This window comes from Methylacidiphilum sp. Yel, from assembly GCF_004421185.1.
Lineage (GTDB): Bacteria > Verrucomicrobiota > Verrucomicrobiia > Methylacidiphilales > Methylacidiphilaceae > Methylacidiphilum.
In genome coordinates this window covers 467-58,137 of the sequence record NZ_LXQB01000021.1, presented here as the reverse complement: position 1 = coordinate 58,137, position 57,671 = coordinate 467, and the positions used below count along the sequence as shown (strand labels likewise).

The window sequence follows — 57,671 nt, the reverse complement described above, 5'->3', positions numbered from 1 at the left end:
CTGCTAAAGTATAACCTCTCTGAGGTTGAAACGAATAAGCAAAAACCGAAAGAAGAAAAGGATAAAACCGAAAAATCCTAAAAAGGTTTAAAGTGTGGAGGGAAATCGAAATGCCCAAACCTATAGCTCGAAGAAAAACAAAAAAATCAGTCGCAAAAAGATTTAAGGTATCGGCAAACGGTAAAATTCTTTATTATGGTGCAGGGAGGCGACATCTCGCATCCTCGAAAAATAGGAAAAGAATGAGAAGAATTGGTTCAGTGAGACTAGTAGATAGTTCGGATCGAAAAAAAATTGAGGAAAGCCTCCCCTTTTCTAATCGCTAAAAGGATCGTACAAGGAGACTAAGGGAGGAAAAGCATATGGCAAGAGCAACAAATTCAGTAGTATCCCGCAAACGGCGTAAAAGGCTGTTACGGAGTGCGCGCGGGTTTCGTGGGAGAAGGAGTAAACTTTTTAGATATGCCAAGGATGCCCTCTATAAAGCTAGGTATTGGGCTTATAGGGATAGGAAAACCAGAAAAAGGGAGTTTCGTTCTCTGTGGATTCAACGCATTAATGCTGCCTGTAGAAACAATGGATTAACTTATAGTCGGTTTATGGAGGCTTTAAAGAAGGTTGGAATTATAATGAATAGAAAAATGCTGGCAGAACTGGCAGTTCGATCTAGTGAGGATTTCAACAGGTTTCTAGAGGTGGCTAAGGAAGGGAAATCTGCTAGTTAAAAATATTAAGGAATTGCTCTTTCCTTCCTTTCATGAGGAAAAAAGTCGTCATTTTAGGTTCGACTGGTTCGATTGGGCGGAGTGCTCTGGAAGTAGCCAGAAAGCTTTCTGAACGTATTGAAATAGTTGGTCTTGCGGCAGGGACCCAATCTGAATTACTCCGAAGGCAGTGTCATGAGTTTAAACCCAAAGCCTTTGCTTTGTGGAAAGCTTCTTCAAAGCCGGAATGGTTCAATGAGTTAGCCACATCAAAGGGATTATGGGGCCCGAACAGTCTCAATGACCTTATAGAGGAGGTAGAGGCCGATATTGTGCTTGTTGCTATTGTGGGGACTGGTGGACTAGAACCAACCTTAAGGGCGATAGATAAGAAAGCTCTCCTCGCTCTTGCCAGCAAGGAAATTCTTGTGATGGCTGGAGCAGTCGTGATGCGAAGGATAAGAGAAAAAAATGTACAGATCATTCCCGTGGATAGTGAGCATAGTGCGATTTTCCAGTGCATTCGAGGGGAAGATTGCCGGGCCCTCAAAAGGATTATTCTCACTGCTTCTGGAGGACCATTTCGAGGCTATACTCTTGAACAGCTTAAAAAAGTGACTGTGGCAGAAGCCTTGAATCATCCCACATGGAAAATGGGCAAGAAAATCACAATTGATTCGGCTTCACTTTTCAATAAAGGGCTTGAGATGATCGAAGCCCATCATCTTTTCTCTCTTCCTTATTCTCAGATCGATGTCGTCATTCATCCACAAAGCATTGTCCATTCTTTAGTTGAGTTCTGTGACGGTTCTCAAATAGCACAGCTTAGCCATTCGGATATGTGCCTTCCTATCCAGTTTTCTTTTACCTTTCCAGAAAGGCTGCCTAGCCCCGTAAGACAATTAAACTTATATGAAGTCGGAACCTTGACATTCGAATCTCCAGATCACAAATGTTTTCCAGCTCTTAGGCTTGCAAGATTTGCTGGAGAGGCTGCCGGAACTTATCCGTGTGCATTGAATGCTGCCAATGAAGTGGCGGTGGAAGCATTTTTGGAAGGTAAAATTTCTTTCTCTCAAATATGGGAGTGCGTTAGCTATGTTCTTGATACCCACCAGCAGATACAGAATCCAGGGCTAGAAGAAATTATCCAGGCCGATGAGCTTTCAAGAATGGCTGCAAGAGAATGGATAAAAAAAGAAGTTAGACATTAAGCGGTTGTGGAATAAATTTCTTTTTAAATATTTCTATGGGCTTAAAACCACTCCTTCATTTTCTTGTCATATTGTTCGAAGTAATCCTGCTTTTTAACATTATGATTGTTGTCCATGAGCTTGGCCATTTTCTGGCAGCAAAATGGAGGGGGCTTGTGGTGGAAAGGTTCGGGGTTTGGTTTGGTCATCCCATTTGGAAAAAAGAGATTGGAGGGGTAACCTATAGTTTGGGATGGATTCCTGCTGGGGGATTTGTTGCCTTGCCTCAGATGATTCCTAACGACAATAAAGGGCAAGACAATGGCAAAGAGAAAATCTCTCTGCCTCCGGTCTCTCCAAAGGATAAAATTATCGTAGCTCTGGCGGGCCCTCTTTTTAGCTTGCTTCTGGCAATTGTCTTTGCTCTGGTCGTCTATGTTGTGGGTCGTCCGGTGAGTGAAAGCGAAATGACAACAGTTATTGGCTATGTCATGAAAGACTCTCCCGCGTATCGAGCCGGATTGCGACCAGGGGATAAAATAATATCAATCGATGGCCATCCTGTTTGTAGATTCCAAGGTATGGATAACGACTCAGTTACCTGGAATATCATTCGAAGCGAAGGATCGACGATTGCCGTAGAGGTTGATAGAAACGGAAAGAAGTTGCGCTTTAATGTTGTTCCTGTCAAAGAAGAAAAATCAGCCTTCCAGAGGAAAGGTTTGAGACAAATCTTTATCATGCCGGCTCAAACTCCAACGGTTGCTAAGGTGTTTGCTGGGAGTCCTGCCGATGTCGCTTCTATTCAACCAAACGATCAGATTCTAGAAGTAGATGGCCAAAAACTCTATTCGCCCTTTCTACTTAATGATTATGTAAGTTCCCATCCTCAAAAAGAAATGACATTGTTGATTAAACGGGGGGAGAAGACTTTTTCAGTACGAATCAAACCCATGCTTCCAGAGGGAGAAAATGTTCCAAGGATCGGTATCCTGTGGGATTTAAATGGCCAGATGACCCTATCGCATCCGACTCCTTTGGAACAGCTCAAAGCGAGTGTTTCTGCGATGTTCAATGTTTTGCAAGCTCTTTTATCTCCCAAGTCTGACATCAAACCTCAGCATTTGAGTGGACCAATAGGAATTATGAGATTTTATTACATGCTCTTTGAAAGCCCGCATGGATGGAGGCTTGCTCTTTGGTTCAGTGTCCTTTTCAATGTTAATGCTGCGCTGATCAATTTATTCCCTATTCCAGTGCTAGATGGAGGGCATATTCTTTTGGGATTGGTTGAATGGATCCGTGGCCGGCCTCTGAGCCTTAAGTTGCTAGAAGCTTTGCAAACCGTCTTTGCAACTCTCCTCATTGGCTATATGCTCTATGTTACCTTTTTCGATGTTCAAGAAATTCCTTGGAAATCAAAAGGAAATATTCCAGAATTAAAATTCCATCCTAAGGAGGGAGAGCCGGCACCACAGCCTCATTCTCCCTAATGAAAATGGAGGAACAACCATGTTCTCTTATAAACGGAATTTTTTTGAATATACACGAAGACCTGTTCGAGAAGTTCGGGTGGGTTCGGTGGGGCTAGGTGGGCATCACCCCATAGTCGTTCAATCAATGCTCACCTCTGATACAATGGATACGGATAGCTGTTTGAAAGAAGCTATGGAGCTGGTAGAATGCGGATGCCAAATTGTCCGGATTACGGCTCCTACGGTTAAGGATGCATCTAATCTTGAGTTTATTCGTAAGGGATTAGATCAGTTGGGATGTAAGGTACCCATTGTCGCAGATATTCATTTTAAACCCGAAGCAGCCATGGAAGCTGCAAAATGGGTGGAAAAAATTAGAATCAATCCAGGGAATTTCTCCGACCGAAAAAAATTTATCATTCGATCGTATACGGACCAAGAATATAATGAAGAACTTCGAAGAATAGAACAAACGTTTCTGCCACTTCTTGAGTTTTGCTCCAAAAGAAAGATAGCGTTGCGTATCGGGACCAATCATGGCTCTCTTTCCGATAGGATAATGAACCGGTATGGAGACACCCCTCATGGTATGGTCGAGAGTGCTTTGGAATATGCCACGATTTGTAGGAAATACGGTTTTCATGACATTGTCTTTTCGATGAAAGCTTCTAATCCTCGAATTATGATTGCAGCTTATCGTCAGCTTGTGGAGCGTCTCGAAAAGCTTGGCGAAGATTGGAATTATCCTATCCATGTTGGAGTTACTGAAGCTGGGGATGGGGAAGATGGTCGGATCAAAAGCGCCATTGGTATAGGCTCTCTGCTAGCCGATGGCATTGGAGATACTATACGGGTATCCTTAACAGAAAGCAGCGTGCACGAAATTCCTGTGGCCAAAAAACTGATTGCCGTGGTTGAGGAGTTGGCCGCCGCTCCCGCTCCTAAAGTCAATGGATTTTCTTTTAAACCTTCCTTCGAATATAACAGGCGGCCTACTATACAGCTTGATTATGGCATAGCTATAGGGGGAGAAGCCCCCGTGCGTGTAGCCGTCCCTTTATCCCATTATGATTATCTTAGAAACAATCCGCCTGGTAAAGAGTTTCTTGCTGAATTTCCCTATGATCCTTCTGCTGTGATCGAGCTTGATCTGGATGATATCCAATCGATTTTAGCTTTAAAAGAATCACCAACAAAATTAGTGACTATCAAAGATGGCTCACCTTACCCACCGATTTTTGCTTTTAGAGCTTTGGCGGCGATCTTAGGGGACCGGCACCCTATCCTTTTGAAAGATACATTTTTCCCAGAGAGAGATCAGCATACCTCCGATAAGGAAAAAAACCTCATAGCTTCCAGTCTTCATATTGGCGCTTTGCTTTGTGACGGTATCGGAGATGCCATTCTAATACGACGGGATCCAGATCCTTCCTATGCCCTCGTCTTAGCCTATTCTATTTTACAGGGGTCTGGCAATCGGATTGTAAAAACTGAGTATGTGGCTTGTCCTTCTTGTGGAAGAACTTTGTTTGATCTTCAATCGACAACGGCCCGTATAAAAAAAGCAACAGGCCATCTCAAGGGTCTTAAAATAGCAGTCATGGGTTGTATTGTCAATGGGCCTGGAGAAATGGCAGATGCAGATTTTGGCTATGTTGGTGGGGCTCCGGGGAAGGTTAATTTGTATGTAGGAAAAAAAGCAGTGCGATTTAATATTCCTGAGGCTGAAGCGGTAGAGGCGTTGATTGAGTTGATAAAAAAGGAAGGAAAGTGGATCGATGCCCCCTCCTAAGGCATTCGATAATTTTGTTCGATTGATAAAAAATTTTTTTTTGATATGGTTTTTTTATGACATTTGCATTTGGTTTGCCATCAGGATCGGAATGGTTCTGGATATTTGTCGTGGTCTTTCTTCTTTTCGGTGCCAAGAAATTGCCTGAGTTGGCACGTGGGTTAGGAAAAGCTTTAGGAGAATTCCATAAAGCAAAAGAAGAATTTGAAAAAGAAGTAAGACAGGCAGCTAAAGTTGAAACAGAAGAGCCTTCTCAGAATATTCCAAAGATTGCTTCTCCAGAAGGCACTGTCTCTCGGATCACAGACAAAGAAGTCAATAAAAGCTCATAATCTAGAAATAGCACACTTTTTCCTTTTCAGCTACAGGAAGGAGAGAGAGTCTATATTTTTTTTCTAAAGTGGACTAACCGGTCAAGAGCTGCTTTTTTCTAAGGAAAAAGGTTTCTCAAAGCCTTTTAAGGTTTTTTCATAATATTTCTATAGAAAAAAACACTATGGCATTGACTTTCTTTTTGTTCTTTTTTATTCTCCTGTTCACTATGGTGCCTTTATCTCAAGTTTGGACTGTCGCCAGTTACGTTATTGGGAAAAAACTCAAAGGGGTAAAAAGATATCCCCTTGTGTTAATGTTAGAACCACTTTTCCGGTGTAATCTGGCTTGTGCAGGATGCGGGAAAATTCAATATCCGGATCATATTCTTAATCGAAGGCTCACACCGGAGCAGTGCTGGGCTGCGGCTGAAGAATGTGGCGCTCCTATTGTCAGTATAGCTGGAGGAGAGCCACTGGTCCATAAGGAAATCGATCGGATCGTCGAAGGGTTAATTAGAATGAAAAGATATATTTATCTTTGTTCCAATGCCCTTCTGTTGAAGAAAAGGCTGGATTTATTCAAGCCAAGCAAGTATTTGACTTTTAGCATTCATTTGGATGGGCTCAAAGAAGAGCATGACGAATCGGTTTGTCGGGAAGGAGTCTATGAAACAGCAGTCGAAGGAATAAAAGAAGCGGTGAAAAGGGGCTTTCGGGTTACGATCAATTCCACCCTTTTTGATGGGGCCAATCCAGAAAGAGTCAGAGCTTTTTTCGATGAAGCCATGCGTTTGGGAATAGAAGGAATAATGGTTTCGCCAGGGTACAGCTATCAAAAGGCGCCGGATCAGGAGCATTTTCTACAAAGGAATAAAACTAAAGAGCTTTTTAAACAAATTTTAAAAGACAGAAAAAAAAGTTGGAAATTCAATCTTTCGCCTCTTTTTCTGGAATTTCTTCAAGGAAATATCGAGTATGATTGCACGCCATGGGGAAATCCCACCTATAATGTTTTTGGTTGGCAGAAGCCATGCTATCTGCTCCAAGATGGATATGCCAAAAGCTTTAAGGAACTTATGGAGTCCACTCCTTGGGAAAAATATGGTTTTAGGAGTGGCAATCCAAAGTGCGCTAACTGTATGGTTCATTCAGGCTATGAGGCAACGGCAGTGAACGATACTTTTGGATCTTGGAGAGGCTTTGCTAAGACAGTTAAAGCTACACTATCTTTGTAAAGCAGTAGAGCAGAGTATGGGGAAAGAAAAAAAGGTGTTAAGCGGAGAAAAATACGTGTTTTCAAACGATAGTCAAAAGATCGAAATTCTTGAAGCAGCCTTTGATTATCGGGGAGATGTGACTCTTGAACTTGTTCAGGGGCAGACCATCGAAGGCTATCTTTTTAATAGGCAATTGACAAAAGCTCCTTTTTTTGTCGAAATGCTTCTTCCTGGTGAAGAGTCGGCGCGTCGTATTCCTATCGAAGAGATCTGTGCCGTGACGTTCAGTGGAAAAGATCCAGCAGATGGGAAATCCTATGAAGCATGGAAGGCTAAAAAAGAAAAAGAAAGACGTGAAGAAGCCAAAAAAATCGAGTCAGAAATGAAGCAGGCAGGCCTGCTGGACTAATTGACTGCTATCTTAGGCTATCTTTGCCTGCGGAGATGGTCCTGGGATTAATTCTGGCAATATTATCTAGAGGGGTTGTTTGAGGAAAACTGCCCACATTCTTCCTGTATTCCCTTTTTCAGCTCTGTAAGAAAAATATCGATCGAGATTACAGGCTGTACAGCTGCCCGCATCGAAAATCTGCTCCACTCCTTCAGAGTGAAGTTGATGGATTATATCGGAGAGAAAATCAATCTCATAATGAGGAAAGCGAATGCAGGGACTTATCTGGACAATTAGCTCGCTTGGCTTCGAACCGAAAACGTGGGTCATTTGCCGGAGGGCTTTTCTAACGATCTCTAAGTGCGTGCCTTTTTTGCCGGCATGCACAAGCCCTATTGCTGTAGAATGCGGATCGTAGATATACAGAGCCGCACAATCAGCCACACGGATGCATAGAAGAAGATTGGATAGGTCAGTTAGTAATCCATCGGCTTGTGGAAAGAACAGTTGGTTTTTGTTTTTTACAACAGCAATACCATCTCCATGTGGCTGCCCAGCTGTGGCTATGGGAATGGATTCGTCAAGGCCAAGAGCCTTCAGAGAAGGTCTTAAAAGATGCTCTTCTTTTGCTGCTTGGTTTGGCTTTCTTGGATAACGAAGAGAAAAGCCGTGTTTCAGCGGCAAAACAGTCAAGGCTGGGAAAAACTCCCATTGTAATGTAGGCATTGAGGCTATCCTGCTAGTTTTTCGGGCTGCAGGGATTTGAACCCTGGACCTCTTGGTCCCGAACCAAGCGCGCTACCAGTCTGCGCTACAGCCCGGAGCAATTTAATATGGCAGTTTATAATTAATTGGGAAAGTTTTTTTCTCATAGAACAGTGTTCAACAAAAATAATGAGCAGTGGCTTCTCAAAGAAAAGAGAACCAGTCAAATAGTTGTTGAAAAATGAACTCTTTTTATACATCATGCCTAAAAGAATTGGTAATAATGCTTATACAAAAAAAATATAATTAATTATTTTAATGGCAGGGTAGCTCAGTGGTAGAGCGGGGGTTTCATAAGCCCTAGGTCGAGAGTTCGATCCTCTCCCCTGCTAATTCTTCTAAATTGCCTCAATTATTGGATAAGATACAGAAAAAATGTAGAACCAATTTTCATTTTTCCTTTTTTATTTAAAAAGGATTGGCAATAAAGAGATAGAAGCTTATCTAATTTGATCAATTATTGTTATCAATGGGTAATATATTTAACCGGCAGTCTAACGATTTGCCTCCTAAAATACTTTTAGGGATTGTAGTGCTGGGTTTTTTATTTGTGATGGGCATCAGCTATTATTTTACGCCTAAATACTCGAGGGTTGGCTACATGCCAACACAGCCCATACCATTCGATCATTCTCTCCATGCCGATCAGCTTGGTTTAGATTGCCGTTTTTGTCACAGTTATGTTGAAAAAAGTGGCTTTTCTAATATTCCGACTACACAAACTTGTATGAACTGTCATAGGCAAATTAAAATGGACAGCCCTAAATTGGCACCACTCCGAGAAAGTTGGGAAACAGGAAAGCCTATAAAGTGGGTAAGGATACACCAACTGCCCGATTATGTTTATTTTGATCACTCCGCTCATGTCAACCGAGGAATAAGTTGTGTGAGCTGTCATGGTAAGGTCAATCAGATGCAGAAGGTCTATCACGACCAGCCTTTAAGCATGAGTTGGTGTTTGGATTGCCATAGAAATCCTGAATACTTTGTGAGGCCACCGGATAAAGTATTTGATTTGGATTGGAAGCCAGAGAATGAAGGAGAAACCCAGCGGCTCCTTGGCAAAAAACTAGTAAAAGAAATGGGAATACATCCACCAGAAAATTGTGATGCCTGTCATAGGTAATTACATGGATTATAGTATTACGGTCTTCAGATAAAAACAGCTCTTAAAAGGAAAAGAGGATTAGAGGTTTTATAATTATGGATGCGATGAAAGAAGAAGGGAAGATGAACCGCAGGACTTTTTTGAAGACTATCTCGGCGGCGGCTATGGCGACTGGATCAATAGCAGCGACAGGATGCCGACGTCCAGAGGCTTTTCTTGTGCCCTATACCAATAGTCCTGAATGGATTATACCAGGAAAAGCCTTGTTTTATGCTACTTCCAGACCGACTCGAAACGGTGCCGAGCCAATCCTTGTAGAATCTCACGAGGGAAGGCCTACCCATATCCATCCTAACCCTTACTTTTCTGAGTACGGAGTCTCTACGCAAACGCAAGCTTCGATCCTAGATCTCTATGATCCGGATAGGGATGGGCGCATTACCCGAAACGGAGAGGTGGTATCCAAAAAAGAGTTTATCGATTTTTTTAAATCTCAACTGCAACAGTGGAATGATAGAAAAGGGGCAGGGGTAGCTATACTTTCTTTTCCTGTAATTTCTCCTACGTTTGATCGGCTAAAAACCGAATTTTTGGAAAAATGTCCTCATGCGACTTTCGCCTTTTATGATCCAGTGGGTAATGAGAACAGAAAAGAGGCTATAAAGCGATTTTATGGAGTTTCCTATAGCCCTGTTTTCCAGTGGGAGAAGGCCGATGTCATTCTTTCTGTAGGATGCGATTTCTGTTCAGCTGAAGAGGGGGTAGAGGCCATCCGTGGATTTGTGAAATCAAGAAAACTAAAAGATAGCTCCAGTTCGATGAATAGACTTTATGTCGTCGAAAATAGGATGACGGTGACTGGGGCAATGGCCGATCATCGGCTGGCTCTAAAAGTCTCCGATTTTGAGCTTTTTTTGTTAACCTTGTGTTACTTCTTGACCCAAGAAAAAGGCTTTGAAAATTTAAAGCCCGCCATTACTTCCTTTAGCATTCCCGCAGATTGGAGTGCGGAGCTGATAAATTGGATAAAAGTATTGGCTAAGGATTTGGCCGATGCAAACGCACCCCTGGTAGTGATAAGCCGGATGGCCCCAGTATCGCAACAACTATTAGTTTTTGCCATCAACGAAGCCTTTGGAGAAAGAAAGGCAGTGAGATTGATCCCCCAGCTAGAATCAGAAGGCGCTAGCTTCCTAGAACTCTGTGAAATGATTAAAAAAGAAGAAATCAAAGAGCTTCTTATCATTGGGGCTAACCCAGTTTATAATGCTCCAGGGGATAGCCATTGGCCTGAACTACAGCGCAGCCTTCCTTCTGTTGTTCATTTTGGGCTATTAAACGATGAGACAGCTGCCTATGCTACTTGGCATATTCCTCTAAGTCATTACCTAGAATGCTGGGGAGATTCGAAAACCTCCAGCGGGCTCTACGTTACTCAACAACCTCTGATCGAACCACTTTTTGGATCTATCGGTTTATTGGAACTTTTTGCTTTTATGAACGGGAGGTGGGAGGCTTTGGAAGAGGCTGAACCAACTCCTCCCTCCCTGTTGGCTCAACCGCCAGTGGCAGGAGCTCCTCCCTTTATTCCTCTGCCTCTTGGATTGCGTCTAGTCCGAGATACTTTTTTTAAACTTTTCCCTGCCGCAGACGCTGATAAGGATCTTATTTGGAGAAAACTATTGCACGATGGATTTTACAAAGAGTCCTTACCTCAATCTGTAAATGCTGTTCCAAAGTGGGAAGAATGGAGCAAGAGTGTCGAAAATCTTAAAGTTCAAAGAGTCAATAAAGAGCAGTTGGAACTTGTTTTCTATCCTTGCCCTAAAGTGGACGAAGGCAGTTTAGCCAATAATGGATGGCTGCAAGAATTACCTGAGACCGTGACCAAGCTCTGCTGGGATAACGCTTTGCTAATGAGTCCTAATACGGCTAAGCGTTATGGCATTTTTGCCCGAAAAGCGGATTCAAGAAAGGCGGAAATCGTGCGCATTGTTTCTGGGGAAAAATGGATTGAGGTGGCTACCTTAGTCGTTCCTGGTCATGCTGACAATTCCTTATCTTTAGCCCTAGGGTATGGTCGGAAGAAAGAATTAAGAGTGGCCGCAGGGGTGGGCTTTAATGCTTATCCACTTACCAAAACCGAACAGTTTTGGTGGATTGGTGACTGTACGATCCAAAAAACAAATCGGTTTTATGACTTGGCGAAATCTCAAGAACATCAATTGATGCATGGAAGACCGCTAGTCAAGATAGCTTCGCTTGAGTATTTCCGAAAGCATCCCGATTTTATTTCAGAGCAGGGGACGGAAGAGATCCCAGAAGTCTCCATTTATGAAAATCCTTATTCTGGCCAGAAAGAAAAAGGTCCTGCTTATAGGGGAGGGGTTTGGGGAGGGCCCTATCAATGGGGTATGGTTATTGACTTGGGAAGCTGCGTGGGATGCAACGCCTGCGTTGTGGCCTGTCAGAGTGAAAACAATATTCCGATTGTAGGCAAGGGGCAGGTTATGCGCGGTCGGATTATGCAGTGGATGAGGATAGATAATTATTATCAGGGGAGCGATGAAAATCTGCAGATGTTTTTCGAACCCATGCTTTGCCAGCAATGTGAAAATGCTCCCTGCGAGTCGGTCTGCCCAGTCTATGCAACAGTCCATAGTAAAGATGGGTTGAATGTGATGGTTTATAACCGTTGTATTGGCACAAGAGCCTGTGCAGCTAACTGTCCTTATAAGGTCAGACGATTTAATTTTTTTGATTACAATAAAAGAGATGTGCTGAAGAAAAAGAAGATTGGGCCCTTTGAAATAGAAAATTTGTATTTGGGTCCTTTCGGTGATCTAGGTTCTCCTTTGACTATTCAGCTTCAGAGAAATCCTAATGTTACCGTTAGGATGCGGGGAGTCATGGAGAAGTGCACTTTTTGTGTTCAACGGATTGAAGAAGCAAAAATAACGGTTCTGGCAAAGTCCAAAGGTACAGAGCCTAAAACTATCCCTACTGATTCTGTGAAAACGGCTTGTCAGCAGGCTTGCCCAGCTGGAGCTATCATATTTGGGAATCTGATGGATCAACAGAGCACGGTCACTAAATGGAAAAAGAATGAGCGAGCTTATCGGATTTTGCAAGAGCTGAATACAAGACCTAGGATCACTTATTTGGCAAGGATCAATAATCCAAATCCTTCGATTGCGCCTCACACCCAATCCGAAGGTAAAAAAGAGAACTAGAGAGCTATGATAGGCAAATTTGGGCTAGAGAAGAACCTTTCTGAAGAAAAAAAAGCGTTGTTGCTCAAGCAATTAGAGAGGCCTCCTCTTGTGCTGAACAAGAGGAACTACGGCTGGTTAACCGAAGCGATCTGCTCTATTGTCGAAAAGCCAGCGAAATTAGAATGGTGGATTGCTTTTCTACTTTCTTTTCTTCTCTCGCTGCTGCTGCCACTAACAATTGTTTATTTTATCAGTACAGGGCTTGGAGTATGGGGACTGAATAGTCCTGTATTCTGGGGGCTAGCGATTCTTAATTTTGTTTTTTGGATAGAGATTGGCCATGCGGGCACTCTGATTTCAGCCATCCTTCTTCTTACTAGACAAAAGTGGAGAAACTCGGTGAACAGAGCGGCTGAGGCTATGACGATTTTTTCTGTTCTCTGTGCAGCAGTCTTCCCTCTGTTTCATATTGGGAGGCAGTGGATGTTTTGGTATTTGGTTCCTGTTCCAGAGTCGTATGCAGTATGGCAAAATTTCAGGGCGGCCTTACTCTGGGATGAATTTGCTGTGGGCACCTATTTTACGGTTTCCTGTTTGTTCTGGTATTTCGGATTGATCCCGGATATTGCTGTTTTAAGAGATAGAGCTGAGAAAGGCTGGAAAAAACGGCTTTATCATATTCTTTGTTGGGGATGGAGCGGTTCGGCTACTGAATGGCATCACTATGAACTTGGTTATCTTTGTTTAGGCGGCATTGCCACGATTTTAGTCGTTTCGGTCGCTTCCGTTGTCTCTACTGATTTTGCGACAACGGTGTTACCAGGATGGCATGAAACGATTTTCCCTCCTGATTTTATTACCGGTGCGATTTTCAGTGGTTTTGCAATGATTGCCACTTTATTGATTCCTTTGCGAACACTCTACCCGCAGCTCAAAGATGTGATCACTCCAAAGCATATAGATAATATGGCTAGAATCATGCTTGCCACGGGTTCCATGGTAGGCTATTCCTATATCATTGAGCTGTTTGTAGCCTGGTATAGTGCCAATGTTTACGAAAAGTATCTCTTTTTGAATCGTATTTTTGGTCCCTATGCCATTGCCTATTTTTTAATGTTCGGTTTTAATGTCTTCTTGCCTCAACTCTTTTGGTGGAGAAAAATAAGGTCTAGTCCGTGGGCGGTCTTTTGCATTTCGATTCTAATCAACGTGGGTATGTGGTCTGAGCGCTTTGTCATCGTGGTTACTGCCCTCTCGAGAGATTTTCTGCCTGGATCCTGGAGAATGTATTATCCGACTTGGGTGGATATTGGATTGTTCGTAGGAACTGTGGGATTTTTCTTTATGCTATTCCTTCTTTTTACGCGGTTTTTCCCAGTGATATCGATCTCGGAAGTAAAAACTTTAGTCTATGAAATGGAACGGAAAGAATATGATTTGAAGAAAGGAACCCTTTATGGAGCCTGAGAGAACTGAGGATATTTATGGATTAGGAGCTGAATTTGATTCCATCCATAAACTAATGGCAGCGGCCATGGAGCTTTCTAAATTGGGTTATACGCAATGGGAAGTTTATTCTCCATTCCCGATTCATGGAATAGCCCATGTCAGGAGACTTGGTAAATCGAAAGTCTCTCTTTTTAGTTTGGTGGGAGGCTTGATTGGCTTGACTATTGCCCTAGTGATGGTAACGGCTATTTCTGCTCCTCGACCCTCATTCTTTAAGGAGGTGTTGAGTAGTCATCTCCAAGGCCTTTTTTATCCTTTGGTAGTCCAAGGTAAACCGTATCTGGGATTTCAAGCTTTTGTTCCCGTTCTGATTGAAATGACAATTCTTTTTGCTTCTTTCAGCACGGTTATCGGTGTGCTCTTTTTTAACCGTATGCCTTCTCCTTATAAATCGGTCTGGAATTGGGAACGGTTGTCGCAAAAAGCGATGGATGATCGCTTTTTTTTGGTAGTGGAAAATGCTGATCCACATTTTTCAGAAGATAAAACAAAACTTATTTTAAAACAATTAGGAGCCCAAGCTGTTGTGAGCATTCGGAGATAAACCAATGCGGTATTTCTTTTATATTTGTTTTCTTTTAGTGATTACAGTGATAGCCACAGCGGGACTACGAGGATGGAAAAGTCCAAAGCCTCCATTGGAGATTTTTCCTGACATGGTCAGGCAGTTGAAAGTCAAAGAACAGGCCTATAGCATCTTTTTTCCAGATGGTATGGCAGCCCGAATGCCAGTCAGTGGAACAGTATGTTGGGAGGAGCCGGTGGATAACCCTTATCTTTCTACAGGCATTATTGGAGAACAGTGGGGAGAAGGATTCCCCATTGCTTTATCGATCGATACGCTTAAAAAAGGAAAAGAGAACTTTGAAATTTACTGCTCGGCTTGCCATGGATTGGCTGGCTATGGTAACGGAATAGCAACGCGGTTTAATCTTTTTGGAGTTCCGAACTATCATCAGGATCATACAAGGGAGCTACCAGATGGCCAGATCTTTTATATTCTTTCACATGGTCAGGGAATGATGCTAGGCTATGGGGCCAATCTGTCTGTGGAAGAAAGATGGGCTATTGTTGCCTACATTAGGGCTTTGCAAAAAAGCCAAAACGTTCCTTTTGAAGCATTGCCTGAGGAAAAAAAACAAATTCTCAAGGAGATCCAGCAATGAATGATGCCAGCTACTTTATTCATCAACGGACTATGCTCCCTAAAGAAAAACTCAAAGGTGTTATTCGACTCTTAGGAATAGCTGGCAGCATTGTGCTGTTGATTTCGTTATTGGGGCTGTTGGTCAACAAATCTGAATTTTTCCATGCCTGGCTTTTTTCTTTTTTGTTTTATTTTGGTCTATGTACCGGCTCTCTGTTTTGGGTTATCCTCCATTATGTCACGAATGCTGGCTGGGACACTCTTTTACGAAGACAGGTGGAAAATGTAGCTGCACTATTCCCATTAGTTGTTCTGTTCGCTCTACCGATCTTCTTCGACATTTTTTCCACCCATTATCTTTACGAATGGACAAGACCAGAAATCCAAAAACTCAAAGAGTATTTGGAAAAAGCTTCCTATCTTAATGTCCCATTTTTTAGCCTCCGAGCGGTGCTTTATTTTTGTTTTTTTAGTATCGTGAGCTGGTATTTTCGCAAGCAGTCCTGTATCCAAGACGGCGATGGCAACCCATTGCATTCACTCAAACTTAAACGCATCGCTTATCCCCTTGCTATCCTCTTTGGCTTTCTGTTCACTTTTTTTGCTATCGATTGGGCAATGTCTCTTGAGTTTAGGTGGAGTTCCACCGTTTGGGCCTTTTATCTTTTTACAGGCGCAGCGGGAGCCAGTTTAAGTCTTTGGATTCTTATTCTTCTTGGTCTTCGAAAGTTTGGTTATCTCCTCCAAATGAACGCTGAGCATTATCATCTTCTTGGTAAATTGCTCTTTGCTTTTACAGCCCTGTGGGCCTATCTGGCATTCAGTCAGTACATGTTGATTTGGTATGGGAATATTCCTGAGGAGACAGATTTTTTTATAAAAAGAAACTATGATGGATGGTTTTACGTTTCTTTGTTGTTAGTGGTTGGTCGATTCGCGTTGCCTTTCCTATTTCTTCTTCCTCAAGCTACAAAGAAAAACGAACGATTTTTAGCAATGGTTGCTAGTTGGGTGTTGTTTATGCAGGCTGTGGAATTGTATTGGATTGTTATGCCCATGGAGTTTGAGAGAAATCTGGAAGTTGGCTGGATAGAAATATCGATCGTGGTGGGGATGGGATTGGTGTTTTTATCTGGTTATCTGAGAAATGCTAGCAGAGTTTGTTTATATCCAATCCATGATCCAAGGCTGCAGGAATCGATAGAAGTATATAACTGAAAGAAGGAAGGAGACAAATGATGAATACCCAGCAGATGGATCAAAACCAAAAGCTAAAAAAGCCTCTCATTTTCGAGGATCTGCTCGTGCTCGTTGGAATCAGCATGCTTTTCCTTTTAGGGCTTTTATTCTCCTTCCTCTATGCTTCTTCCATGCAGAATAAGCAAGCTTTGGCAGAAAAAAAGAGAGCCGAAGAAATAAGAAAAATGCGGCTTGCCGATCAGCTAGAGGCAAAGAAAAGGCTTTCATCTTATGGATGGATTGACAAAGAAAAGCGGATTGTTCATATCCCAATCGAGGAAGCAATGGAAAATGTAGTGAAAGAGGAGGCATCGAAAAAACCAAAGGCTTCAGGAGTGTATTTACCTGGTATACAAAGGCCTGAAAAATAGGAGAAAGCAACCGATGAGCAATCCAATGGTAGAATCTCAGGAGTGGATTGGGAGTGGAGTTTCTAGACCAGTCTCTCTTGACAGATCCTTTTTCATTCCTGTGATATTTATGCTTGTTGCTGCCTTTTTTTGGCTTTTGGTATCTATGGGATTTGCTCTTTTGGGTGCTGGTAAAATAGTGATTCCAAGCCTGCTTGGATCGTGGGGATGGTTGACCTTTGGTAGGATCGGATTGGCTTCTTTTCTTGTATTTTCTTACGGATGGGGAATGAACGGTGGGCTAGCCTATGCACTCTATCTTATAGGAAAGAATGCTCAGGAACCATTTAGGGGCAGCGGCTATTTTCTTTGCTCCGCTCTTTTTTGGAATCTATCCATTTTTATTGGGATGATGGCCGTTCTCATTGGGGAGATTCCTTCTCTATCATGGGCGGGCTGGCCTGATTTTGTCTTATTTCTGCTTCTTTTGAACTATTCCTTGATGAATTATTGGATTGTAAAGAAGTTGCTTGTTAGTGGAAGTTTTTTGAGAAGCCTTTCCCATAGCTATCTTCTAATAGCTTTACTATGGTTCCCATGGGCGATTGGCAGTCTTTTTATCTTTTTCCACTGGTTAGTTATTCGAGGTGTTTCTTTTGCAAGCATGGAATGGTGGTTTAATGAAGGGTTTTTGCATCTTTGGTTGGCTCCTGTTGGTTTGTCTATGCTCTATGATTATGTGGAAGGGAGGAACGGTCAACGATCTTCGAGTTTTCTTGGCTGGTTGGGCTTAATCCTATTTTTTCTATGTTCTAATTTTGCCAGTGCTTCTCACCTGATTGGGGCTCCTTTCCCCCTTTGGATCGTAGGTCTAGGTATTGCAGCTCGAATCTTGCTCATCTTAGGAGCCGTTGCCATTGGAATCGATCTATTGCAAAGGCTTAAAAAAAGAATACAGGCCAATAAGCAGAACATTTTCTCAAGATATTTTTTGATTGCCTTCTACTGTTTTTTGATTGCGATTGTCGGGGATGGATGCATTGCTATGCCATTCGTTAGCCGGCTCGTTCATTTTAGTTTTGTAGAAATTGCCTTTCTTGTCCTTTTTATCTATGGCTTTTATTCTTTTGTTCTCATGGGGATGGCCCATTATCTCTATTCAAATTTTTTTAGAAAACCGTGGCTATCGGAGACCTTTTTAAAGATCACATTTTGGACAAATATGTATGGGATAAGCTTTCTTTTTGTATTTTTGTTTCTAGGAGGGATCGTCCAGAGCGTGGAATTAGAAAATGCTGAACTTCCTTTCTCTCAAGTAGTAGAATCTGTGTTGCCTTATCTAAGAGGAGCTGGCATGTCTGCTACTCTGATACTCTTCTCCCAGCTTACCTATTGTTTTCTTTTGCTACTCATGTTCCTAATGCCAGTAGAGAAGGAGGGAATCGAAAAGAATGAAAAAAATTTATCGCGATCTATCTAACTCATAATCGATTGGAAAGGTAGTCAATGATAGCACGAATTGTTTGGGTTTTAGGCATCTTTCTCTGTTTTCTATTTGGATGGTTTGTCTATGTCATTATCCCTTCGCAGGTTTTAGATCCTTCGCCTGAAGGAGAGGAAACCCCCCCGCCTAATTTTGGGCTTGTTGAAGTTGGACAACAAGTATATGGAGCTAATGGCTGTTCAGGATGTCATACGCAACTAGTCAGGCCAGCCAATATGGGTTCGGACATTGCCAGAGGATGGGGAAACCGAAGAACTTTGCCAGTGGATTATTATCATGAGACCAATCCGTTTCTAGGGATTGTGAGAATAGGACCTGATCTTTCTAATATTGGGAAGAGGAAAAAAGATTCAAGCTGGTTTTATATTCTTTTATATGAACCCAATCAAATATTTCCTGGAACGATTATGCCCCCTTACAAATATCTTTTTCGGAAAGTCAGAGCGGAAGGAAAAAGGAATCCCCAAGCTCTACCCCCAGAACTGGATAGAACCCTTCCTAATGGGATGCAAATCATGCCCTCACCGGAAGCTGTAGCTCTGGTAGCATATCTGCTTTCTCTTGATAGATCTTATCCTACCCAACCCAAAAAGCAATGAGAGAAAACGAAAAGAATCCCCAACCGACAGGCATCCCGCAACCCCCTCTAGGGGAAGAATCGAATAGAAAAATTCCTAGTTGGTTTTGGCTCCTATCCTTTATTATTTTGTCGGTGGTAGTGTATATCTTGGTATTTGAAACAGGGGGATGGCGATCGTCGGTCTTCGACGCCACTAGCCTCTTTTGGGGGTATATGCCAAAAGAGAAACCAAAAGAGAAGGTTTTGCAAAAACCACAAGCTGTTGCTGCTGATCCTATGGCCATTGGGCAGGAGCAATACCAAGCCATGTGTGCAGCTTGCCATCAGCCCAGTGGTATGGGTATGGCTGGGCAATATCCTCCACTGGCAAATTCAGAGTATGTCATTGGGAGCAAGGCAAGATTGGCGGCCATATTGTTAAACGGTCTTTCTGGAGAACTTAAGATCAATGGACAAAATTACAATGGGGTAATGCCAGGCTGGAAAACTGCCTTAAACGACGAAAAGCTTGCTGCCATTATGACCTTTATTCGCAATTCTTGGGGTAATCATGGCGATAAGGTCGAGGCCAGTGAAGTCAAACAGTTTAGAGAAAAATATGGGAAAAAAGAGGGAGCGTGGAAGACAACAGAGTTATCCACCCTTGGAGAATAGAAAGCAGAAAAAATCGCATTGAATTTTAAATCAAATCAATTTTATTAATAAGAAAAAGCATGTTTTTGTGGATTGCTTAAAAAGAGAAAATGAATAGTATATACATGTTATAACATATAATGGGAGAACGCGTATGGATTCTGAAATGTCTATGACTTCTCAGGCAGCACATGGTCATCATGAAGGCCATGAAGAAATCTCTTGGATAAGAAAGTACGTTTTTTCTACCGATCATAAAATGATCGGTTACCAATACATGGTGACCTCGCTGTTTGTGGCCCTTTTTGCCTTTTTCTTGATGGTGTTGATGCGCTGGCAACTTTCTTTTCCTGGAAAACCGATTCCTATTTTTGGGCCTATTCTTGAAAAGTTGTTAGGCTCATCAATGGCTCCAGGTGGAGTGATGACCCCGCAGTTGTATAATTCATTTGGGGCGATGCACGGCACCATGATGATATTTATGGCGTTGGTGCCTGCGCTTTTTGCTGGGTTTGGCAATTTTGTGGTTCCCTTACAGATTGGAGCACCTGATATGGCCTTCCCTCGGCTGAATATGGCCAGTTTCTGGTTGTTTTTTGTGGGAGTGCTCATTATGATGGTCAGTTTTTTTGTGCCTGGAGGAGCAGCGAAATCGGGATGGACTTCGTATACGCCACTGGCTGATTTTGCTGATATGGGGCCGGGTTTTCATCCCATTTTTAATGGCCAAACCCTTTGGCTTATCGGTATGGCCTTTAATATCACAGGAAGTTTGCTGGGCTCAGTGAACATCATTACCACCATCATTCAGTTAAGAACAAAAGGGCTTAGCTGGATGCGCCTGCCTGTTTTTGTGTGGAGTGAATTAGTCACAGCCTTTTTGTTGCTCCTTGCTTTCCCACCATTAGAATCAGCAGCGATCATGCAGCTGATGGACAGGCTTTTTGGAACAAGCTTCTTTTCTCCTGAAGGCTTAATTATTAATGGCAAGCATGCGGATATTAGTGGGGGAGGTTCCTCGATTCTGTGGCAGCATCTTTTCTGGTTTTTGGGCCATCCTGAAGTCTATGTTCAGATTCTTCCTACCATGGGAATTGTGGGGGAGATCTTTGCGAATAATACTAGAAAACCGCTTTGGAGTTATAAGGTATTCGTTTATTCGCTTTTGGCCATTGGCTTTTTATCGATGATTGTTTGGGCCCATCACATGTATATGACAGGCATGGGACAGGCAGTAACATCGTTCTTCCAGATCTTTACAACAATCATCTCTATTCCTTCCGTTCTTTTGGGAACGGTCTTGCTTCTTTCACTCTGGGGAGCTTCTATCCGCTTTAATGTCCCAATGCTTTTTGCCCTTGCCTGGCTACCAATGTTTGGCATAGGAGGATTAACGGGTTTGCCCCTGGGATGGACAGCTTCCGATGTGGTACTCCATGACACCTATTATGTAATCGGACATTTCCATTACATGATGGCTCCTGCTTCCCTGCTTGCTCTCTTTGCAGGAATTTACTACTGGTTCCCAAAGGCTACGGGCAGATACATGAATGAATTTCTTGGTAAAATTCATTTTTGGCCCACTTTTATATTTTTCAATGGCATCTTTTTCCCCATGCTCGTGCAAGGGTTTGCGGGCGTTCATAGAAGATGGTACGATGGAGGTGCGGGCTGGCAGATGGCTCAGAATGTCTTGTGGTTGAATCAGGTAATGAGTTTTTCTGCCTGGGCTTTAGCGATTGCTCAAATTCCCTTTATTATTAACTTCTTCTGGAGTTTATTTGCAGGTAAAAAGGTAACTGATGATAATCCCTGGCAAGCAACAACCCTTGAATGGGCAACTCCCACCCCTCCAGGACATGGAAATTTTCTGCATCCTGTAGCGGTTTATAGGGATCCTTACGAGTATAGTGTCCCGGGATACAAACAGGATTATTTACCGCAATGGGAATCGGATGAAAGACTAAATAAAGAAGGAAAATTGTCCCAGGTTTCTTTTTGATAGTAAAAAACATATAGAAGAAAGAAAAGAAAGAGGAGAGGTTTTTAAAATGGAGATCCCCTATACAGTGACTGCCAGACCGGATACCGGTCTTTATAATGCAAAGGTCGGGATTTGGTTGTTTTTAGCTTCTGAGGTCATGCTTTTTGGAGGCCTTTTTTCAGCCTATATTTTTCTAAGGCTAGGTGCTACCCATTGGCCGCATCATATCCTTAATGTGCCCATGGGGCTCTTTAATACCATGGTGCTTATTAGTTCGAGTATCACGATGGTTATGGCGTGGAGTTCCTTAAAGATGCGGCAATTTTCTAATTATAGAAAATGGCTTGGGATCACTCTTTTTTGTGGGGTGTTGTTTCTCAGCGTTAAATCTGTGGAATATAAAGATAAGTTCCATCATTACGGGATAATCTTGAATAGTGGACAGGAAATTACAGGCCATTTGGCGATGACAGAAGAGGAAGCCATCCATTCTGATGTCCTAAAAATTAAGCCTGATCCTGAAAATGCCGGAGATTTTCTTTTTCAATTAAAATCCATTTTTTCTAAGCCTGAGGGAGAAGAGAAAGTCCTAGAAATCCCTAAAAAGGAAATTCGCTGGTGGTCTAATTTCGTTCCAAAGTATAATACCTACCTGGCCACCTATTTTACGATGACTGGGATTCATGCGCTTCATATTTTAGGCGGATTATTAGTCTTGGGTTATTTTTGGGGACCAGGAGCGGCCTTATATAGAACCAATCCAGAACATTTAGCCAATAGGGTCGAAGTAGCAGGGCTTTTTTGGCATTTTGTCGATCTAGTTTGGATCTTTCTTTTCCCAACACTCTACCTGTTTTAATGAGGATTACTACTTTATATAAAGGAGAAGGCTACAATGAGTGAAGAAATTCAGACGGAAAAAAAGCGGATTAAGTCTTATTTCATCGTTTTTGGATTTTTGGTAATACTTGCTTTGGTCAATGTCGCCGTTTCATATCTTCATTTAGGGGGAATGAATATTGCTGCAGGATTAGTCATTGCTGGTGTACAGGCATTGTTGGCTTTAGGGATCCTGATGCATATTTTTTGGGAGAAAAAGACTATCCATCATCTTATTGGTCTTGCGATCCTTTTTGTTTTGGCTTTATTTTTATTATTAGTAGCTTCTTATTTTGATTCTATAGGAAAATAAATAAAGGAAAAAAATATGTCCCTTCGACAATTCCACTTGGTGTTTATAACGCTAGCCACACTTTTGTTTCTTACTTTTGGAGTCTGGTCAATCTACAGCTATATACAAAGTCATGAGCTTTTGTATGTATGGCTAGGAGTAGGGTCTTTTTTGTTTGGCATTTTGGCTGTTATCTATGGGATATGGTTCCTATTAAAGATGAAGAAAATGAAAATTTATTAAACCTGATGAAAATACACTACCAGAATAGGAAAAATAAGAAAAACTATCTCCTAGCCTTTACTGCTGTTGTTCTATTTTTGCTTTATTTTCAATCACTATGTAATGATCAAAAGATCTTTTCAATGACAGGGGTAACGAGGGGTTTTGAAAAAGAGGATTGGGCAGGATTCTTTCTGGTAACTATTGTGTTTGTTGTATGGGCAGCTCTTGGGTTTTTTATTTATTATCTTTTTAGAAAATCAAAAGCTCCACCTCCCGATTATGCTGAATTCTTGGATCTACAAGAAGACAATGAAGAAGAAAGACTGTGGAAAAATTAAAAATTCTAAAAAAGTCATTTTTGGGCCTAACAGATAAAATAAGCAAACTTAACTAGGAGTTGTTGAATGAAAAGCGGGATCTTTGGATATGTAGGGTTGCTATTAGTTCTTACTATAGACAAAGCTTTTTCTTGTGGCATTTGCTCGGTTCCTAACTCTCCGGCGACGAAGGGGATGTTACCAGCAGTTCTATTTCTCCTAGGGTTGTTGGGGTTAGTTTTTGGACTTTTCATTTCGTTTTTTATAAAAATGAATAGAAAAGAAGCGGCTTTGGAACGAGAAAGACAAGTTGAAGATGCCACCAAACCTCAAGAAACAAGCCCTCAGTTTAGTGTTGAACGCGGAGTATAGAAAGGAATTATGATCGCACTTTTGTTGGAACTTACAGGTATTTCCCCAAATGCTGCTGAACATGGACACCAAGTAGATCAATTCATGGAGTTGATCTTATGGTTTATGCTTATTCTTTTTGTTATTTGGTCTTCGTTTTTTGTTTATTCTTTGGTGAAGTTTAGCAGCAAAAGGCATCCTAAAGCTAGCTATGAAGGGTTGAAAGCTGATTGGCCAAAGCATTTGGAATGGGGAGTTATTTTTGTTGAGATGGTTTTACTCTTCGGCTTTTCCATTCCACTATGGGGCAAACGGGTTTTGAATCCCCCATCGGTTTCTGAGGCGATTGTAGTGGAGGCTATTGCTCAACAATTTGGATGGCTTTTCCATTATCCTGGAGCTGATGGTAAGCTGGGGAGGCGGGATAATTTTCTCATTGATCCTATGAATCCCATAGGTCTCGATAAAACTGATCCGGCATCTAAAGATGATATTGTTACGATGAACGAGATGCATGTACCTGTGGGAAAACCTTTACTGGTTCAGATTGGTTCCAAGGATGTAGTCCATAATTTCTATATTATTCAAATGCGGATACAAAGGGATGCAATTCCAGGATTGACTATACCACTGTGGTTTACTCCTATCAAAACGGGAAGATTTGAGATTGCCTGTGGTCAACTTTGTGGAGTCGGCCATTTTGCTATGAAAGGCTATCTTGTGGTTGAGTCTCAGGAGGAGTACAATAATTGGCTCAAACAGATGGCTGAAATGAATGCTGAATCTAGCAATCATGCTCGGCCTTCTGTGGCGGCTACTAACTGATCAATTCGAATTCAATGTTGGCCTACGGTCCCTCTCCTATAGTTAATTCTAAAACTGGCTCTAAACTAATTTCTAGAGAAGATGGATTATGATCCTTTCGATTTGACACAACATCCCCCTCGAAGTCCTAGAGTGCAATTAGGCGGGTTCGTACTGCTCCCTAGAGTGATTGACAAAGGGAGAGCATTGCTCAAAGGAAAGATCGGGGAGTATAAGTTCAATTGTCCCATGGATCAAAAGCTCTTTTCTTTCCTTCAGATTAATGAAAAACAGTTTTTGGAGATTCTTTCTAAAACTTCATCAGATAAAGAAGTTTTGAAAGAAATTTTAAAAATATCACCTCTTTCCTTAGCTTCTTGGCAAATTGAAAACTGGTCTAGTTTTCTGCAGCGAAGCGGCCCTTCTGATCTTGAATCAAAAAAGTTTTTTGTCACCTCTCTTGAGCAAATTGCTCCTGATCGAGAGGATATAGGAAGTTGGTTTGATCTTTTGGATTTAGACGATTATGTAAGCTTTGGAGGAAGGCCTTAATCCTGAACAAGAAAGGCATGCCACCGGTTTCACTGAGAATACTCAAAACTAAAATCGATAATATCTTTATAAAGACTTTTCTAAGGCAAGCTTAGAAGAGTTTCTATCCATTGGCTTGCTCCTTTGCGGCCATTAAAGAATTTTTTATAACTTTGACTAAGGGTTTTAGTGCATCATGATCGAATTTGAAACTTGTATTGGTCAGGTAAAAACGTAACGATTTATTAGGATCTTCTTGATTTGTAGAAGCAATAAAACATTGCACATAAGCCTTATCCCTTCGTTCTATTGGCCAATCTTTAATAGTATTAGTACAATTGGCGAATTTTTCTATACACTCAGCAATTTGTTGATTTTCTTTCATTACACTATAACAAAGAGTTTCCAGTGCGCCTGGTTCATTGCAGTCTGGCAGAAGGTGAATTTTTACAGCCGGATATCCTTTATTAGAAGCAACCTTACAGCAACTCTTCGGAAAATTTGAAACTTTTGTTATTTTTTTCAGTTGGTTTACGATTTCTTTAAAAGTTCTATTCGGCTCATTTCCCGCATCGGCAATAAACAATATAAGATGGGACTTTTTATGATCTTTAAAATTCGCTATAGCCGCTTTAAATTTTTCAGGAAATTTATCTCTACCATCTGCACTCCATACCACATATTCATTAAACTGGTTTTTCTCTCCTAACTTTTTCAGAAATACTTCGTCTGCTTCTCCTTCGCAAATAATAAGAAGGTCTTCTTTTTCTATGGGAGGGATATTATTTTGATTATTCATTTCACTAGTAAACAGATGGGAATCATCGTATTTCTAGCCGGGATTTGATGGCTGATTCAGCAAATTCTCCAGGAATTACGGATGCCGAAAACTCATTAGTTTTAGGATCCTTTTTTGCATGGATAATTGTAAATTCAACGGGTTTCTTCATGATATCGACAAAACTTTCAAGGCATTCATAGCTATGAGTTGTTGCAAAAACCTGTATTTGGGTTTTTGTGGTAACATCGTCTAACAATCGCCAGAAACTCTGCATTCTACTCCAGTGAATACCATTTTCTATCTCATCAACCAGAATGATCCCTTGTTGTTTGAGCCTAGGGTCTGCAGCCGCGAGCAAAATAGTAAATGATTTATGAGTACCAGAAGAATAGAGGGTAGAGGGAATTATTATGTCTGGATCTTTTATTTTAAAAAAAACAGCTCCATTCGGAAAGTCTGCGGGTACCAATATAAGAATATCTTCGATTTCAGGGTATACCTTTTTAAAAGCATCTAAGAGAACACTCTCTTCTTTTTTTTCAATAAGAGAGGACAAAATTCCTGCAGATTCAGATGGAATTTGAATACTGTTACTAAAAAAGAACTTATTGGGCAAAATTTCTTTGAAAGGGCCATGCTGCTGAACCAGATTGTTATCAGTAAATCCAATCAAGATCTTTTCAGGTTTCTTTTCAGGTTTATTATTTTCAGTAATTTTAAATTCTAAACAAGGTTCTTGAAAAGGAGGTATAGAGGAAGGAGTACTAAATTCAGATAAACGGCGAAGTATTATCATCTCTACCTTCCACTTTTCAGAGGAATCCGAATTTTTCTTATCAACTTCAAAAACAATTCTAGAGTATGGGTCATTAAAATAACGTTCTACCAAACTGAAAAAATTATCTTTTTGTAAAATAGGTAAAGGAGGAATGCGAGAGCCATTTAACATGCGTATTGCCTGTAGATGGGGATTACAAGCAATAAAAATAGCTTCAAGTATCGTCGATTTACCGGCAGCGTTATCTCCAGTGATAATATTTATTCTAGCGAGATCCTCTAGAGCGAGATCTTTAAAACAGCGATTATGATATTCAACGCCCATTTGGTATGGATACTCCGACTAAATCCTTTGGATGACCGGAAGAGAAAGCAGCACACCTTTCACAGCGGTTTTTCTCCTCTCCAACACGAACACTTTGGAGCTTACTCTTTCAAAGCACCTCTATAACCGGCTACACAAAGGTTAGTTTTGGCTCTACGAACTGCCATGCGGAGCCTTTCTCCTATTGCCTTCAAAGACTTGGAGTTTCACCTTATCGAAACGGCTTGCAGTTTGATACTCTATCCAGCTATGATCGATCTTCCAAAAAGGTAGACCAAGGGGCGCTTGATTGTTGGTAAGTCTATGAGCGATCTTTTACACGAGAACTTGTCCTTTTGCTTGATTCAAAGTGGTTTTGAGAAACCCTACAAAGTTGCCTGCACCATACTTTCCAGATCTTAACCAAACGAAGTCTTAGGCTTCAGGAGCTGCCAATGATCTTCCTTGACCACAAAAAATGTGAATCGGCGTATCGGTAGAAAGCAGCGGCTCTTCTCTCCTCTTCCCCAAATTTGCCTAGCTGACGAGCCGATACTTTCTTTTACCAATAATGAGCTCGTAGCCAGCCTATTCTTAGGAAAGAGGCCAAAGAACAGGCTAGCTACTAGGACTACTTACAAAAACACCCAATTCCAATCGGATGGGAGCAATAGCTTGCAGCATTAGGGGACAACGAAAATCTTGCCTGTGTAAGGACAACGGACTTCCGTTCCTGGAGGAAATCCCCTAACATCCACCAAACCCGCATCTGGAGCATAAGGGCTTTTTACGTATCCAGGCTTTCCAGGGACTGATATCCCTTTTGGATATTTACTTGTGGGTTGTTGTGCCTGCGAACCTCCAGAAGATCCCCATGGTTTATATTCTCCAGAAACAGGAGGATTGGATGTAGAAGGACTACCGGCTGTGCTTTCTCCTGTTGTTCCAGAAGAACTGCCACCAGGCTGGGGTTCGTTTGCTTTTTCAGGCAATTTCCCAGCTTTGGCGCCTTTAGATCCTTCTGATTCAATTTTTTTTGATTTATTAGAGCAAGCTAGAAAAACCAATGAACAAGAAATGAGTAATAGTAATACTTTTTTCACCTTGACAGGAAAGCTACGAAACTTTTCAAAAAAATTCAATCTAGGAATTTAGAAATTTTGTAATTATTTTCAATGTCATCTTTTCCTTAGGCTGCAGGTGGAAAGACTTAAGGATCTCAAAAGTGGATCCTTGGTAGTCTTTCGCGAATAATCCCCTTTCATAACTGACCGTATAGATAGGAAAGTGATAAATTTGTACGGGTTCTTCGGGGATAATCCATTGCCAAGCAAGATTTCGGGTCTTGTCATAAATGGTCCATTCGCTCACCTGCTCTTGTTCAAAAATCATGCCTGGGTTAAGTTTTTTATCCTTAATGAGGATATAACGGTCTAGGGAATCAACTGAAAGGATCGAATAATTGATTTCACAACAATAAAGAAGTTCTATTGGGACCGTATCGTTATTAGTGATGGTGTAATGCACATAAAGTTCTCCATGAGGAGAAAGAATGTATTCCTTTCTAATTGTAAAATGGAACTTTTTGTTTATAAAATATAGTCCTCCATTTCTTTCCAATACAACGGATAATCCCTTTGCATTCTGGACGAGCTCCACAATGGTGAAGGGCTGATTGACAAAATCCCCATATTCCAAAAAAGAACCGTTGATAAAATCATAGGCTGAAGTGGATAAAGGAACGAAATGATCTAGAAAGAGAGTCCTTTGATGCCAATCTTCGATATACATATCTGGAGGAACAGGTTCAGGGAAATAACAGGGATGTCGTTTTAAGGTATTGGCTAAGTTATAAGAGGTGGGTAGGAAATTAAACTCGGTGATGGAGCCACCATACAAAGGTTCAATACATAAAGAACAGTGGGAAGAGCGGAGGAAAATTTCTGGGAACTTATCTGCATCAAAATCATTTTGCTCAATAGGCGGTAAAAGATGCGCTGCTTTTTCTTTGATCATTTTCTCAGCCTTAAGAATATGATAAAAGGCTGAATCTCGAATATAATTACCAAAAAGACCGTCTTTAAAGGCATGCCAATACACTGTATGTCCTTGACTTGCCAACAGACAGTCAAAGATTTCTTCCTGGAATTCCTTGGGCAATAATCGGATTTTGGCGCTGACTTGAAGCATTCTTTTATGGATGTGATTAGCTTCGGGATACTTAGAGAGGAAGGTTAACCAGTGACCTCCACGAAAAAACTTGAGGAATCTATCAGCATCAAATCTGACCTTTAAGTCATTGAGTGCGGAAATGTAATCTAATGTGGCTTTATGCGGTAAGCAAAAAGGTTGTAGTTCTTTTCTCCCCCCTGAAGGCAGGGTGATTATTGGCCAGCATCCATCAATGAATTCCGATGGCAGTCTGGTTTGAATCCAAGATGAGTTATTCTCGAGATATTGCAACCAGTCTTCAAGTCGACCCCTATGATAAATTTGCTCTCTGGTATCAGGCCAAAAACCGTATAGCTCTCCATTTTGAGCAATGCAAAGAAGTTGCATGCCTTCCCTGTGGCTTATTTGTACGAATGAGGAATGGATATCTTTGATATCTTTAAAAGGAATTTCTTTTGAGAAGGATGAATGATAAGCAAACACATGAATGGCGTGCTGGTTGAATTGAGTAAGAAATGGCTGGCTGATTTCGGCGGGTGTTATACCAGCATTTTCAAAAAGACTGTCCTCTAGAATGGTATATTGATACCCAGATCGGCAGAGTAGCTCGACAAAATAAGGTTCCCATATTGATTCAGCTAGCCAAGCTCCCTTAGGAGACTGACCGAAGGTGTTTTTTAAAAACCGATTCAATTTTTCAAGCTGCAGCAAGCTATCCTCATTGGAAATATAACAAAAGATGGGTTCATAAAATCCTCCTCCAAGAAGTTCAATCCGCTTCTCAGTAATCAATTTTTGAATCAGTTCTATAACCTCTTTTTCATTTTCTTGGAGATAGACTAGATAGTTGCCGCTAAAATGGAGAGAAAGTCGGACTTGAGGATGATTCCTAATCGATTGAAGGAAAGGGAGGGTGGCCTTATGAGTAAATTTTTTCTTGGTTTCAGCAAAAACACCTGTGGGCTGATGAAAGTGGACAACCCAAAGAATATCGATCTTTTTTAGATGAACCATTGTTGTAACTCAAAATCCTCAGAAGGAAATACGAAATCAATAGTCCCTCTTTCAGGATATCGTTCCAGGCTTAGATGTTCATGATTAAGAATCCTTACAAAAAAACTAACTTGACTATTTTCTTTCCAACCTATGGAAGCTACAGGAACAGCAAGGACAAAGAAATCATCCCAAAAGACCTCTATTGTTCCTTCCACAGGCTGAAAAATACCTGCACTGTCCATGGCTTCAATTTTCTTATCCCATAGGTTACCATCTTTGGCGACGCATTCGATTCTATGTATGGCCGGAGAGATAAAGTCAACGACCACAATTTCTGGTTTTGCTGCTAAGTCTAACCGGAGGTAAAAATTGTTTTTATCAAAACCAAAGAACAGTTTTTTGCCAATCCGATTCGATTGGTACATAGCGGTTTGTTGAACCGAAATGTCAAGGAAGCCGGCACCAACCCAATCAAAATAATTTTCGAGTCTTCCTGTTAATTTTGGGCTGATGTACAATCTGGGAAAAATATAAGGGACAGGGAGGGAAGGAACATTGATAGGCAGGTCTAGATAAGGCGGTGGGGTGAAGCCTAAAAACCCATACACATTTTTAAGATGAGCGCGGAAGAGCTCATCAAAGAGCTGGTCGGAATCAGTGGAAAAATCTGGACCATACCACCAGAACCAGTCACTGCCTTCGGCAGCATAAAGACATTTCCAACTTTTAAGCTCAGAAGAATTCCCTTCTTTAGTTGAATTTTTAGTTAAAAATTCTCTGGTTTTCCCCAGCCATTCCCAAGCTTTATTCTCCTCGCTATCTCCAATCCATATATCGAAGTCAGCGTTGATCCATGAACCGGTATAAAGCTTGTAAACAGTAGTAGTTGGGGGATAGGTGTCAAAATACTCAGAAGCGAGAGTTGTTCTTAAATTACGATGTTCAACAAGTCCTCTATAGAAGGAACTAAGAAATGCCTCTCCCCCATCGTTAAAAGACTCCCAAGCATTTTCACCATCCAGAGCTATAAGAATTGCCCCTCTTTTAGGATCAATATGTTTGCAGGTATTCTCAAGGCTATGGAGAAGAAAATTGGCCGCTTGTAATGGATCGTTTTGGGAAGCTTTGAATCCAATAAAATCCGACAGGGGCCTTTCCCTGAAGAGAGCACAAAGAGCAGCCTCTGGTAACTCTACCCGCCAACCCTGGAAAAGAAGGAGATGATCTTCATGTTTCCCACGCCAGTGAGGATCAAGTTCAAGACTACGGAAGAGAATGGATTCATCTGTAAAAAAATAATCAAATCCCGCTTCTTTGAAAAGTGGCAGAAGTTCTGGACAGACTGAGCCTTCTGATGGCCAAACCCCACGGACAGCTCTACCAAAAACACTCTTTATTTTTTCCTGGCCTAGCTTCAGTTGGTTCAAGGCGTCTTCGGGGGCTTTGAATTGAGAGGGGAGGTTGACGTAGGGCATGCAGCGGCGAGCAAAGTTGGTGTCATAGATAAGAGGAAGAATAGGGTGATAGTAGGGAGAGGTGGTGATTTCGATCTGGCCTCTATCCAGAGCCATTTTATACTTTGGGATGATGGAGGAAAGGATGGTATGATGAATTTTCAAAAGCTCTTCTTTCTGCTCTTCGGTATAATTTCCTCCCTGCTTTCTTAATTCGTTTAGAAAAGGATACTGCTTTCGGGCAGCATAACCACACCAGACCAGATTATAAAATACTTGTATGTCTAAGTAATCCTGAGGATTAAAAAGCGAGGTTAATTCTTCTAATCTTGCGTAATTAACTACCTTGCCTCTTCTTTGCAAGAGTTCATAATACCGAGGTATTGGCCGAATCATGGTTTCATAATTGGCTTTGAAAAAATTTTCCAAAATCTTTTGTTTTTGGATCGGATTAAGTTCGGTGGCGGGGATTCTGGTTAAAATTTCAACGAAGTCTTTTGCTTCTTTTTCTACTAGTTTTTCAATCTGCTCAAGCAACACCGGCGTAAAATTAAATATCGTTTTGAGTCCTGGAAATCTTTCAACCATTTCCAACATGTCCAGATAGCTATGAACCGAATGGAGTCTGACCCATGGCATGAGCGCCACATTGGTAGCATGATCAATGTAGTCGGGTTGATGCATGTGCCAGAGAAGAAGAATGTTCATAACAATTAAAATTGTTTATTGGCTATCATACAAAACTATACAAACTATATCTTACGAATTTGTCGAAGAAAATCGGCTGCTTCTTCCGGATAGATTGGATTGATGAAAAATTCACTACCTAATTCAAATCCTGCAAGGAAAGAAATCCTTGGTAGAATTTCAATGTGCCACCGGTAATCGACTTCTACTGCAGTCATATACTCACGTCGAGAACTACGAAGCGGAGCTGTCTGCAGAACAAGATTATAGTCTGGATTTTCTAAGCCTTTTTTCAATCGCTTCAAAAGATTTTGAAGAATATCGCTTAAAAGCATGATCTGATTATCGTCAAGAGCAGAAAAATCCAAGGAAGAGAATTTTGGCATTATCCAAGATTCAAATGGGAAGCGGCTTGCCCATGGGCAAAAAGCTACAAAAAAAGAGTTTTCTAAAACAATCCTTTTCCCATTTCTCAGTTCCTCATATAATACGTCGGCAAAAAGGCTTCTTTCTTTCATTTCAAAATGCCTTTTAGCCTGCTCAATTTTTTCCTTAACTTCGCGAGGGACTATGGGCAAGGCTATCAATTGAGAATGCGGATGAATGATTGTAGCCCCGGCCATCCTGCCTTTGTTCTTAAAGATGAGAATATAGCGAAAGCGAATATCTTGTTGTAAATCAAGAATCCTCTCCCTATAGGCTTTTAGTACTAATGAAATGCCTTCAACTGTTTGATCGGCAAGCTCGACTGTTGGATCGGGATTTTCGATGATGACTTCATGAGCACCTATCCCATTCATGCGATCAAACATTCCAATACCCTCGGCTTGGAGATCGCCTTCAATACGTAAAGCGGGATACTTGTTGGGGACAACGCGAACAATCCAACCAGGGGAGTCGGAGGGACTATCCTTAGGTCTAAAAGCGAAAACTTCATGAGGAGTGAGTTTTTCTTTCCCCCAAGAAAAGGCATCGAAAATTTCTCTATGATTGTTTTGAGTCACTACAGTGTATTCTACAGGCCTTTGTTTTCTTTCAGGAGAAAAAACGACCCATCGATTTGGCACAAAAGGATCTTTACGAAGTTCTGGCATAAAGTTAATTATTTCATCTTTGCTTCGGTAATTTCCGAAAAAAGATACCCATTATGTTAACTGCAAACTGTATCGTTATGTTTTTTTTGATTTTATTCTGGCATAAATGCACTTCTTTTTTTTGTATCAATGGGTGGCGCATAGGGGCAAGAACAAAATGGATTGCAGTGGTATAGTATAGTCTACAATTGGCTTAAAGAACCAACTCTCTTTTATTACATAACAGAAACAATAGTGATGAAATTTGAAGTCATTAAAGAGGTAGCGGGTTCGAAGGCTAGGTTAGGAAGGCTATTTACTCCGCATGGGGAAGTGGCAACTCCCTGTTTTATGCCTGTAGGAACAGCAGCGACTGTCAGAGCGGTTTTCCCAAAAGATCTAGAAAAAGATGGCGTCCAGATGGTTTTGGCCAATGTCTATCATCTAAGTCTTCGCCCTGGAATCCAGATCATTAAGGAGGCAGGAGGACTTCATAAATTCATGGGATGGGAAGGAGCGATTCTTACTGATAGTGGAGGATTTCAGCTCTTTAGCCTCTCTTCTTTCTGTAAAATTTTACCCGAAGGGGTACGATTCAAATCCCCGATTGATGGTTCTTCATTGTTGCTGACTCCTGAATCGGTAATCGATGCTCAAATTGAACTGGGAGCCGATATTGTAATGAGTCTTGATCATTGCCCGCCTTGGTCTTCTAAGGAAAAGGATTTAGTTGAGGCCACTCGACGGACGATATGTTGGGCTAAAATGGGTAAAGAGCGCTGGGAAAAGCATTGGGGGACTGAAATGGTAGAACGTTCTACAAACCCTTTGCTCTTTGGCATTGTTCAAGGAGGCACTAAGAAAGAATTGCGTCAGTATTGCTTTGAAGAACTTTTGAAAATAGGGTTTGATGGATTTGCCATTGGCGGTTTAAGCGTTGGAGAGCCGCAAGAGGAAAGCCTCAAGACTATCGAAGCCCTTAGCCCTTTTATGGATAGTTCCTATCCAAAGTATGTCATGGGGATGGGCCATCCATGGCAAATCATCCAGATGGTGGATTTAGGTATAGATCTTTTTGATTGCGTATTACCTACTAGGCTAGCCAGACATGGATCAGCCTACGTTGAGGAAGGAATCCTCCATTTAAAAAATGCCAGCTTTAAAAAAGATGGATTACCTATAGAGGAAAAATGTTCCTGTTATGCTTGTCGAAAATTTAGTAGAGCCTATATCCATCATCTGTTAAAATCTCAAGAAATTCTTGGTATAATGCTCTTGTCTATGCATAATCTCTCATTTTACAACAGATTGATGAAGGAAATGAGACTATCCATTGGCAATGGACAATGGATGGATTTGTTAACTAGATGGAGAAATAAAAAGATAACAAAGTAAATTTAAAACGAAGAGAAATTCTATGAAAAGTAATGTTGAATTCTGGTTTAGTATGGCGCCACCTCCTCTCCCGCAACCCCATGGTCGCCCAGGGGCCAACCAGCAAGTTCCAGAAGGCCCTCCCCCAATGACCTTTTTTGTAACGACGATTCTCATATTTGGAATCTTCTATTTTCTGCTTATTCGGCCTCAGCAGAAACAAAAAAAAGAACAAGAAAAGCTCATTGCCAGTCTTGAAACCGGGGACAGAGTGATTACTTCTGGAGGCATTTTAGGAGTAGTGACTAATGTCAAGGAAAAAACCGTTGTCATTCGGGTCGCTGAAAATGTCAAAATTGAAGTATTGAAAAGTGCTCTGACCACCGTAACGAAAACTGTAAAAGAAGAACCAAAAGAAACAAAAGAATCGAAGGATGCCAAAGGTAAAACTGGATGAGTGATTGTTTGCTTATCAAAAAAAGAGATTTGCAAAAGCTCCCAAAGATTAGGACTGTTTATATAAATGATTGTGGGGAGCTTATTTTGAAATTTGATAAGGGGTATTAGTAAAATGCTATTTTTTTCTTTTGCTACGGCCCTTTTTTTCCTTATTACCCTCATCTGGTATTTTACTGCCGTCGAGGACAGAATCAAAAGATGGGTAGGATTGGCTTCTACTCTTTCGATTCTCTTTAATGCAATATTTTCCCTTTTCCCGCTAGAAAAAAAGATAAGGCTTGGGCTCGATCTAAAAGGAGGAACAGCTTTCTTGCTAGAACTCCAAGGCGAACCCACTCCCGGGGCGCTCGATCAGGCTATCGGGGTCATTCGCAAGCGGGTTGACAAGTTTGGTCTTTCTGAACCAATTATTCAACCGGTAGGCAAACGGCGAATCAGCGTGCAAATACCCGGCCTATCCGAATCAGAGAAGGCTGCGGCCAAAGAACAGCTTTCCAAAGTCGCTAAACTGGAATTTAGGCTAGTGCATCCTGACTCGGATAAGATGATAGCCGCCATCCAATCTGGACAAGAAAAAATCCCTCCTGGCTATGAGATTCTTCCTTTTTCTCAAGAGATATCAAAAGGGAATAAAACGGAAGCATGGATCCTTGTAAAGAAAAGGGAAGAGATGGGAGGGAAGTATGTCAAACGGGCTTTTAGAGGATTCGACGAAGTAGGACGACCTACCGTGGTGATCGAATTCAATGAGGCAGGGGCAAAGAGATTTGGTGAGATCACCTCAAATAATATAGGTAAAAGGTTAGCCATTGTCCTAGATGGGGAAGTGAAAAGTGCGCCTGTTATCCAAACGGCTATTTTTAAAAGCGCCGTCATTTCTGGTGGGAATATGAGTCCCAAAGAAGCGGAAGATCTTGCCAGTGTTCTTGAAAATCCGCTTGAGACCCCCGTGAAGATTTTAGAAGAAAGGGGAGTGGATCCCTCTCTTGGGAGAGATTCCATAGTCAGCGGCATCAACGCCGCCCTAGCTGCCTTTGCTTCTGTAGTCCTTTTTATGGTTTTTTATTATAGGCTTGCAGGACTGGTTTCCATCATTGCCTTATTAGTCAATCTCCTCTTGCTTTTGGGATTACTGGCTCAGTTTCATTTTACCCTGACTCTGCCAGGGATTGCGGGTATTATTTTGACTATAGGCATGGCGGTTGATGCGAATGTGCTTATTTATGAACGGATTAGAGATGAGCTTGAGGTAGGAGTTCCTGTCAGGCAAGCCATTTTTATTGGCTTCAATAAGGCTTTTAGTGCCATTTTTGATTCTAATGTTAGTCTGATTATTCCATCGGTTATTCTCATGGAGCTTGGGAGTGGCCCATTACAGGGATTTGCTGTAACTCTCGTTCTTGGTATCGTTGCCAATCTTTTTGCTGCTCTTGTCTTGAGTCGTAATGTGTTTGAATGGCTTTTGTCTTGGGGGATGCTAAAGAAACTTTCCATGATGAAATTCCTGCATAAACCAAATTTTGATTTTATAAAATTCAGTTGGCTGACGGTCCCAGCGGCTGCTATGCTACTGATAGTAGGAATGTCTACTTTCTTTTTGAGAAGCGGGGAGCTTCTTGGAGTTGATTTTGCCGGAGGCGATGCTCTAACGGTTTCCTATAAGGAAATGATTCCAGTAGCTCGCGTCAGAGAGGTTTTAGAAGAAGCAAAAATCCATCCAAGCTTACTGCAGTATGCTAAAGAGTCCAAGCAGCTTATCTATCAAGTTCGTTATGGGGAAGGGGAAAAAAGTGTCGGTGTACTTAAAGAAAAATTTCCACAAGCTGGCTTTAGTCTATCAAGAATGGATAGTGTGGGTCCGGTGGTTGGCGAGGAACTTAAAAATCGAGCGGCTTTAGCCCTTTCCTTAGGTCTATTAGCCATTCTCCTTTATGTATCTTTCCGTTATGAATGGTCTTTTGCTTTGGCTGCTGGCATTGGACAGCTCCATGATGTGTTGCTAGCCATAGGTCTTATGGCCATATTTGGTAAGGAATTTGACATGTATTTAATTGGCGCTTTTTTAACGATTCTTGGCTATTCGATTAACGAAAAGATCGTTATTTCTGATAGAATTCGGGAAACATTGAAATATAAAAGCAGTTTGACATTCAAAGAAATTATTAATGAGGGTATTAACAAAACCCTTGCTCGGACAATTATGACTGGAGGCACGGTAGTGTTAGCGACCGTATCGATGCTTCTCCTTGGAGGCCCAGTGATTTCTGTTTTTTCCTTAGCCATTTTGATTGGGGTGCTTGGGGGAATGTTTTCTTCTCATTTTATAAGTCCAGCTCTGCTGTACTGGTTTCATCGACTAACTGAGAAGAGAGGGAAAAAGATTCCTATTCAACCGCAAGCCGTTTAACAACCCTTCAGTCTTAAGAAAGAGAAAGATGTTCTACCCAACAATAGGTTCTGTTCCTTATCTTAATGCCAAGCCTTTAATCTATGGACTTAATAACCACATTGAGTTTGCAACCCCTGCTCAACTTTCTCTGATGCTCAAAGAGGGAAAAGTTGATGTGGCTCTCTGTCCGGTTGGAGCATCGCTGATTGAGGGATGGAGCTATTTTGTTGATGGCATAGGCATTGTAGCCGATGGAAATGTCTATAGTGTCATACTGGTCAACGATAAACCTTTAGATGCCTTGCAAACAGTTAGTGGCGACTGTGAAAGCCGTAGTTCGATGCTGCTTCTACGGGTTATTTTTGAATGTTTCTTCGATAGACCACTCCGGTTTGTTTCTGCACACGAGAGAGCAGATGGTTTTCTTTTGATTGGAGACAAGGCTTTACAGTATCGTAAAGAACATCCAGAAAGAACGGTGATTGATCTGGGTGGCCTTTGGAAAAAATTGACCGGTCTACCCTTTGTCTTTGCGCTGTGGACGATCAGAGCCGACTATAAGGAGAAACAAAAGATAAAAGAACTTTTAACCCAAGCCAAAGAAAGAGGCTTAGCTTCCATAGAAAAAATCGCTCAATCCCCACAAGAGATTACCTACTTGACCCAATTCATTCGTTATGAAGTTAAGGGAAAAGAAAAAATGGGCATTGAAGAGTTTTCTAAAAAATTGATACAATTAAGGTTAATCAAAGAGGTTAATCCTTTTCATTGGGTATGAATACGATGGAATATGGTGCCGCTGAACAGTTGATAGATGAGGTCAGAAGAAAAATAGAGAATTTTGAAAGAATAAATTTTGAAGAAGCTAGATCGCTTTATTTCCTTCCCTTAGCGGAGCTTGGGATGTTGGCTGATTTAAGGAGAAAGCAGATCAAATCCTCAGCATATGGTGGGAAGGGGGCCGAAATTGTAACCTATATTATCGATAGGAACATTAATTATACCAATGTATGCACGACCTATTGCAAATTTTGTGCCTTTTATCGAACACTCAAAGATCCTGATCATTATGTGCTTTCTATAGAGCAAATTGAAGAGAAAATTAAGGAATTGGAGGCTATTGGAGGGGTTCAGATCCTTTTACAGGGAGGCCATCATCCAGCTCTAGGCATCGATTATTATCTGGATTTGCTTTTTTCTATCCGTAAAAAGTTTCCCCACATTAATATTCATGGGTTTTCGCCTCCTGAGTTTCTTCACTTTTCCAAAATCTTTCGTCTTCCTGTAGAGGAGATTATCAAGCGGTTCATGGAAGCCGGACTTGGCTCCATACCTGGTGGTGGAGGGGAAATTCTTGTTGATTCTGTCAGAAAAAAAATTGCTCCTTTAAAATGCTCTTCAGAAGAATGGTTGGGAGTCATGAGAACGGCGCACCGTCTCGGTTTAAAATCTAGTGCGACGATGATGTTTGGGCATGTAGAAGAGCTGGAGGATCGGTTGGAGCATCTTGAAAAAATCAGAAAGCTACAAGATGAAACAAGAGGGTTTACAGCTTTTATCTGTTGGACATTTCAGCCGGAAAATACAAAACTCAAAGCGACAAAAAAAGGACCATCAGAATATTTACGAATGCAGGCGCTGGCTAGAATTTTTCTGGATAATATTGAAAATATCCAATCTTCTTGGGTAACTCAAGGAGTAGAAGTCGGACAAATTGCCCTTTATTATGGGGCCAATGATTTTGGCAGTGTGATGATGGAAGAAAATGTCGTTTCTTCGGCGGGAACCACCTATAGAACTACTGTAAAAGAAATCGAAGAAGCCATTACTAGCAGTGGATTTAAACCTAAAAGAAGAAATAATTGGTATCAGCTTTTGAATTAATCTTTGGAAAAGGTCTCTAGTTGCGATTTGCCTTGCAATGGATGATAAAAATATTCAACAGAAGGCCTTTGGGCTGCTTCTTTATCAGAAAGTACAATGGGTAAAAGAACGGACATAGAGTCGATTTTAGTGATCGGCAGTGGGCCCATTGTGATTGGGCAGGCTGCCGAATTTGATTATTCTGGGGTTCAAGCTTGCAAGGCGTTGAAAGAGGAAGGGTTCAGGGTAATCCTCATTAACAGCAATCCGGCGACCATCATGACTGACCCTGAGTTTTCTGACAAAACTTATATTGAGCCTATCACTGCCGATTTTCTAGAGAAGATCATCAGGTTGGAAAAACCCAATGCCATACTGCCGACTTTAGGAGGACAAACCGCTTTGAATGTAGGCGTGGAGCTTGCTCAAAGGGGAATTTTAGAAGAGCTTGGCATAGAAATGCTTGGAGCGAATGTTCAAGCTATAAAGAAGGCCGAAGACAGGCAGCTTTTTAAGGAGGAAATGCTTCGGATCGGTCTGGACGTACCCCAATCGGGTATTGCCAGAAACATAGAAGAAGCAAAAGCGGTCGCGGCACAAATTAATAGGTATCCTTTGATTATTAGGCCTGCTTTTACTCTGGGTGGTCAGGGCGGAGGGATCGCCTATAACCGGGAAGAATTCGAGACCATAGCTGCACGGGGGTTAAGTGTTTCTCCTATCGGCGAAATTCTGATTGAAGAAGGCTTGGTGGGGTGGAAAGAGTTTGAAATGGAGGTGATGCGGGATAGCAAGGATAGCTGTGTGCTGATATGTTCAATAGAAAATCTTGATCCAATGGGAGTTCATACCGGGGATAGTATTACAGTAGCCCCTGCTCAAACTCTAAGCGATGAGGAGTTCCAAAAGATGCGGGATTGGTCTTTTGCTGTTATTAGACAAATTGGGGTAGAGACTGGAGGATCTAACATCCAGTTTGCCGTTGATCCGAAAACCGGAAGAATGGTTGTCATTGAGATGAACCCTAGGGTGTCCCGTTCTTCTGCGTTGGCCTCTAAAGCAACGGGATTTCCTATAGCCAAAATTGCGGCTAAACTTGCTATTGGCTATACGCTCGATGAATTGCCCAACGATATTACAAAAAAGACCTTAGCCTGCTTTGAACCCGCCATCGACTACGTAGTCGTCAAAATCCCTCGGTTTACTTTTGAAAAGTTTCCAGAAGCTGATCCGACTCTAAGCTCCTCGATGAAAAGTGTTGGAGAGGTGATGGCTATTGGAAGAACCTTCAAGGAGGCGCTGCAGAAAGCCTTAAGATCCTTAGAGATTGGTGCATTTGGGATTACCGGGGGCATCCATGGACATGATCAGTTGCTTTCCGAAGAACAAATTCGATATTTTCTGCTCACTCCTCGAGCGGAACGGATTTTTTATATTCGTCATGCTTTTCGCTGCGGAATGGATATAAAAACCGTAGCTTCTCTAAGTGGGATTGATCCATGGTTTCTTAGTCAAGTGGAAGAACTTGTCAGAGAAGAACAAAAATTAAGGACTAGCCATGACCCCTCTTTATTGCTTGAAGCAAAGATGGATGGTTTTTCTGACAGACAACTTGCTCATCTCTGGAACCTTTCCGAAGAAGAGGTTAGAGCTTTAAGAAAAAGGCTCAATTGTCTTCCTTCCTATCGATTAGTTGACAGTTGTGCGGCTGAATTTGAAGCTTCTACCCCTTACTATTATTCCACTTACGAACCGGGGCAGAGTGAACTAATAAAGGCCGAAGACAAAAAGAAAATCATCATATTAGGAGCTGGACCGAATAGGATTGGGCAAGGAATCGAATTTGATTACTGTTGTGTTCATGCTTTGATGGCTTTGCGAGAGCTTGGCTATAGAACTATCATGATCAATTCAAATCCTGAAACCGTTTCTACCGATTATGATAGCTCTGATGAACTGTTTTTTGAGCCGCTCACCACCGAAGACGTTCTCCAAGTTTACGAACGAACGAAGGCAGCTGGGGTGATCATACAGTTTGGGGGACAAACCCCTTTGAACCTTTCCTTGTCATTAAAAAAAGCTGGCGTAAAGATTCTTGGTACATCGGTTGAATCCATTGAGATGGCTGAAGATAGGAGGCTTTTTTCCAGGCTAATTGCAAAACTTGGGCTGCGCCAGCCGCAAAGCCGGATTATTTCAAATGTAGAAGAATCCATTGAAGCTGCAAAAGCAATAGGCTATCCAGTGCTTTTGCGTCCTTCTTATGTATTAGGGGGAAGGGCGATGCATATCGTTTATACAGAGAATGATCTTGTGAGATTTGTGGAAGAGGCTATCGAGGCTGCACCAGATAAGCCAGTCTTACTTGATCATTTTTTAGAAGACGCCATAGAAGTGGATATCGATTGTGTTAGTGACGGTGAAGATGTCTTTATTGGGGCTATTTTGGAGCATGTGGAATTGGCTGGGGTCCATTCCGGAGACAGTGCCTGTGTGATTCCACCTTTCAGTCTTTCAGAACCCATTAAAGAAGAAATTCGACAGACAGTTTATTTGTTAGCCCGGGAATTAAAGGTCTTGGGGCTGATGAACGTACAGTTTGCTGTGCAAAAAAACAATCTTTACGTGCTAGAGGTTAATCCGAGGGCCTCTCGGACCGTTCCATTCATAAGCAAGGCAATCGGAATCCCTCTGGCTAAGTTGGCGACTCAAGTGATTATGGGAAAAAAGCTAAAAGACCTTGGATATGTTGGCGCTGAGATTACCCCTTCTTATTTCTGTGTCAAAGAAGCGGTTTTCCCATTTGATCGGTTTGCTGGGGTGGATATCCTGCTTGGTCCAGAAATGAAATCCACTGGGGAAGTCATGGGAATAGATGATGATTTTGGGATTGCTTATGCTAAAACCCAGATTGCTTTGAATGCGCCCTTGCCGCTGCGAGGAAAAGTTTTTATAAGTGTCCGCGATCAAGATAAAAAAGATGGGATTGAGATTGCCCGTGCCCTTAACAAGCTTGGTTTTGAAATTGTAGCTACAGAAGGTACAGCCCGTGCACTAAACGAAGCCGGGGTAGCATGCATGAAACTCTATAAGCTATCCGAAGGCAGACCGAATGTATTGGATCTGATCAAAAACGGGGAGATAGCGCTTGTAATCAATACTCCTTCTGGTCCAACGGCAAGAAAAGACGAGATTCGAATAAGAACTACCTCACTTTATAGTAAAATTCCTGTCATGACAACTATTGCCGCCGCTCGTGCAACAGTCGAAGCGATCCGATCGCTCCAGTCCAGAGAAATCCATGTGAAAGCTCTGCAAGAGTATCATTATGGCTTGTCAACCGCTAGATGAATTTTTCCTATGAAGGGAAATAGTAAGAGAGCTTTTATTATGTATTATATTTTTAGAACTACCCCTTCTTTTGCCTTTTTGCCTTTGAGAATAGCCCTTGGCCTTATTTTTTTTGCTCATGGATCTCAAAAGCTCTTTGGATGGTTTGGTGGCAAAGGTCTAGAGGCAACGGCGTTGAGTTTTACTGAAAAATTTCATTTGGTTCCAGGTATCCTTTGGGCATCATTGGCTGGCGGAGGAGAATTTCTTGGAGCAATCCTTCTTTTCCTGGGCCTAGCTACGCGTCTTGCCGCTTTCAATTTGGTCCTAATTATGAGCGTTGCCATTCTTGTCGTGCATAGGCATGCTTTTTTTGTGCATGATGGAGGGATGGAATATGCATTGAGTCTTTGGGCGGGGTCTTTGTCTTTAGTAGTTGGAGGTGGGGGCTTTTTTTCCCTGGATCGACAAATCTCGCGCAGGATTGGTGGAGCCGAATAGTTAAAAGTTCTAAAAAAAACGAAGCATGAGACGCAGTTTTTTTTTGTCCTTTTTTATGGCACTAGTGGATACGTCATATTCCGCGGTTTTCTTCTGTTGCCCCACCATTTTATTCTTCAGCTCATTTATCTGACCATTGGCGCCCTTTTTGTCTTCGGTTATTCTGTAGGCTCTTATTTGAAATCCCACTACTATTTTCATTATGTGAACTGGATCATGTCCATATCCAGTCTTTGGATGCCTGCAGTCGTCTATTTATTCATAGGAATATGCCTGGTAGACATTAGTCGGCCATGGCTCCCTGCGCCAGTCCGCTCTTTTTTTGTTGGTAGAGAATGGATGATTGGGCTGGGGATTGTGGGAGCCGTCAGTCTGATTTTGATCAAGGGTTATGTCAATACCTTAAATATTGAGCTTAAAAAATTGGAGCTTGTCATTAAGAAACAAAGTCTACATCCCTTCTTAAGATTAGTGGTGGCTTCGGACATACATGCAGGAGGAACAATTGGTAAAAGAAGGCTTTCAAGAATATGTAAAAAAATTCAGTCCCTTCAGCCTGATCTTATTCTTCTTCCAGGAGATTTGCTTGATGGCAGTAGAACAGTGCTCGAAAAGGAAGGGCTAGATAAGATTTTTATGAGCCTTTCTGCTCCTTATGGAGTCTATGGCTGTATTGGAAATCATGAGTGTTTTTACGGTTCCGATAGCCTTGCCTCTTTTCTTGAAAAATGCGGTTTTACTATTCTCAAAGATGAAATAAAAAGAGTCGATCAGTTTTTATACATTGTGGGTAGAAATGATAGGGCGGTGGAAGTCCTGGAAGGCAAAGAAAAAAGAAAACCACTGAAGATCATTCTTCAAGGAATAGATAGATCCAAAACTATATTTGTGATGGATCATAGGCCGACAGCTATCGAAGAGGCCGTTGAGAATCAAGTCGATCTGCTTGTTTGTGGACATACGCATCAAGGACAATTTTGGCCAATCAATCTTATTGTGAAGAGAATTTTTTCTTTTAGCTACGGATACCAAAAAATAGGCTCGACACATGTGGTTGTCACCAGAGGGGCGGGGACTTGGGGACCTCCTGTAAGGGTTGGACAGCGATCGGAGGTGGTACTGCTGGAGATTCAGTTTAGAGAAAAATAAACTAGTCTTTTGGTTGGAAGGATCAGAAGAATATCCGAAGGCTTCCTTGTATCCAGAAAGGAAGTTGTGGAGTGATAAAATCATAATTGAAAGATCTTGCACTAATAAAGCCGGGAGCACCCGGAGCCCAGTATTTTTCGTCCGTAAAATTGTAAAAATAAAGGCTTATTTCCCATTTTGAGGTGGTATAGAAAATCCGTGCATTGAGCGTATACCATGAGGGGATTCTAACGGTATAGTCATAATTTAAGAATTGCCCACTTTGAACAATAGTCCAGAGTGAAAATCCTAGGCCTTTTTCAGATTGATAAGTTATGACCGTGTTGGCGTAGTTTCTTGGAAATCCAATAAAGGGGTAATTGAGAGGAGCGAGAAAAACGTATGGATCCACGCGTAAACCGAGTTGATCAGCTATGTTGGAAGGATAAGGCTGAGTAGTCAAAGGACCAATAGGAGAGCCAATCCAATCTTCATGGGCATCAATGAATGCATAGCCAACATTGATAGAAAGATTGTGCAGGGGTGTCCAAATAGCTTGTAGTTGGCTGCCTTTGAGATAGGCTTGGGTGGTGGCTACCGATCCTTGTGGAAGCACATAGGCGGGAATGAATCCGTCTTGATAAAATCCCGAAAGATCGATCGACACTTTGTCTTTATAGAGGTTAAATTTCGTGCCGATTTCGAAGTATTGATTGGTTAGATGATAATAGGTTGAAGTAAAGTCTGGAGCGAAGCTCCCAAAGGCACTAGGAAAAGGGTTTTGGCCGAAAAAATAGGTAAAATGGGAATTCATCCAAGAGAAAGGATCATAAGTGAGGCTCATAGAAAGTTGAGGCAGAATAGCGGTCATGTTATTTTCTAAAAACAATGGCAGAGGAGTACCTGGAGGACTAGAGGCGTGTACGGAATAAAAATCGGCCCGTCCTCCAAAAATAAGGCTGCATTTTTCGCTCAGATCAATCTTATGTTGATAAAATGGGGAAAGTTTATAAAAAGTCGAAGCGGTTGTTACAAAATTATGGGAATTATAATAAAAACCAGGATAGCCAGGAACAGGAATGTCAGTGAGGTAAGGATTGCCAAAGAGCAAGGCTTGATTGTAGGAAACTATTGGAGAAAAAAAAATGTCCAACAAAGGTTTTGTTAGATCCCAGGTATTAACAGGAGAATGCCATACTCCAGAATATTCGTTGTCGCTAAAATAACGAAATTCAAGGCCGCAATCGATACTATTGTGTGTGAACAGATTGCCTATTGGAGCCGAGAAATTGAATTGATTTTCTATTCTATCATCAAAATTGTAGCCTGCAGGAAGGACAGTCCAAAAATCGACAGGAATCATTTGATCGATGAACGTGCTATAGTACTCGAAGAGGGAATTGTTGATGATTTTAAAGTTGTCTGAAACTTCCAGAGTTTCTATGAGCTGAGAAACGGCATAAAACTGTTCAGTGCTATCTATAGGATTATTCAGAATATTAGTTCTTGGATCGATGGGGACAGCAGCTCCCCAGTTGACCGCATAGCCTTCCCCAGGAGGAGAAGTGCCTATCCCCTTGTGGAATACCCCGTTTTGGTCGAACCAGCCCGCAAAAGAGCCAGTCAGATAGAGCCTATTATTAATTAGTTCCTGAGTCGGCCGATTGAGACCCGCCGGAGGATTTAAGCTGTTGGAATCGATTTCTCCATTAAAATCGATTGTCAATTTTTCGTAAGGTTTATAACTCAGTGCGAGGTATCCAGACTCTCTTCTTAGATAGGAGCCATAGTAGTAGTTGTAATAGGAAGAGCCATCTTGACCAAAATAGTCAAGCCGATAAGCCAGGTTATTCTTAATTGGTCCTCCAAAGTCTAAATTCCAGAAATTCGTTCCATACATCCCTGCCGTATAGGAAGCCTCTCCTTGGAACCGATCAAAGTAGGGAGATTTGGTTATTTCATTAAGGTATCCTCCAGCCAATTCTTGAGGTCCAAAGATGATATTGGAAGGACCTGTTACCATATCCAGATTTTCATCCATATTCGGATTCATTAGAGGCCCAAATTGAGCATCTCTACTGAATCCAACAAGCATGCCATTTCTATATCTTGTTGCTGGCAGTCCCCTTAAGATAGGTTCAGCTTGCGGACTACCGGTCATCTGGGTTTGATTAATGCCTACTTGATAGGCGGAAAGCTCATTGACATTCTGAAAATTAATGGATTCTAAACTCCTTCTGGAAACTATCTGAGCAGTTCGTGTGGTTTCTTCGATCTCTGTTTGATCGCTGGTGGCATCAATAGATTGGTTTTCCTTCGGTTTTTTCGACCGAATACTAGATGGCTGCAGGGGATATTCAGGTGCTATTTCTTCTGGAATGGTAGAAGCCAAGGGACTTAACTTGTCGTTATTTTCACTGGATTGAGCCTGCAGCAAGCAGCTGAAAAAACTGAAAGTGGCAAAAAAGTAGAAAGAAAAATAAAAGTAAGAGCAGCTAGATATTTTTAAAAAGTCTCTTTTGTTTGATAACCTTTTTGCCCCCACTTTTTTTTTTCACCAAAAGTCGACAAAGACTCAACATTATGTAGAAGAACAGACAAGCATATTTTTTTAAGGATCGAAATTCAAAACACAAATTGTTTTCTTGTATAGAAAAAAATAGCAATAGCTAAAAAGAAGATCCCAATGCAGAGATGTTTTTGATCGAGTGGATGGAAATTTTTTTTTCGTATAAACTCTTTCCAAGAATGGCTCCATAGAGGCCTTTTATCTTTTGAAGTTCCTCCACATCTCTAAGACAACCTATTCCCCCAGAAGCAAAAACAGGCAAAAAACTATTTTGTACTAGTTTTTGAGTGCCCTTGATATCGGGTCCTTCTAGTGTTCCATCCGTCATGACGTTCGTATACAATAAGAAACCAGCACCAGATTTTTCCAATATTTTTACAAAAGTTTCAATTCGGTAACGGCTTTCTTTCGTCCAACCTTCCATTAAAATTTGACCATCCTTTGCATCGATCGCTGCTACAATTCTTTCGCTACCTACCGCTCCAGAAATTTTTTCTAGAAAGCTTGGATCAGAAAGAAGTCGGCTACCGATGACCACTCTTTGAGCGCCACTTTCAATTGCTTTAAAGACATCATTTTCTGTGCGCAACCCCCCCCCGTATTGGATAGGTAAGTGAGTACATTTCGCTATTTTTTCTAAGATCAAAAGTTGTTTTGGTTTGCCTTCAAAGGCTCCTTCTAAATCAACTATATGTAGCCCGTCGGCTCCTTGTGCTTGCCATAACTGGGCAGTTTGGAGAGGATCCGATGAATAGACTTTCAGAGCCTCCAATTTCCCTTGTCTTAACCGGACGACTTGTCCTTTATAAAGGTCAATGGCAGCATAGATTTTCATGGGACTCTTAGATCGTAACTAAAGGTCTGTGGATTGTTGAGTGGATCAAAAAATTTTTTAGAAGTTGGATCCCTTTCTTATGGCTTTTTTCAGGATGGAATTGAGTAGCTAGAAGATTTCCTCTAGCGATGGCACTGGCAAATGGTACAACATAGGTTGTTTGCAAAAGAATAATCTCTTTTTGAACGACTTCGGGATAATAGCTATGCACAAAATAAAAGTAATCACCAGATGATATCCCTTCCAAATACTCTGATTTTTCCAACACTTCTACCGAATTCCACCCGATATGAGGTACTTTTTCTTTGCTTTCAGGGAATCGGACAACTTTTCCTTTAAAAATACCGATTCCTTTGGCACCCTTAGATTCCAAACTTTCTTCAAAGAGAAGTTGATACCCAAGGCAAATACCCAAAAAGGGTAAATCCTTGGATATCCAACGCTTTAGGAAGGGGAGGAACCCTTTAGCCTCTAGTCCTCTGATTCCGTCTCCAAAAGCTCCTACTCCAGGGAGGACGATTGCAAGAAAATTATAATGGTTAGGAGGATAAAAGAGCCTTTCTACTTTACAAGATAAGGATTCAAATGCTTTTTCGACACTCTGAAGGTTGCCCATGCCATAATCGATAATCCCAATGGGAAGCACTGGTTGAGTTTTCTGTTCGAATCTATTTTGCAATTCTTTACGTTTTTTTCTATCAATTCTGTATAATAGTAAATGAAAAACAAATTTTTTTTTTATGACCCTTTTTTTTACCAAAATGGATGGGGCGGGTAATGATTTTATTCTGCTTGACAACCGCCAAGGATTCCTGAGTTTGGATGCTTCTTCTATAGCTTATCTCTGTGATCGTCATAGAGGGATTGGAGCTGATGGCATTTTGCTTGTTGAATGGGCAGACAAAGAAGGGCTCCGAATGGTTTATTTTAATGCAGATGGCAGTCGCGCAAGCTTCTGTGGAAATGGTGCTAGATGTTTTGCTAGGTTTGCATTGGAAACAGAACATAAAAACGTAGCTTGCGGAAGACTGTCTTTTTTGACGGATTGTGGGAAAGTCGAGGCTTGGGTTGAGGGAGAAAGGGTGAAGATAACAATGCCTTCTGCGAAAAACTTCAGGATAGATTTGCCAATTAGCCTTAACGACCGCACGCTTATCGGCCATACAATCGATACTGGTGTCCCCCATGTTGTAATTTTTGGAGATTATGAAAAATGGCCAGAAGCTGCTCTTCAGGCTTTGGGCTCTGAAATTAGATGGCATAGTGCATTTCAGCCGGAAGGAACGAATGTGAATTTTGTCTGGAAGGCAGGAGAGCGATCGATAAAAGTAAGGACTTATGAACGGGGGGTGGAAGGAGAAACACTGGCTTGCGGATCTGGAGTTACGGCTTCGGCTCTTATTTCTAGTGTGATCCTAGGCATGGATTCGCCAATCGAAGTTTTCGTTCGTAGCGGGCAGAGATTGCAGGTGCATTTTAGAAGAACTGAAAAGGGCTTTGAGGAGGTCTTTCTTGAAGGTCCTGCCAAAAAAGTCTTTGTTGGGCAAATAGAATTGCCTTAAAAAAGAGTACTATGAAAATTCAAGGAACCTATACGGCTATTATTACCCCATTTCATAATGGGCAGATTGATAGAAAAGCTTTAGAGCGTCTGTTAGAATTTCAAGTCGAAAATCGTGTCGATGGGATAGTTCCTGTTGGGACAACGGGAGAATCGCCAACGCTTTCCTATGAAGAGCATATCGAGCTGATCCGCTGGTCTGCAGAAATTGTGGATAAACGTATAAAGATTTTTGCTGGTACTGGATCAAACAGTACAGCTGAAGCCATTCACCTTACCAAAGAAGCTGAAAAAATAGGGGTTGATGGCGTTCTCTTAGTTTCTCCCTATTATAACCGTCCTTCTCAGGAAGGTCTTTTCCGCCATTTTTCGGCAATAGCTACTTCAACTTCCTTGCCGATTCTCCTTTACAATATTCCTTCAAGATGCGGTGTGGATATTGCTGTAGATACAGTCAAGCGGTTGGTAGAAAAAAATAAGAATATTGTGGGCATAAAAGAAGCTGGAGGGAATGTGGATAGGGTAAGTCAGTTGGTAGAAGGACTTGCTGGGGATTTTTCTATTCTCAGTGGGGATGATGCGTTGACTTTACCTTTCCTGAGTGTTGGGGCAGTTGGAGTAATCAGCGTGGCTTCCAATCTTTTTCCTAGGCCGGTGGCTGCACTCGTACGATTGTTTCTAGAAGGAAAGCCATTTGAAGCCCGTCAGCTCCATCAGAGTCTCTATCCGTTATTTAGGGATTTGATGATTGAAACCAATCCTGTGCCTGTAAAAACAGCATTGGCAATGGAAGGCTTAACGGATCTGGAATTCAGGCTACCACTGGCTCCCCTTCAACCTCAAAATCTTGAGAAATTAAAAACAACTTTATTGCGCACAAAAGAAAAACTAGCAAAAGTAGAACATTTATGGGCTTGAGTGGAAGATGAACCAACAAGGAAGGATAACAAAAATTCTTTTGACAGGGGCACATGGGAAAATGGGACAGACAGTTGTTCAGGCTGCCTCATTAGATCCAGAAGTCAAAATAGTAGGATTGATCGATAAGGAAGACCGGCTAGAAGAAGCTTTGAAGACAGCTGCTGATTGTATCATTGATTTTTCGGTACATCATTTTAGCCGAGAGCTGGTGGAAGCCGCTCTTAGCCATTCTCTTCCCTTGGTTATTGGTACGACAGGGCATACTCCCGAGGAGCTTGAAAAAATAAAAGAAGCTGCTCAAAAAATCCCTATTGTTATGTCTCCTAATTTTTCTTTGGGAGTAAATCTTCTGGAATTGATGGTACACACCGCTACAGTGGTGCTGGGTAAAAGCTATGATAAAGCCATTATTGATATTCATCACAATACCAAACTCGATGCTCCCAGTGGAACAGCAAAAAGGCTTTTTGAAGTCCTCATGGCCGCAGAAAAAATAATTGAAGAGGCTTCTAAAAATTTTGCTTCGGAACAAAAGGTAGCACCAAAACTGCCTCAAATCCATTCCATAAGAGCTGGGACAGTGGTGGGAGTTCATACGGTTTTGTATTGTGGTCCTGGAGAGGTTGTAGAATTAACCCATAGGGCAGAAAACCGGTTCCCTTTTGCTCACGGTTCACTCAAAGCGGCTAAGTGGATAGTCGGTAAACCTCCTGCCATTTATTCTATGAGAGATGTGCTGGGATTGGGTCAATTACAGTAGTCAACTCTTAGATTACTAGCGAGAAGGGACCAATGTGGGCTTGAATTCAAGAAAATATTGATAGGGTAAAAAACGGAACTCTTTGTCAAGACTAAAGCCTGCATGCTGGAAATCTTCCACTACTGCTTGAGCGGATAGTTTTATATGCCTTTTGAATCTTGCAGTGGCTGGGAAAAGCCGCGGAGCATGAGGCTTGATGTCTATGACTGCTATCTTTCCATCTTTCTTGAGTGCCTCAGCTAAGGCTTTGAGATAGTTGGGATTGTGAATATGATGATAGCTATTGCAGAAAAAAATCAGATCCACACTCTGCTTTTCAAGCTCAGGATTGTTTGTGGGCGATTTTCGGACAATAAGATTATTTAAGCCTTCCTTTTTCGCCCGTTTTTTTAAATATTTCACCATTGATAATTCTCTATCCAAAGCTAAGACTTTGCCTTGAGGACCAACAACACGGGCAAATTTTACAGCAAAATATCCAGTGCCAGCTCCAATATCCACAACAGTTTGTCCCGGTTTTAATTGGAGTGCCTGGATAACAGTTTGTGGTTTTTGCCATTTGTCTCTAGAAGGAGCATCAAATTGTCCTGCCCATAAGGCAGGCTCTTTGAACCTATATTCTTCTTGCTCCCTATGCGAAGTAGTGGCGTAGCCAAATTTGAGGAAACCAAAAAATAAAAAGCAAAGGAGCACACAAGAAGATCGTAAAAAAAGAGAGTTCATAGAAAGTCTAAGGGGTATACGAGCTTTTATTTGATCCCAAAAAACTCGGCTCGACACCAACTGACCGCATAATGGACAAGCTCTTCGGTCGATTTGATTTTCAATTTTTCCTTGATTGAACTCCTGTAGGATTCGACAGTTTTAATACTAATATGAAGCTGTTCGGCAATCTGTCTGATGCCAAGGCCTTTACCTATCAGTTGGAAAATTTCAAATTCCCTGTTGCTTAGAAGCTGGGTGGGGTTATTTATTGATTTTTGGTTCTTAGAAGAGATATTGGAAATAATTTCATTAGAGACCCTTGGACTGACTGCTATTTCTCCCCTGGAGACTTTGTAAATGGCCTCGATCAGTTTTTCAACTCCTTCAGTTTTCATTACATATCCTCTTGCCCCTGCTTTCAAAGCCCTTTCTGCATAAATCATTTCATCATGCATCGAAAAAACAAGATTGGAAATATTTGGATAAGCAAATCGAATATCTCGGATCAGTTCTAAACCATTTTTACCAGGCATCGAGAGGTTTATAATGGCTACATCGGGTAGTGTCTTGCCTATCTTTTCAAATCCATCGTAGGCATTGCTAGCTTCTCCACAAACTATAATGTTCTTCTCTTTACTTAGCAGTTGAGCAATTCCTTCCCGAACTATCGGATGATCATCAACAATGAACACTTTAATTTTCTCTGTTCTTGTCTTATTCTTTATTTCCATTATCTCCTCAGACAATAGAAGTTAATTTCAAATTCAGCTATTTTTTTTTTTGATGCTCTCCCTTCTTTGACCATAAAAGATTGATCAAAAAATTCTTCTAATCTTTTTACCCAAAGAAGGTTGCAACTTTGTTTGTTTTTATTTTCATGAAACTAGACATACTATTAAGTATTTAAAGTAGTATAAATGCAACTATGTTATTACAGGAAAATGTGATACAAATTTCTTTTCTTTGACCTTAAAAAGCCATACACTAATTTTTTTCTACGGGAGATATTGCCTAAGGACTTTTTTTTCAGTGGTTTTTTATATGGGAGTAGAAGGAAAAGAGTTTCTTTGAGTTTCGGCGGCAACTGGAATAGAAGGCAAAGTGGCGTGAGGGAGGGGATGGTTGTGGTGGCCGACCGCTGGTTTCCCTCCAGCAAGAACTGTTCAACTTGCTGGACGGTGCAGGAAAAAATGCCGCTGGCTGTTTGCGAGTGGCGATGTCCGGACTGTCGACAGCCTCGGTGAAGCAGGAAGTCAGCTTCGAACCTGTGTTAGTAGAATTGAGTAAGTCTAACGAAATGGAACGCTGAATAAAAAATAAAAGCCATTTTTGATTTGCAGTGTGATAAACTTAAGGATTTAGATGAGAATTGTTATTGGAATCACAGGGGCTAGTGGGGCTATATATGCCCAACGATTACTCCATTTCCTATCATCGACCGAACATGAAATCCATGTTATCATAAGCAATCGTGGCAAACAGGTGATCGGTCTGGAATTAGGCAGAAATCTTGAAATTCCTAAAAAATTTGGCTTATACAGTGATAACACAATGGATGCACCCTTTGTCAGTGGTTCATCCAGATTCGATGCTATGGTTATTATTCCCTGCTCAATGGGTACGGTTGGTCGTATTGCTCAAGGAATTTCTAATTCAACAATCACTCGCAGTGCAGACGTGTTCTTAAAAGAAAGAAGAAAGCTCATCTTGGTTATTCGAGAAACCCCCCTCCATTTGATCCATCTTCGCAATTTGGCCGCTTTAACTGAAGCCGGCGCCTTAATCTTACCAGCCTGCCCCTCTTTTTATGGTCTTCCCTCCACCATCGAGGAGCTTGTTGATTCGGTCAACGCCAGGGTATTGGATCATCTTGGTATAGAAAATTCTTTGTCAGTCCGCTGGAGAGAGCATTGCTAGAGATAAGGAGAGGGGCCTTTGAAAAGCTACTGGGTCAAGCTGAAAAATCTTCTTGAGCTTGTAAAGTTTTCTCACACCCTTTTTGCCCTGCCTTTTGCCTTGAGTTCCATGATGGTCGCTGCCAGGGGGTTGCCTTCCTTAAGGACGTTGATTGGCATTCTGTTCTGTATGATAGCCGCTAGGACAATGGCTATGGCCTTCAATCGTTATCTTGATTGGGAGTACGATAAACAAAATCCAAGAACCCAGAATAGATCAAAATTGGCGACCAAAAGAGAAGTTCTCTTCTTAGGGATCATTTCTCTAGTAATTTTTGAAATCAGTGCAGCCTCGCTAAATTTCCTTTGTTTTGCCTTATCGCCTGTGGCTGCTTTTTTGATCGTATTCTATTCTTTTACTAAACGGTTTAGTCCTTATTCTCATGCCGTACTTGGAGTCTGCCTTAGTCTTGCCCCTCTTGGGGCATGGGCTGCAGTCAAAGGCTCTTTTAGCAGCATGCTTCCGTTTTTGCTTTCTTTAGCTGTCTTTTTCTGGACTTTTGGTTTTGATATCATTTATGCTTTGCAGGATGTGGAATTTGATAGGCGCTTTGGTTTATATTCGTTGCCGGCTCAATTTGGAGAAGATTTATCATTAAAAATAGCGGCTCTTTTACATTTTCTGGCATGGATAGGATGGGTTTTTTTTGGATTCATCGGAGGACTGCGATGGCCTTATTGGATAGCCCTTGGAGTGGTTGGTTGCATTCTTGGCTCTGAACATGTGATGAGCAGAAAAAGAGAGCAAGCGAAGATAGAAAAAATATTTTTTGAACTCAATGCTTGGATTAGCGTGTTTATTTTTATAGGAATCCTTCTTAGTATTGGAATACAAGCATATGGAAAGCATTGAGAGAAACTATAGAAGATTGTTGGATCAGTCGATTCGCCTAGGGTTAACAGATGTCCTAGAGAAGGTTAATGAGGGACATAGACTAAATTTTAAAGATGCCCTCCGTCTTTACCAAAGCGAAGATCTCAATTTCTTAGGAGCACTTGCTGATAGTGTTGCAACAAAAAAGAATGGAGAGCGGGTCAGTTATATTCTGAACCGCTACCTGAACTATTCAAACATCTGCATTTTAAGCTGTCAATTCTGTGCCTTTTATAGGCGGGAAAACCAACCTGGATCCTTTACTGAATCAATAGAGCAACTTGTTAATGAAGCAGAAGAAGCAGCAATAAATGGCGCAACAGAACTGCATTGTGTCGGTGGGCTGCATCCAAAACTTCCCTACTCCTATTATCTTGAGTTAGTCCGTGCTATTAAACAAAGAGTTCCTCAAATGATGATGAAAGCTTTCACGGCCGTAGAAATAAGGCATTTAGCAAAAAGAATTGCCAAAAAACCTATTGTGGAAGTCCTTCATGATCTTGCATCAGCAGGCCTGGATGCTTTGACAGGAGGCGGAGCTGAGATATTTGATCCCGAGGTACGCCATCAAATCTGTTTAGGGAAGGAGTCGGCTGAGGAATGGATGGAAGTTCATCGCCTTTGGCATAATCTTGGGAAAAAAAGTACCGCTACGATGCTTTTTGGCCATGTGGAAACATTCCCCCAGCGTATAGATCATTTGTTTAGGCTTAGGGATCTGCAAGAAGAAACGGGCGGATTCTGTGCCTTCATTCCTTTTGCCTTCGAACCAGCCAATACGAAACTAAGTCATATTCGAAAGGCATCCAGTGTCGATTTTTTGAAGACGATCGCGCTCAGTAGGCTTTGTTTGGATAACTTTGACCATATTACTGCCTACTGGATTAGTTCTGGCATGGCGATAGGAGAACTCGCTTTAAATTTTGGAGCGGATGATTTACATGGTACGATCGATAAAGAAAAAATATTCCACATGGCTGGAGCCAAAACACCGCCAGGACAAACGGTTGAGGCCCTAAAAAAGGCCATTGAAAATGCTGGCAAACTCCCCGTCCGTCGGGATACCTATTACCGTATCATTGAACCGATTCCTTTGCGAAAGCCTGAAAATGGTTCTTCCAACCCATCTAAAGTCAAGATCAAGAGTAATAAGGAAATACTCCGGAAAATCCCTTAGCTTTTGTTTGCAAGAAATTACTTGTAATGGTATTATGTAATAAAAAAAAATTATTTATCTTCTTATGTCTAAACCTTCGATGCCATTTCCAAAAATGAAAAAAAATACGTCCTCAAGAAGGAATGATCCATCGAAAAACGAACCAGGGGGAGAATCGAATTGGAAAGGGTTTCTTTTTTTTCTAGTATCCATTCTTTTTGTGGTCCTTGCTTATTATGTGAGTGTCAATCAGGGGCCAGGGATAGAACAGAAATCCCTTCCTCAATTAACCCGACTTTTGGACCAAGGAAGGGTAAAGTCCTTAGTGTTTATTCGAGATACTTCTACAGGTCAGACTTTTCTGGAGGGAAGGTATACACGACCTGCAGGGCCTACAGAAAACGCTGAAATTATTGTCCCTTTTAGAACTGTTGTCGATTTGGAGTTTAATAGAGACTTAAAACAATTTCTTGCCTCCAAAGGCTTTCCAGAGATTGATGTCAAAGTCATTCATAATTTTTGGGGACAGGCTTTTTTAAGTGTGTTGCCTTTTTTGCTCTTTATATTGGCTCTCTATTTTCTTTTTCGCCAACAGATCCGGATGGCTGGGAGAGGTGCCTTTAGTTTTGGAAAGAGTCGAGCCAGACTTTTAAGTGGTGGTAAAACCAAGGTCACTTTTAAAGATGTAGCTGGAGTAGAAGAGGCAAAAGAGGAGGTCCAGGAATTAGTAGAATTTCTCAAGGATCCGAAGAAGTTTCAAAAACTTGGAGGAAGAATTCCTAAAGGGGTTCTAATGGTTGGCCCTCCAGGCACAGGCAAGACCCTCTTAGCAAAAGCTATTGCGGGGGAAGCGGATGTTCCTTTTTTCAGTATCAGTGGTTCAGACTTCGTTGAAATGTTTGTGGGGGTTGGGGCTTCGCGAGTTCGTGATATGTTCGAGCAAGCCCGGCGTCATGCACCTTGTATTGTGTTCATTGATGAAATTGATGCCGTAGGGCGAGCCCGTGGCACTGGACTGGGAGGCGGTCATGATGAAAGAGAGCAGACATTAAATGCTCTTCTTGTTGAGATGGATGGTATCGAATCGCAAGAAGGAGTCATTGTCATTGCGGCAACGAATAGAAAGGATGTTCTGGATCCTGCGTTGTTGCGGCCAGGAAGATTCGATCGGGAAGTACGCGTCAATCTTCCTGATATTCGTGGACGAGAACAGATTCTTAGGGTGCATGCACAGAAAATTAAGCTTTCTAAGAGTGCTGATCTTACCGCTCTGGCAAGGGGAACTCCAGGATTTTCAGGGGCCGAACTGGCTAACTTAATAAATGAGGCGGCTCTTATTGCAGCTAAGAAAGGCAAAGAGAGCGTCGATCAGCCTGATTTAGAAGAGGCCAGAGATAAGGTTAGATGGGGGAAGGAACGGAGGAGTCTTGCGATGAGTGAAGAAGAGCGGAAGACTACCGCTTATCATGAGGCGGGGCATGCCCTACTTAATGTCCTGTTGGAAAATACAGATCCTATCCATAAAGTTACAATCATACCCAGAGGACCGGCTCTTGGTGTAACGATGATGCTTCCGGCTTCTGATAAATACAATGCCCGAAAGAAAGAGGTTCTTGATGATCTTTGTGTGGCAATGGGAGGAAGGGTGGCTGAAGAGGTATTTCTTGGAGATATTTCCAGTGGGGCCAGTGGGGATATTCGCCAAGCCACATGGTATGCTCGTAAGATGGTTTGTGAATGGGGAATGAGTGAAAAACTGGGGATGGTTCATTATTCCGATGACTCTTCAATGGTTTTCCTTGGTAGAGAACTGGGAACTGCTAGGGGGTATAGTGAAGCGACTGCGCGTGCTATTGACCATGAAGTCCAACATTTTATCCAGACAGCTTACGAAAAAGCTAAAAGGATCATTCTTGAGCATAAAGACAAAGTAGAAGCATTAGCTCAGGCCCTTCTCGAATATGAGACACTCAACGCCGAGCAGGTTATTGAGATTGTTAAAACCGGGAAGATGACTAATCCTCCACCAAAAAATACACCATCTTTACCCTCGAACAATGTGGCTGAGTCGATGCAGAATCCTACTCGAGAAGAAGAAGCAAGAAAAAATGATGGGCTCTTACCTGGGCTTGAAGGAGCTCCCGCTTAATTGTTGATAGGGAAGGAGGATAAGCTGAACTGATAATCAGTACAGCATCATAGGAGCTTCCTGTACAGGGAAGGAAGAAATCTTTTCTTTATTCATCAGCCAACAGCGTCGCGCGCAAGACCCCCTTCCTTTAGGCATGGGGAGGAGTGTTGTTACTCTCGCTTCGCAAAATAGGATAGTATGTGAAGTATGAGGAGGACAATCCGATTGTTTCTAGAACCTACAACCAAACAGGCTCAAATCCTCTTGCGCATACTCCCTGAGTACACTGATTGTTTCAACGCTGTCTGTGCTGTTGGCTGGCAGAAGCGTTGCAAGAACGGTGTGAAATTGCATCACGAGACGTACTGGACACTCCGTACTGAGCATCCGGATATGC

At 41.6% G+C, this 57,671-nt stretch carries 53 protein-coding genes, 2 tRNA genes and 1 pseudogene (1 of these 56 cut by a window edge); 43 read left to right on the top strand and 13 right to left on the bottom strand.

Features of this window, described 5'->3' with window-relative positions; genetic code table 11:
• The 9 genes from infC to A7Q09_RS03920 all read left to right on the top strand — a co-directional run.
• On the top strand, positions 1–81 hold the final stretch of the coding sequence (gene infC, locus A7Q09_RS03960; RefSeq protein ID WP_134390000.1) for a translation initiation factor IF-3. The gene continues 546 nt to the left of window position 1, outside the view; the window shows 81 of its 627 coding nt (coding positions 547–627); the start codon falls outside the window, past its left edge; the stop codon is at positions 79–81.
• A gap of 29 nt (positions 82–110) precedes the next feature.
• On the top strand, positions 111–326 hold the full coding sequence (gene rpmI / locus A7Q09_RS03955; RefSeq protein ID WP_134390013.1) for a 50S ribosomal protein L35: 216 nt from the start codon (positions 111–113) through the stop codon (positions 324–326).
• Positions 327–362: 36 nt separating this feature from the next.
• The gene (gene rplT / locus A7Q09_RS03950) at positions 363–725 is read left to right on the top strand and encodes a 50S ribosomal protein L20 (RefSeq protein ID WP_134389999.1); all 363 of its coding nucleotides are present in this window, start codon (positions 363–365) and stop codon (positions 723–725) included.
• Positions 726–757: 32 nt separating this feature from the next.
• Positions 758–1,918 (top strand): 1-deoxy-D-xylulose-5-phosphate reductoisomerase, encoded by a 1,161-nt coding sequence (locus A7Q09_RS03945; protein WP_134389998.1) that lies wholly within the window; start codon positions 758–760, stop codon positions 1,916–1,918.
• Positions 1,919–1,953: 35 nt separating this feature from the next.
• Positions 1,954–3,390, top strand: coding sequence for an RIP metalloprotease RseP (gene rseP / locus A7Q09_RS03940; protein WP_134389997.1), 1,437 nt, complete (start codon positions 1,954–1,956; stop codon positions 3,388–3,390).
• A gap of 19 nt (positions 3,391–3,409) precedes the next feature.
• Positions 3,410–5,164, top strand: a complete 1,755-nt coding sequence (gene ispG / locus A7Q09_RS03935) for a (E)-4-hydroxy-3-methylbut-2-enyl-diphosphate synthase (RefSeq protein ID WP_134389996.1) — start codon at positions 3,410–3,412, stop codon at positions 5,162–5,164.
• Between the two features lie 56 nt (positions 5,165–5,220).
• Positions 5,221–5,496, top strand: coding sequence for a twin-arginine translocase TatA/TatE family subunit (locus A7Q09_RS11115; protein ID WP_009060392.1), 276 nt, complete (start codon positions 5,221–5,223; stop codon positions 5,494–5,496).
• A 209-nt stretch (positions 5,497–5,705) separates the two neighbouring features.
• Positions 5,706–6,713: an adenosyl-hopene transferase HpnH gene (hpnH, locus tag A7Q09_RS03925; protein ID WP_134390012.1), complete on the top strand. Its 1,008-nt coding sequence runs from the start codon at positions 5,706–5,708 to the stop codon at positions 6,711–6,713.
• A gap of 16 nt (positions 6,714–6,729) precedes the next feature.
• On the top strand, positions 6,730–7,104 hold the full coding sequence (locus tag A7Q09_RS03920) for a hypothetical protein (RefSeq protein WP_134389995.1): 375 nt from the start codon (positions 6,730–6,732) through the stop codon (positions 7,102–7,104).
• Between the two features lie 66 nt (positions 7,105–7,170).
• On the opposite strand, the gene A7Q09_RS03915 is transcribed toward A7Q09_RS03920, so the two are convergent.
• Positions 7,171–7,812 carry a polyphenol oxidase family protein gene (locus A7Q09_RS03915; protein ID WP_134389994.1) on the bottom strand — a complete coding sequence of 214 codons (642 nt, stop codon included), beginning with the start codon at positions 7,810–7,812 and terminating at the stop codon, positions 7,171–7,173.
• Positions 7,813–7,833: 21 nt separating this feature from the next.
• Positions 7,834–7,907: transfer RNA gene (locus tag A7Q09_RS03910), tRNA-Pro, on the bottom strand.
• Between the two features lie 204 nt (positions 7,908–8,111).
• On the opposite strand from A7Q09_RS03910, the gene A7Q09_RS03905 reads away from it, so the two are divergent.
• From A7Q09_RS03905 to A7Q09_RS03815, 18 genes are all read left to right on the top strand, one after another.
• Positions 8,112–8,183, top strand: a tRNA-Met gene (locus tag A7Q09_RS03905).
• Positions 8,184–8,320: 137 nt separating this feature from the next.
• Positions 8,321–8,977 carry a cytochrome c3 family protein gene (locus A7Q09_RS03900; RefSeq protein WP_134389993.1) on the top strand — a complete coding sequence of 219 codons (657 nt, stop codon included), beginning with the start codon at positions 8,321–8,323 and terminating at the stop codon, positions 8,975–8,977.
• Between the two features lie 77 nt (positions 8,978–9,054).
• On the top strand, positions 9,055–12,192 hold the full coding sequence (locus A7Q09_RS03895) for a 4Fe-4S dicluster domain-containing protein (RefSeq protein ID WP_134389992.1): 3,138 nt from the start codon (positions 9,055–9,057) through the stop codon (positions 12,190–12,192).
• Between the two features lie 6 nt (positions 12,193–12,198).
• On the top strand, positions 12,199–13,641 hold the full coding sequence (gene nrfD / locus A7Q09_RS03890; protein ID WP_134389991.1) for an NrfD/PsrC family molybdoenzyme membrane anchor subunit: 1,443 nt from the start codon (positions 12,199–12,201) through the stop codon (positions 13,639–13,641).
• Entirely contained in the window at positions 13,631–14,227 is a 597-nt protein-coding gene (locus A7Q09_RS10650; RefSeq protein ID WP_134389990.1) for a DUF3341 domain-containing protein, read from the top strand. Before nrfD ends, A7Q09_RS10650 begins: the two co-directional genes overlap by 11 nt.
• Positions 14,228–14,231: 4 nt before the next feature.
• Complete coding sequence (locus A7Q09_RS03880; RefSeq protein WP_134389989.1) at positions 14,232–14,849, top strand: cytochrome c; 618 nt, start codon at positions 14,232–14,234, stop codon at positions 14,847–14,849.
• Positions 14,846–16,048, top strand: a complete 1,203-nt coding sequence (locus A7Q09_RS03875; protein ID WP_134389988.1) for a hypothetical protein — start codon at positions 14,846–14,848, stop codon at positions 16,046–16,048. The genes A7Q09_RS03880 and A7Q09_RS03875 overlap by 4 nt, the downstream gene beginning before the upstream one ends.
• Before the next feature lie 17 nt (positions 16,049–16,065).
• The gene (locus A7Q09_RS03870; protein WP_134389987.1) at positions 16,066–16,440 is read left to right on the top strand and encodes a hypothetical protein; all 375 of its coding nucleotides are present in this window, start codon (positions 16,066–16,068) and stop codon (positions 16,438–16,440) included.
• A gap of 13 nt (positions 16,441–16,453) precedes the next feature.
• The gene (locus A7Q09_RS03865) at positions 16,454–17,899 is read left to right on the top strand and encodes a cbb3-type cytochrome c oxidase subunit I (RefSeq protein ID WP_134389986.1); all 1,446 of its coding nucleotides are present in this window, start codon (positions 16,454–16,456) and stop codon (positions 17,897–17,899) included.
• 26 nt (positions 17,900–17,925) lie between these two features.
• Positions 17,926–18,522 (top strand): cbb3-type cytochrome c oxidase subunit II, encoded by a 597-nt coding sequence (locus tag A7Q09_RS03860; RefSeq protein ID WP_134389985.1) that lies wholly within the window; start codon positions 17,926–17,928, stop codon positions 18,520–18,522.
• Positions 18,519–19,157: a cytochrome c gene (locus A7Q09_RS03855; protein WP_134389984.1), complete on the top strand. Its 639-nt coding sequence runs from the start codon at positions 18,519–18,521 to the stop codon at positions 19,155–19,157. Before A7Q09_RS03860 ends, A7Q09_RS03855 begins: the two co-directional genes overlap by 4 nt.
• A 133-nt stretch (positions 19,158–19,290) precedes the next feature.
• Positions 19,291–21,138, top strand: coding sequence for a cbb3-type cytochrome c oxidase subunit I (locus A7Q09_RS03850; protein WP_134389983.1), 1,848 nt, complete (start codon positions 19,291–19,293; stop codon positions 21,136–21,138).
• 49 nt (positions 21,139–21,187) lie between these two features.
• Positions 21,188–21,979, top strand: a complete 792-nt coding sequence (locus A7Q09_RS03845; RefSeq protein ID WP_009060364.1) for a cytochrome c oxidase subunit 3 — start codon at positions 21,188–21,190, stop codon at positions 21,977–21,979.
• 36 nt (positions 21,980–22,015) lie between these two features.
• Positions 22,016–22,312 (top strand): cytochrome C oxidase subunit IV family protein, encoded by a 297-nt coding sequence (locus A7Q09_RS03840; protein ID WP_134389982.1) that lies wholly within the window; start codon positions 22,016–22,018, stop codon positions 22,310–22,312.
• Positions 22,313–22,440: 128 nt separating this feature from the next.
• The gene (locus A7Q09_RS03830; RefSeq protein ID WP_166791916.1) at positions 22,441–22,854 is read left to right on the top strand and encodes a hypothetical protein; all 414 of its coding nucleotides are present in this window, start codon (positions 22,441–22,443) and stop codon (positions 22,852–22,854) included.
• Between the two features lie 66 nt (positions 22,855–22,920).
• Positions 22,921–23,205: a hypothetical protein gene (locus A7Q09_RS03825; RefSeq protein ID WP_134389979.1), complete on the top strand. Its 285-nt coding sequence runs from the start codon at positions 22,921–22,923 to the stop codon at positions 23,203–23,205.
• Between the two features lie 9 nt (positions 23,206–23,214).
• Entirely contained in the window at positions 23,215–24,009 is a 795-nt protein-coding gene (locus A7Q09_RS03820; RefSeq protein ID WP_134389978.1) for a cytochrome c oxidase subunit II, read from the top strand.
• 81 nt (positions 24,010–24,090) lie between these two features.
• A complete protein-coding gene (locus A7Q09_RS03815; protein WP_134389977.1) occupies positions 24,091–24,540 on the top strand; it encodes a DUF5069 domain-containing protein in 450 nt (149 codons plus the stop codon).
• Positions 24,541–24,643: 103 nt separating this feature from the next.
• On the opposite strand, the gene A7Q09_RS03810 is transcribed toward A7Q09_RS03815, so the two are convergent.
• The 6 genes from A7Q09_RS03810 to A7Q09_RS03785 all read right to left on the bottom strand — a co-directional run bounded on the left by A7Q09_RS03810 (position 24,644) and on the right by A7Q09_RS03785 (position 32,784).
• Entirely contained in the window at positions 24,644–25,318 is a 675-nt protein-coding gene (locus A7Q09_RS03810) for a DUF3226 domain-containing protein (protein ID WP_134389976.1), read from the bottom strand.
• 22 nt (positions 25,319–25,340) lie between these two features.
• A complete protein-coding gene (locus tag A7Q09_RS03805) occupies positions 25,341–26,402 on the bottom strand; it encodes an ATP/GTP-binding protein (RefSeq protein WP_134389975.1) in 1,062 nt (353 codons plus the stop codon).
• A gap of 662 nt (positions 26,403–27,064) precedes the next feature.
• Entirely contained in the window at positions 27,065–27,484 is a 420-nt protein-coding gene (locus A7Q09_RS03800) for a hypothetical protein (protein ID WP_134389974.1), read from the bottom strand.
• 40 nt (positions 27,485–27,524) lie between these two features.
• On the bottom strand, positions 27,525–29,567 hold the full coding sequence (locus A7Q09_RS03795; protein ID WP_134389973.1) for an alpha-amylase/4-alpha-glucanotransferase domain-containing protein: 2,043 nt from the start codon (positions 29,565–29,567) through the stop codon (positions 27,525–27,527).
• The gene (locus A7Q09_RS03790; protein ID WP_134389972.1) at positions 29,555–31,711 is read right to left on the bottom strand and encodes a glycoside hydrolase family 57 protein; all 2,157 of its coding nucleotides are present in this window, start codon (positions 31,709–31,711) and stop codon (positions 29,555–29,557) included. Before A7Q09_RS03790 ends, A7Q09_RS03795 begins: the two co-directional genes overlap by 13 nt.
• Positions 31,712–31,755: 44 nt before the next feature.
• Positions 31,756–32,784: a DUF4931 domain-containing protein gene (locus tag A7Q09_RS03785; RefSeq protein ID WP_134389971.1), complete on the bottom strand. Its 1,029-nt coding sequence runs from the start codon at positions 32,782–32,784 to the stop codon at positions 31,756–31,758.
• A 237-nt stretch (positions 32,785–33,021) separates the two neighbouring features.
• Between A7Q09_RS03785 and tgt the strand changes: the two genes are divergently transcribed.
• From tgt to A7Q09_RS03745, 8 genes are all read left to right on the top strand, one after another.
• The gene (tgt, locus tag A7Q09_RS03780; RefSeq protein ID WP_208526677.1) at positions 33,022–34,158 is read left to right on the top strand and encodes a tRNA guanosine(34) transglycosylase Tgt; all 1,137 of its coding nucleotides are present in this window, start codon (positions 33,022–33,024) and stop codon (positions 34,156–34,158) included.
• A 22-nt stretch (positions 34,159–34,180) separates the two neighbouring features.
• Positions 34,181–34,594 carry a preprotein translocase subunit YajC gene (yajC, locus tag A7Q09_RS03775; RefSeq protein ID WP_134389970.1) on the top strand — a complete coding sequence of 138 codons (414 nt, stop codon included), beginning with the start codon at positions 34,181–34,183 and terminating at the stop codon, positions 34,592–34,594.
• 114 nt (positions 34,595–34,708) lie between these two features.
• Positions 34,709–37,003, top strand: a complete 2,295-nt coding sequence (secD, locus tag A7Q09_RS03770) for a protein translocase subunit SecD (protein WP_134389969.1) — start codon at positions 34,709–34,711, stop codon at positions 37,001–37,003.
• Positions 37,004–37,031: 28 nt separating this feature from the next.
• Positions 37,032–37,763: a menaquinone biosynthesis protein gene (locus A7Q09_RS03765; RefSeq protein ID WP_134389968.1), complete on the top strand. Its 732-nt coding sequence runs from the start codon at positions 37,032–37,034 to the stop codon at positions 37,761–37,763.
• Positions 37,760–38,869 (top strand): cyclic dehypoxanthinyl futalosine synthase, encoded by a 1,110-nt coding sequence (mqnC, locus tag A7Q09_RS03760; protein WP_134389967.1) that lies wholly within the window; start codon positions 37,760–37,762, stop codon positions 38,867–38,869. The genes A7Q09_RS03765 and mqnC overlap by 4 nt, the downstream gene beginning before the upstream one ends.
• A gap of 96 nt (positions 38,870–38,965) precedes the next feature.
• On the top strand, positions 38,966–42,199 hold the full coding sequence (gene carB / locus A7Q09_RS03755; RefSeq protein ID WP_134389966.1) for a carbamoyl-phosphate synthase large subunit: 3,234 nt from the start codon (positions 38,966–38,968) through the stop codon (positions 42,197–42,199).
• 9 nt (positions 42,200–42,208) lie between these two features.
• Positions 42,209–42,679: a DoxX family protein gene (locus tag A7Q09_RS03750; RefSeq protein WP_134389965.1), complete on the top strand. Its 471-nt coding sequence runs from the start codon at positions 42,209–42,211 to the stop codon at positions 42,677–42,679.
• A 177-nt stretch (positions 42,680–42,856) separates the two neighbouring features.
• Complete coding sequence (locus tag A7Q09_RS03745) at positions 42,857–43,828, top strand: metallophosphoesterase (protein ID WP_244228498.1); 972 nt, start codon at positions 42,857–42,859, stop codon at positions 43,826–43,828.
• Positions 43,829–43,850: 22 nt separating this feature from the next.
• On the opposite strand, the gene A7Q09_RS03740 is transcribed toward A7Q09_RS03745, so the two are convergent.
• The 3 genes from A7Q09_RS03740 to hisH all read right to left on the bottom strand — a co-directional run bounded on the left by A7Q09_RS03740 (position 43,851) and on the right by hisH (position 47,890).
• Positions 43,851–46,352, bottom strand: coding sequence for a TonB-dependent siderophore receptor (locus tag A7Q09_RS03740; RefSeq protein ID WP_244228496.1), 2,502 nt, complete (start codon positions 46,350–46,352; stop codon positions 43,851–43,853).
• A gap of 124 nt (positions 46,353–46,476) precedes the next feature.
• Positions 46,477–47,211 carry a HisA/HisF-related TIM barrel protein gene (locus A7Q09_RS03735; protein WP_134389963.1) on the bottom strand — a complete coding sequence of 245 codons (735 nt, stop codon included), beginning with the start codon at positions 47,209–47,211 and terminating at the stop codon, positions 46,477–46,479.
• 7 nt (positions 47,212–47,218) lie between these two features.
• A complete protein-coding gene (gene hisH, locus A7Q09_RS03730; RefSeq protein WP_134389962.1) occupies positions 47,219–47,890 on the bottom strand; it encodes an imidazole glycerol phosphate synthase subunit HisH in 672 nt (223 codons plus the stop codon).
• Positions 47,891–47,951: 61 nt separating this feature from the next.
• Here hisH and dapF point away from each other — a divergent pair, with 61 nt between their 5' ends.
• Genes dapF through dapB form a run of 3 tightly spaced genes read left to right on the top strand, consistent with a single transcriptional unit; the run spans position 47,952 to position 50,453 of the window.
• Complete coding sequence (gene dapF, locus A7Q09_RS03725) at positions 47,952–48,773, top strand: diaminopimelate epimerase (protein WP_134389961.1); 822 nt, start codon at positions 47,952–47,954, stop codon at positions 48,771–48,773.
• A gap of 11 nt (positions 48,774–48,784) precedes the next feature.
• Entirely contained in the window at positions 48,785–49,690 is a 906-nt protein-coding gene (gene dapA / locus A7Q09_RS03720) for a 4-hydroxy-tetrahydrodipicolinate synthase (protein WP_134389960.1), read from the top strand.
• A 7-nt stretch (positions 49,691–49,697) separates the two neighbouring features.
• The gene (gene dapB / locus A7Q09_RS03715; protein WP_134389959.1) at positions 49,698–50,453 is read left to right on the top strand and encodes a 4-hydroxy-tetrahydrodipicolinate reductase; all 756 of its coding nucleotides are present in this window, start codon (positions 49,698–49,700) and stop codon (positions 50,451–50,453) included.
• Positions 50,454–50,468: 15 nt separating this feature from the next.
• On the opposite strand, the gene A7Q09_RS03710 is transcribed toward dapB, so the two are convergent.
• Positions 50,469–51,176 (bottom strand): class I SAM-dependent methyltransferase, encoded by a 708-nt coding sequence (locus A7Q09_RS03710; protein ID WP_134389958.1) that lies wholly within the window; start codon positions 51,174–51,176, stop codon positions 50,469–50,471.
• Positions 51,177–51,202: 26 nt separating this feature from the next.
• Positions 51,203–51,889: a response regulator transcription factor gene (locus tag A7Q09_RS03705; RefSeq protein ID WP_134389957.1), complete on the bottom strand. Its 687-nt coding sequence runs from the start codon at positions 51,887–51,889 to the stop codon at positions 51,203–51,205.
• Positions 51,890–52,520: 631 nt separating this feature from the next.
• Between A7Q09_RS03705 and A7Q09_RS03695 the strand changes: the two genes are divergently transcribed.
• The 5 genes and pseudogenes from A7Q09_RS03695 to A7Q09_RS10430 all read left to right on the top strand — a co-directional run.
• Complete coding sequence (locus A7Q09_RS03695) at positions 52,521–53,075, top strand: UbiX family flavin prenyltransferase (protein WP_134389955.1); 555 nt, start codon at positions 52,521–52,523, stop codon at positions 53,073–53,075.
• An 18-nt stretch (positions 53,076–53,093) separates the two neighbouring features.
• Complete coding sequence (locus A7Q09_RS03690; RefSeq protein ID WP_134389954.1) at positions 53,094–53,966, top strand: UbiA-like polyprenyltransferase; 873 nt, start codon at positions 53,094–53,096, stop codon at positions 53,964–53,966.
• Positions 53,953–55,164: an aminofutalosine synthase MqnE gene (gene mqnE / locus A7Q09_RS03685; protein ID WP_134389953.1), complete on the top strand. Its 1,212-nt coding sequence runs from the start codon at positions 53,953–53,955 to the stop codon at positions 55,162–55,164. The genes A7Q09_RS03690 and mqnE overlap by 14 nt, the downstream gene beginning before the upstream one ends.
• 94 nt (positions 55,165–55,258) lie before the next feature.
• The gene (ftsH, locus tag A7Q09_RS03680) at positions 55,259–57,292 is read left to right on the top strand and encodes an ATP-dependent zinc metalloprotease FtsH (RefSeq protein ID WP_244228495.1); all 2,034 of its coding nucleotides are present in this window, start codon (positions 55,259–55,261) and stop codon (positions 57,290–57,292) included.
• Positions 57,293–57,481: 189 nt separating this feature from the next.
• Positions 57,482–57,671 (top strand): annotated as a pseudogene (locus tag A7Q09_RS10430) (RNA-guided endonuclease TnpB family protein); the annotation flags it as partial.

Coding starts and splice junctions, on each gene's coding strand:
- ftsH (WP_244228495.1), top strand. CDS start 55,259: ATGAAAAAAAATACGTCCTCAAGAAGGAATGATCCATCGAAAAACGAA.
- A7Q09_RS03945 (WP_134389998.1), top strand. CDS start 758: ATGAGGAAAAAAGTCGTCATTTTAGGTTCGACTGGTTCGATTGGGCGG.
- A7Q09_RS03920 (WP_134389995.1), top strand. CDS start 6,730: ATGGGGAAAGAAAAAAAGGTGTTAAGCGGAGAAAAATACGTGTTTTCA.
- hpnH (WP_134390012.1), top strand. CDS start 5,706: ATGGTGCCTTTATCTCAAGTTTGGACTGTCGCCAGTTACGTTATTGGG.
- A7Q09_RS10650 (WP_134389990.1), top strand. CDS start 13,631: ATGGAGCCTGAGAGAACTGAGGATATTTATGGATTAGGAGCTGAATTT.
- A7Q09_RS03825 (WP_134389979.1), top strand. CDS start 22,921: ATGAAAAGCGGGATCTTTGGATATGTAGGGTTGCTATTAGTTCTTACT.
- yajC (WP_134389970.1), top strand. CDS start 34,181: ATGAAAAGTAATGTTGAATTCTGGTTTAGTATGGCGCCACCTCCTCTC.
- dapA (WP_134389960.1), top strand. CDS start 48,785: ATGAAAATTCAAGGAACCTATACGGCTATTATTACCCCATTTCATAAT.
- A7Q09_RS03795 (WP_134389973.1), bottom strand. CDS start 29,567: ATGGTTCATCTAAAAAAGATCGATATTCTTTGGGTTGTCCACTTTCAT.
- A7Q09_RS03880 (WP_134389989.1), top strand. CDS start 14,232: ATGCGGTATTTCTTTTATATTTGTTTTCTTTTAGTGATTACAGTGATA.
- dapF (WP_134389961.1), top strand. CDS start 47,952: ATGACCCTTTTTTTTACCAAAATGGATGGGGCGGGTAATGATTTTATT.
- A7Q09_RS03790 (WP_134389972.1), bottom strand. CDS start 31,711: ATGAACATTCTTCTTCTCTGGCACATGCATCAACCCGACTACATTGAT.
- A7Q09_RS03810 (WP_134389976.1), bottom strand. CDS start 25,318: ATGAATAATCAAAATAATATCCCTCCCATAGAAAAAGAAGACCTTCTT.
- A7Q09_RS03765 (WP_134389968.1), top strand. CDS start 37,032: ATGTTCTACCCAACAATAGGTTCTGTTCCTTATCTTAATGCCAAGCCT.
- rpmI (WP_134390013.1), top strand. CDS start 111: ATGCCCAAACCTATAGCTCGAAGAAAAACAAAAAAATCAGTCGCAAAA.
- A7Q09_RS03845 (WP_009060364.1), top strand. CDS start 21,188: ATGGAGATCCCCTATACAGTGACTGCCAGACCGGATACCGGTCTTTAT.
- secD (WP_134389969.1), top strand. CDS start 34,709: ATGCTATTTTTTTCTTTTGCTACGGCCCTTTTTTTCCTTATTACCCTC.
- A7Q09_RS03815 (WP_134389977.1), top strand. CDS start 24,091: ATGGATTATGATCCTTTCGATTTGACACAACATCCCCCTCGAAGTCCT.
- dapB (WP_134389959.1), top strand. CDS start 49,698: ATGAACCAACAAGGAAGGATAACAAAAATTCTTTTGACAGGGGCACAT.
- A7Q09_RS03735 (WP_134389963.1), bottom strand. CDS start 47,211: ATGAAAATCTATGCTGCCATTGACCTTTATAAAGGACAAGTCGTCCGG.
- mqnE (WP_134389953.1), top strand. CDS start 53,953: ATGGAAAGCATTGAGAGAAACTATAGAAGATTGTTGGATCAGTCGATT.
- A7Q09_RS03805 (WP_134389975.1), bottom strand. CDS start 26,402: ATGGGCGTTGAATATCATAATCGCTGTTTTAAAGATCTCGCTCTAGAG.
- A7Q09_RS03785 (WP_134389971.1), bottom strand. CDS start 32,784: ATGCCAGAACTTCGTAAAGATCCTTTTGTGCCAAATCGATGGGTCGTT.
- A7Q09_RS03860 (WP_134389985.1), top strand. CDS start 17,926: ATGATAGCACGAATTGTTTGGGTTTTAGGCATCTTTCTCTGTTTTCTA.
- mqnC (WP_134389967.1), top strand. CDS start 37,760: ATGAATACGATGGAATATGGTGCCGCTGAACAGTTGATAGATGAGGTC.
- carB (WP_134389966.1), top strand. CDS start 38,966: ATGGGTAAAAGAACGGACATAGAGTCGATTTTAGTGATCGGCAGTGGG.
- A7Q09_RS03900 (WP_134389993.1), top strand. CDS start 8,321: ATGGGTAATATATTTAACCGGCAGTCTAACGATTTGCCTCCTAAAATA.
- ispG (WP_134389996.1), top strand. CDS start 3,410: ATGTTCTCTTATAAACGGAATTTTTTTGAATATACACGAAGACCTGTT.
- A7Q09_RS03820 (WP_134389978.1), top strand. CDS start 23,215: ATGATCGCACTTTTGTTGGAACTTACAGGTATTTCCCCAAATGCTGCT.
- A7Q09_RS03855 (WP_134389984.1), top strand. CDS start 18,519: ATGAGAGAAAACGAAAAGAATCCCCAACCGACAGGCATCCCGCAACCC.
- tgt (WP_208526677.1), top strand. CDS start 33,022: ATGAAATTTGAAGTCATTAAAGAGGTAGCGGGTTCGAAGGCTAGGTTA.
- A7Q09_RS03840 (WP_134389982.1), top strand. CDS start 22,016: ATGAGTGAAGAAATTCAGACGGAAAAAAAGCGGATTAAGTCTTATTTC.
- A7Q09_RS03710 (WP_134389958.1), bottom strand. CDS start 51,176: ATGAACTCTCTTTTTTTACGATCTTCTTGTGTGCTCCTTTGCTTTTTA.
- nrfD (WP_134389991.1), top strand. CDS start 12,199: ATGATAGGCAAATTTGGGCTAGAGAAGAACCTTTCTGAAGAAAAAAAA.
- A7Q09_RS03850 (WP_134389983.1), top strand. CDS start 19,291: ATGGATTCTGAAATGTCTATGACTTCTCAGGCAGCACATGGTCATCAT.
- A7Q09_RS03915 (WP_134389994.1), bottom strand. CDS start 7,812: ATGCCTACATTACAATGGGAGTTTTTCCCAGCCTTGACTGTTTTGCCG.
- A7Q09_RS03750 (WP_134389965.1), top strand. CDS start 42,209: ATGAAGGGAAATAGTAAGAGAGCTTTTATTATGTATTATATTTTTAGA.
- rseP (WP_134389997.1), top strand. CDS start 1,954: ATGGGCTTAAAACCACTCCTTCATTTTCTTGTCATATTGTTCGAAGTA.
- A7Q09_RS03895 (WP_134389992.1), top strand. CDS start 9,055: ATGGATGCGATGAAAGAAGAAGGGAAGATGAACCGCAGGACTTTTTTG.
- A7Q09_RS03875 (WP_134389988.1), top strand. CDS start 14,846: ATGAATGATGCCAGCTACTTTATTCATCAACGGACTATGCTCCCTAAA.
- A7Q09_RS11115 (WP_009060392.1), top strand. CDS start 5,221: ATGACATTTGCATTTGGTTTGCCATCAGGATCGGAATGGTTCTGGATA.
- A7Q09_RS03695 (WP_134389955.1), top strand. CDS start 52,521: ATGAGAATTGTTATTGGAATCACAGGGGCTAGTGGGGCTATATATGCC.
- A7Q09_RS03870 (WP_134389987.1), top strand. CDS start 16,066: ATGATGAATACCCAGCAGATGGATCAAAACCAAAAGCTAAAAAAGCCT.
- rplT (WP_134389999.1), top strand. CDS start 363: ATGGCAAGAGCAACAAATTCAGTAGTATCCCGCAAACGGCGTAAAAGG.
- A7Q09_RS03705 (WP_134389957.1), bottom strand. CDS start 51,889: ATGGAAATAAAGAATAAGACAAGAACAGAGAAAATTAAAGTGTTCATT.
- A7Q09_RS03830 (WP_166791916.1), top strand. CDS start 22,441: ATGGCTAGGAGTAGGGTCTTTTTTGTTTGGCATTTTGGCTGTTATCTA.
- A7Q09_RS03865 (WP_134389986.1), top strand. CDS start 16,454: ATGAGCAATCCAATGGTAGAATCTCAGGAGTGGATTGGGAGTGGAGTT.